36 protein-coding genes are annotated in these 40,747 nt (G+C 65.0%); 18 read left to right on the plus strand and 18 right to left on the minus strand.

The genetic code is table 11. The features are described 5' to 3' along the window. The 4 genes from hflK to LCF60_RS16875 form a co-directional block, all read left to right on the plus strand. A partial coding sequence (gene hflK / locus LCF60_RS16860; protein WP_292293338.1) for an FtsH protease activity modulator HflK occupies nucleotides 1–833 on the plus strand: 833 nt, incomplete at its 5' end. Beyond that, nucleotides 833–1,882, plus strand: a complete 1,050-nt coding sequence (locus tag LCF60_RS16865; protein WP_292293340.1) for a protease modulator HflC — start codon at nucleotides 833–835, stop codon at nucleotides 1,880–1,882. The genes hflK and LCF60_RS16865, both read left to right, overlap by 1 nt. Continuing rightward, on the plus strand, nucleotides 1,882–2,070 hold the full coding sequence (locus tag LCF60_RS16870; RefSeq protein ID WP_292293389.1) for a DUF2065 domain-containing protein: 189 nt from the start codon (nucleotides 1,882–1,884) through the stop codon (nucleotides 2,068–2,070). The genes LCF60_RS16865 and LCF60_RS16870 overlap by 1 nt, the downstream gene beginning before the upstream one ends. A gap of 103 nt (nucleotides 2,071–2,173) precedes the next feature. Continuing rightward, nucleotides 2,174–3,697 carry a DegQ family serine endoprotease gene (locus tag LCF60_RS16875; protein ID WP_292293342.1) on the plus strand — a complete coding sequence of 508 codons (1,524 nt, stop codon included), beginning with the start codon at nucleotides 2,174–2,176 and terminating at the stop codon, nucleotides 3,695–3,697. 102 nt (nucleotides 3,698–3,799) lie between these two features. Here LCF60_RS16875 and prpE read toward each other — a convergent pair whose 3' ends face one another. From prpE to LCF60_RS16890, 3 genes are all read right to left on the minus strand, one after another. Next, a complete protein-coding gene (prpE, locus tag LCF60_RS16880; protein WP_292293344.1) occupies nucleotides 3,800–5,692 on the minus strand; it encodes a propionate-CoA ligase PrpE in 1,893 nt (630 codons plus the stop codon). Nucleotides 5,693–5,924: 232 nt separating this feature from the next. Continuing rightward, on the minus strand, nucleotides 5,925–6,476 hold the full coding sequence (locus LCF60_RS16885) for a peptidoglycan-binding domain-containing protein (protein WP_292293345.1): 552 nt from the start codon (nucleotides 6,474–6,476) through the stop codon (nucleotides 5,925–5,927). 42 nt (nucleotides 6,477–6,518) lie between these two features. Then, nucleotides 6,519–6,950, minus strand: coding sequence for an OB-fold nucleic acid binding domain-containing protein (locus tag LCF60_RS16890; protein ID WP_292293346.1), 432 nt, complete (start codon nucleotides 6,948–6,950; stop codon nucleotides 6,519–6,521). Between the two features lie 167 nt (nucleotides 6,951–7,117). Between LCF60_RS16890 and LCF60_RS16895 the strand changes: the two genes are divergently transcribed. Further along, the gene (locus tag LCF60_RS16895; protein WP_292293347.1) at nucleotides 7,118–7,441 is read left to right on the plus strand and encodes a 2Fe-2S iron-sulfur cluster-binding protein; all 324 of its coding nucleotides are present in this window, start codon (nucleotides 7,118–7,120) and stop codon (nucleotides 7,439–7,441) included. Between the two features lie 4 nt (nucleotides 7,442–7,445). Beyond that, nucleotides 7,446–8,183 carry a VCBS repeat-containing protein gene (locus LCF60_RS16900; protein WP_292293348.1) on the plus strand — a complete coding sequence of 246 codons (738 nt, stop codon included), beginning with the start codon at nucleotides 7,446–7,448 and terminating at the stop codon, nucleotides 8,181–8,183. Nucleotides 8,184–8,256: 73 nt separating this feature from the next. On the opposite strand, the gene LCF60_RS16905 is transcribed toward LCF60_RS16900, so the two are convergent. Further along, complete coding sequence (locus LCF60_RS16905) at nucleotides 8,257–9,006, minus strand: YebC/PmpR family DNA-binding transcriptional regulator (protein ID WP_292293349.1); 750 nt, start codon at nucleotides 9,004–9,006, stop codon at nucleotides 8,257–8,259. A gap of 122 nt (nucleotides 9,007–9,128) precedes the next feature. Between LCF60_RS16905 and LCF60_RS16910 the strand changes: the two genes are divergently transcribed. After that, the gene (locus LCF60_RS16910; RefSeq protein ID WP_292293350.1) at nucleotides 9,129–9,869 is read left to right on the plus strand and encodes a glutamine amidotransferase; all 741 of its coding nucleotides are present in this window, start codon (nucleotides 9,129–9,131) and stop codon (nucleotides 9,867–9,869) included. Between the two features lie 58 nt (nucleotides 9,870–9,927). Here the strand turns inward: LCF60_RS16910 and LCF60_RS16915 are convergent, their stop codons facing one another. From LCF60_RS16915 to xseA, 3 genes are all read right to left on the minus strand, one after another. After that, complete coding sequence (locus LCF60_RS16915) at nucleotides 9,928–11,649, minus strand: SLC13 family permease (protein ID WP_292293391.1); 1,722 nt, start codon at nucleotides 11,647–11,649, stop codon at nucleotides 9,928–9,930. Between the two features lie 298 nt (nucleotides 11,650–11,947). Continuing rightward, nucleotides 11,948–12,760, minus strand: a complete 813-nt coding sequence (locus LCF60_RS16920; RefSeq protein ID WP_292293352.1) for a TIGR00282 family metallophosphoesterase — start codon at nucleotides 12,758–12,760, stop codon at nucleotides 11,948–11,950. 169 nt (nucleotides 12,761–12,929) lie between these two features. After that, a complete protein-coding gene (xseA, locus tag LCF60_RS16925) occupies nucleotides 12,930–14,480 on the minus strand; it encodes an exodeoxyribonuclease VII large subunit (RefSeq protein ID WP_292293393.1) in 1,551 nt (516 codons plus the stop codon). A 73-nt stretch (nucleotides 14,481–14,553) separates the two neighbouring features. On the opposite strand from xseA, the gene purD reads away from it, so the two are divergent. From purD to LCF60_RS16960, 7 genes are all read left to right on the plus strand, one after another. Continuing rightward, nucleotides 14,554–15,816, plus strand: coding sequence for a phosphoribosylamine--glycine ligase (gene purD, locus LCF60_RS16930; RefSeq protein WP_292293354.1), 1,263 nt, complete (start codon nucleotides 14,554–14,556; stop codon nucleotides 15,814–15,816). Continuing rightward, nucleotides 15,817–16,410, plus strand: coding sequence for a LysE/ArgO family amino acid transporter (locus LCF60_RS16935; protein WP_292293355.1), 594 nt, complete (start codon nucleotides 15,817–15,819; stop codon nucleotides 16,408–16,410). A gap of 73 nt (nucleotides 16,411–16,483) precedes the next feature. Next, nucleotides 16,484–17,401, plus strand: coding sequence for a DMT family transporter (locus tag LCF60_RS16940; RefSeq protein ID WP_292293357.1), 918 nt, complete (start codon nucleotides 16,484–16,486; stop codon nucleotides 17,399–17,401). Nucleotides 17,402–17,544: 143 nt separating this feature from the next. Then, nucleotides 17,545–17,742 carry a hypothetical protein gene (locus tag LCF60_RS16945; protein WP_292293359.1) on the plus strand — a complete coding sequence of 66 codons (198 nt, stop codon included), beginning with the start codon at nucleotides 17,545–17,547 and terminating at the stop codon, nucleotides 17,740–17,742. A gap of 81 nt (nucleotides 17,743–17,823) precedes the next feature. Beyond that, the gene (locus LCF60_RS16950) at nucleotides 17,824–18,276 is read left to right on the plus strand and encodes an isoprenylcysteine carboxylmethyltransferase family protein (protein ID WP_292293360.1); all 453 of its coding nucleotides are present in this window, start codon (nucleotides 17,824–17,826) and stop codon (nucleotides 18,274–18,276) included. A gap of 136 nt (nucleotides 18,277–18,412) precedes the next feature. Continuing rightward, nucleotides 18,413–19,984 (plus strand): Re/Si-specific NAD(P)(+) transhydrogenase subunit alpha, encoded by a 1,572-nt coding sequence (locus tag LCF60_RS16955; protein WP_292293362.1) that lies wholly within the window; start codon nucleotides 18,413–18,415, stop codon nucleotides 19,982–19,984. Nucleotides 19,985–19,997: 13 nt separating this feature from the next. Next, the gene (locus LCF60_RS16960) at nucleotides 19,998–21,494 is read left to right on the plus strand and encodes an NAD(P)(+) transhydrogenase (Re/Si-specific) subunit beta (RefSeq protein WP_292293364.1); all 1,497 of its coding nucleotides are present in this window, start codon (nucleotides 19,998–20,000) and stop codon (nucleotides 21,492–21,494) included. A 102-nt stretch (nucleotides 21,495–21,596) separates the two neighbouring features. Here the strand turns inward: LCF60_RS16960 and LCF60_RS16965 are convergent, their stop codons facing one another. After that, the gene (locus LCF60_RS16965) at nucleotides 21,597–22,127 is read right to left on the minus strand and encodes a flavodoxin domain-containing protein (protein WP_292293366.1); all 531 of its coding nucleotides are present in this window, start codon (nucleotides 22,125–22,127) and stop codon (nucleotides 21,597–21,599) included. A 287-nt stretch (nucleotides 22,128–22,414) separates the two neighbouring features. Here LCF60_RS16965 and LCF60_RS16970 point away from each other — a divergent pair, with 287 nt between their 5' ends. Then, nucleotides 22,415–23,713 (plus strand): DUF3422 domain-containing protein, encoded by a 1,299-nt coding sequence (locus LCF60_RS16970; protein WP_292293368.1) that lies wholly within the window; start codon nucleotides 22,415–22,417, stop codon nucleotides 23,711–23,713. A 70-nt stretch (nucleotides 23,714–23,783) separates the two neighbouring features. On the opposite strand, the gene LCF60_RS16975 is transcribed toward LCF60_RS16970, so the two are convergent. Continuing rightward, a complete protein-coding gene (locus LCF60_RS16975; protein ID WP_292293369.1) occupies nucleotides 23,784–25,331 on the minus strand; it encodes a Ppx/GppA family phosphatase in 1,548 nt (515 codons plus the stop codon). A gap of 151 nt (nucleotides 25,332–25,482) precedes the next feature. Here LCF60_RS16975 and LCF60_RS16980 point away from each other — a divergent pair, with 151 nt between their 5' ends. Continuing rightward, on the plus strand, nucleotides 25,483–26,403 hold the full coding sequence (locus tag LCF60_RS16980) for a 2-dehydropantoate 2-reductase (protein ID WP_292293370.1): 921 nt from the start codon (nucleotides 25,483–25,485) through the stop codon (nucleotides 26,401–26,403). 46 nt (nucleotides 26,404–26,449) lie between these two features. On the opposite strand, the gene LCF60_RS16985 is transcribed toward LCF60_RS16980, so the two are convergent. From LCF60_RS16985 to LCF60_RS16995, 3 genes are all read right to left on the minus strand, one after another. Next, nucleotides 26,450–28,624 (minus strand): RNA degradosome polyphosphate kinase, encoded by a 2,175-nt coding sequence (locus LCF60_RS16985; RefSeq protein WP_292293372.1) that lies wholly within the window; start codon nucleotides 28,622–28,624, stop codon nucleotides 26,450–26,452. Between the two features lie 67 nt (nucleotides 28,625–28,691). After that, on the minus strand, nucleotides 28,692–29,387 hold the full coding sequence (locus tag LCF60_RS16990) for a DnaA/Hda family protein (protein ID WP_292293374.1): 696 nt from the start codon (nucleotides 29,385–29,387) through the stop codon (nucleotides 28,692–28,694). Further along, the gene (locus LCF60_RS16995; protein ID WP_292293376.1) at nucleotides 29,387–30,454 is read right to left on the minus strand and encodes an AI-2E family transporter; all 1,068 of its coding nucleotides are present in this window, start codon (nucleotides 30,452–30,454) and stop codon (nucleotides 29,387–29,389) included. Before LCF60_RS16995 ends, LCF60_RS16990 begins: the two co-directional genes overlap by 1 nt. A 287-nt stretch (nucleotides 30,455–30,741) precedes the next feature. Here LCF60_RS16995 and proS point away from each other — a divergent pair, with 287 nt between their 5' ends. Next, a complete protein-coding gene (gene proS / locus LCF60_RS17000; RefSeq protein WP_292293377.1) occupies nucleotides 30,742–32,085 on the plus strand; it encodes a proline--tRNA ligase in 1,344 nt (447 codons plus the stop codon). A 43-nt stretch (nucleotides 32,086–32,128) separates the two neighbouring features. After that, on the plus strand, nucleotides 32,129–33,067 hold the full coding sequence (locus tag LCF60_RS17005; protein ID WP_292293379.1) for a serine hydrolase: 939 nt from the start codon (nucleotides 32,129–32,131) through the stop codon (nucleotides 33,065–33,067). Nucleotides 33,068–33,127: 60 nt separating this feature from the next. Here LCF60_RS17005 and glmM read toward each other — a convergent pair whose 3' ends face one another. The 6 genes from glmM to LCF60_RS17035 form a co-directional block, all read right to left on the minus strand. Next, nucleotides 33,128–34,471 (minus strand): phosphoglucosamine mutase, encoded by a 1,344-nt coding sequence (gene glmM / locus LCF60_RS17010; RefSeq protein WP_292293381.1) that lies wholly within the window; start codon nucleotides 34,469–34,471, stop codon nucleotides 33,128–33,130. Beyond that, nucleotides 34,461–35,480, minus strand: coding sequence for a dihydropteroate synthase (folP, locus tag LCF60_RS17015; RefSeq protein ID WP_292293382.1), 1,020 nt, complete (start codon nucleotides 35,478–35,480; stop codon nucleotides 34,461–34,463). The genes glmM and folP overlap by 11 nt, the downstream gene beginning before the upstream one ends. Before the next feature lie 39 nt (nucleotides 35,481–35,519). After that, entirely contained in the window at nucleotides 35,520–36,446 is a 927-nt protein-coding gene (locus LCF60_RS17020; RefSeq protein ID WP_292293383.1) for a dihydroneopterin aldolase, read from the minus strand. Nucleotides 36,447–36,562: 116 nt separating this feature from the next. Next, a complete protein-coding gene (locus tag LCF60_RS17025; protein WP_292293385.1) occupies nucleotides 36,563–37,195 on the minus strand; it encodes a cell wall hydrolase in 633 nt (210 codons plus the stop codon). Between the two features lie 183 nt (nucleotides 37,196–37,378). Then, nucleotides 37,379–39,943, minus strand: coding sequence for a putative PEP-binding protein (locus tag LCF60_RS17030; RefSeq protein ID WP_292293387.1), 2,565 nt, complete (start codon nucleotides 39,941–39,943; stop codon nucleotides 37,379–37,381). Between the two features lie 115 nt (nucleotides 39,944–40,058). Further along, a partial coding sequence (locus LCF60_RS17035; RefSeq protein ID WP_292293388.1) for a DALR anticodon-binding domain-containing protein occupies nucleotides 40,059–40,747 on the minus strand: 689 nt, incomplete at its 5' end.

A 40,747-nucleotide genomic window follows, 5' to 3' on the forward strand; every position in this document is an offset into this window, starting at 1 on the left:
TGTTCCTTGGGGAATATTCCTCCACCGGCAATCCGGGCCTCAACTTCGCTCCGTGGCCGGTCGTGACCGCCGAGATCGTGAACGTGACATCGGAACGCACCGAGAATATCGGCGGCGGCCGCGGTGGCGGTGGCGGCGACGGTCTCATGCTGACCACGGATGCCAACATCGTGGATATCGATTTCCAGGTGGTCTGGAACATCAACGATCCGGCGAAACTGCTGTTCAATCTGCGCGATCCGCAGGTGACGGTGCAGGCGGTTTCCGAAGCGGTGATGCGCGAGATCATCGCGGCGACCAACCTGGCCCCGATCCTCAACCGGGACCGTGGTCTGATTGCCGATACCGCACGCGAGAACATCCAGGCGACGCTTGACGAATACGAAAGCGGGATCAGCATCGTCCGGGTCAACCTCGATACCGCCGACCCGCCCAGCGAAGTGATCGACGCCTTCCGCGAGGTCCAGGCCGCAGAACAGGAACGTGACCGGTTGCAACGCCAGGCCGACGCCTATGCGAACCGGGTGCTTGCGGAAGCGCGTGGTCAATCGGCACAGATCCTCGAAGAGGCCGAAGGCTACCGGGCACAGGTCGTGAACGAAGCCATCGGTGAGGCAAGCCGCTTCATCGCCGTGGCGCAGGAATTCAACGAGGCGCCGGAAGTCACCCAGCGCCGCCTGTATCTCGAAACGCTCGAACGGACGCTCGGAGATCTGGACAAGATCCTGCTGGACGAAACCGGCAGCGCCGCGGGGGGACAGGGCGTCTTGCCGTATCTGCCACTCAATGAACTACGCCGGTCCGGACAGACGGGCACGGGAGGGTCGAACTGATGCGTAAAACCGCTTACCTTCTTCCGATCGGCGTCATTGCCGTGGTCGGATTCCTGTCGTCGATCTTCATCGTCGATGAACGTGAAAAGGCGCTTGTCCTTCAATTCGGCCAGATCAAGCAGGTCGTCGAGGAGCCGGGACTGGGCTTCAAGCTTCCGATCATCCAGGAGGTCGTGCGCTATGACGGCCGCATCCTGTCGCTGGACACGGACACGATCGAAGTCACGCCGTCGGATGATCGACGCCTCGTGGTCGACGCCTTCACCCGCTACCGGATCGCCGATGTGGTCCAGTTCCGCCAGGCTGTCGGCATCGGCGGCACACGGGTGGCCGAAGACCGGCTGTCGTCGGTCCTGAACGCGCAGATCCGGGAAGTCCTGGGTGCCGATCAGGTGACATCCGACACGATCCTGTCACCTCAGCGGCGCCAGCTGGCCCTGCGCATCCGCGACCAGGCCCGCACCAGCGCGGCCGGCCTCGGGCTCGAGATCGTCGACGTGCGGCTCAAGCAGACCAACCTGCCGGAACAGAACCTGGCCGCGACCTTTGCCCGGATGCGGGCGGAACGCGAACGCGAGGCTGCGGACGAGATCGCCCGCGGTAACGAGGCCGCACAGCGCGTGCGCGCCGCCGCCGACCGGACCGTGGTCGAAACGGTGTCCAACGCGGAACGGGAAGCCAACATCACGCGCGGTGTGGCGGATGCGGAACGAAACAGCATCTATGCCGAAGCCTATGGCAGCAACCCCGAGTTCTTTGCCTTCTACCGGTCGCTCGAGGCGATGGAGGAGTCGCTGAACGCGGAAAACTCGACCCTCGTGTTTTCGCCCGAGAGCGAATTCCTGAGCCAGATGTTCGAAGTCATCCGGGCCGACGGCCTTGGCCGGGTGGACGTGCCGGATGTCGATATCGAGCGGCTGCGCGAACGGGCACCGGAGGCGACGATCTCTCCCGACCTGCCCGAAATGGAGCGGGAGCGGCTTGAAGAGCAGCTCGACGAACAGGAAGCGCAGGAAAACCGCAACGCCGGTGAGGACGCGACGAATTGATCGACACGCTGATCCTCGGGATTGCAATGGTTTTGATCGTGGAGGGGCTGGTGTACGCACTGGCCCCTTCGCTTGTGGAGCGGATGCTTGAAGCCATGCGCGCGATGCCGCTTGATCTGCGACGCTTGATTGGCGTGTCGGCGATTGCGGCCGGGGCCACCATGCTATGGATATTGCAGAGCTTTTGACGGCGTCGGTGCCGCCGGACCGCGTCACGCGCGGGTCACATAGTCTTGATACGCAGGTTTCCTGTTTGCGTGTTGCCCCGTCGCACCTACATTACCACAATATATGGCAGGCGGCGTCGATGCAGCCGCTTCAAAGACGAAGGAGTTTCCCTTGACCTCACAGGCAATTGCAATCGAACAGGATCGGTCGACGCCCTTGCGTCTGTTCTGGCTGACCTCGCTGTCGATGATCCTGATAGTCGCACAATCGCTGATGGCACATGCGCGCATGCCGGAAAGCTTTGCGGACCTGGCCGAGCAGATCAGCCCGTCCGTCGTGAACATCACCACCTCCACCACGGTTGCCGGCCGCACCGGTCCGCAGGGGATCGTCCCGGAAGGATCGCCGTTCGAAGACTTCTTCCGCGAATTCCAGGATCGCGGCGGGCAGGGCGACCGTCCGCGCCGCTCCTCGGCGCTCGGCTCCGGCTTCGTGATTTCCGAAGACGGGTACATCGTGACCAACAACCACGTCATCGAAGGCGCCGACGAGGTGCTGGTCGAATTCTTTTCGGGGCGGGAACTGCCGGCCGAGATCATCGGCACCGACCCCAATACCGACATCGCGCTCCTGAAGGTGACAAGCGACGAACCACTGCCCTTCGTCAGCTTCGGCGACAGTGACACCGCCCGCGTCGGTGATTGGGTCATGGCCATGGGCAACCCGCTTGGTCAGGGCTTCTCGGTCTCGGCAGGGATCGTTTCGGCCCGCAACCGTGCGCTCAGCGGCACCTATGACGACTACATCCAGACCGACGCCGCCATCAACCGCGGCAACTCGGGTGGGCCGCTGTTCAACATGGATGGCGACGTGATCGGCGTGAACACCGCGATCCTGTCGCCCAATGGCGGCTCGATCGGCATCGGCTTCTCGATGGCGTCGAACGTGGTGACCCGCGTGGTCGACCAGCTTCAGGAATTCGGTGAAACCCGCCGTGGCTGGCTCGGTGTCCGCATCCAGGACGTGACCGAAGACGTGGCCGAAGCGCTGGGCCTTGCCGACGCCAAGGGGGCGCTGGTCTCGGACGTGCCGGAAGGCCCCGCGATGGAAGCGGGCATGCAAGCCGGTGACGTGATTGTCAGCTTCGACGGCCGCGAGGTCGAGGACACCCGCGGTCTGGTGCGCCAGGTCGGCAACACCGCCGTCGGCAAGGCGGTGCGCGTGGTCGTGAATCGCGACGGTGAAACCCAGACGCTGCTGGTGACGCTGGGACGCCGCGAAGAGGCAGAGAGTGCCGTTCCGGCATCGCAGCCTAGCCCGGAAGAGGACGAAACGCCTCAGTCGCTGGACATGATGGGCCTGACCCTCAGCCCGCTCACCGACGAGATTCGCGCGCAACTCGAACTCGACGAAAACGCCGAAGGTCTGGCCGTGATGGATGTCGACGAGACCTCCGAAGCCTTCGAAAAGGGTCTGCGCGCTGGTGACGTGATCACCGAAGCCGGTCAGGCGCAGGTGTCGGTGCCCCGCGATCTGGAAGACCGCATCGCCGAGGCACAGGACGCTGGCCGCAAGTCGATCCTGCTGCTGGTCCGTCGTGCCGGTGATCCTCGCTTCGTGGCGCTGAACATCGAAGACACCGAGTAGGCAACACCCTGAGCGAACATGAAGAAAGGGCGCCGATCGTTTCGGCGCCCTTTCTCTATTCTATTGACGGAAGAAACGGATGCGACGACGCATCCGCCCGCGTCATCCCTTGGCGTAGCCCATGTCCTGAAGCGCCAGCTTGATCTCGTCGAGGATGGCCGGGTCGTCGATGGTGGCGGGCAGCTTGAACGCTTCGCCATCCGCGATCTTGACCATGGTCGCCCGCAGGATCTTGCCCGAGCGGGTCTTGGGCAAACGGTCCACCACCGCGCAGAGCTTGAATGCCGCGACAGGTCCGATCTTGTCCCGTACCAGCTTGACGCATTCCTTGGCGACCTCTTCATGCGGTCGGTTCACACCCTTGGTCAGGCAGACAAAGCCCATCGGCAACTGGCCCTTGAGCTGATCTGTGACGCCGATCACCGCGCATTCCGCCACGTCCGGATGTCCCGCCAGCACCTCTTCCATACCGCCGGTGGACAGGCGGTGGCCCGCGACGTTGATCACGTCATCGGTGCGCGCCATGATGTAGAGGTACCCGTCCTCGTCGATCATGCCTGCATCGCCGGTCTCGTAATAGCCGGGGAAATGCGACAGGTAGGATTTGCGGAACCGGTCCTCGGCGTTCCACAGCGTCGGCAGGGTGCCCGGCGGCAGCGGCAGCTTGACCGCGATGGCGCCCAGCTCTCCGGCCTTCATCGGATGGCCCGCCTCGTCGAGGATCTGCACGTCATAGCCGGGCATCGGCACCGAAGGTGATCCGATCTTGACCGGGAGCGCCTCGATTCCAGCCGGCATGCCGGCGATGGTCCAGCCGGTCTCGGTCTGCCACCAATGGTCGTAGACCGGTTTGCTGGTGACATTCATCGCCCATTCGATGGTGTCGGGATCGGCGCGTTCACCGGCAAGGTAGATCGCCTTGAGGCAGGACAGGTCGTATTTCCGGACGAATTCGCCCTGGGGATCGTCGCGCTTGACCGCGCGGAAGGCGGTCGGCGCGGTGAAGAAGCTGCGCACGTTGTGTTCGGAAATGATTCGCCAGAAGGTGCCCGCGTCGGGCGTTCCGATCGGCTTGCCCTCGAACACGATGGTGGTGTTGCCGTGAATGAGCGGCGCGTAGCAGATATAGCTGTGCCCCACGACCCAGCCCACGTCGGACGCGGCCCAGAAGACGTCACCGGGATCGACATTGTAGATGTTCTTCATCGACCAGTTCAGCGCCACAAGGTGGCCGCCGGTGTGACGGATGACGCCCTTGGGCGCGCCGGTGGTGCCGGAGGTATACAGGATATAGGCCGGGTGGTTGCCCTCGACGGGCACGCACTCGGCGGGCTCGACGCCGTACTGGAACCCGTGCCAGTCGACATCGCGACCCTCTTCGAGATGCGCCACTTCCTGTTCGCGCTGGAAGATCACGCAGAAATCGGGGGCGTGGGTGGCCTGTTCGATGGCCCCGTCCAGCAGCGGCTTGTAATGCACCACGCGGCCGGGTTCGACACCGCAGGAGGCGGCGATGATCGCCTTGGGTTTCGCGTCGTCGATGCGGACCGCCAGTTCGCTCGCGGCAAAGCCGCCGAACACCACCGAATGGATCGCGCCCAGCCGGGAACAGGCCAGCATCGCCTCGAGCGCCTCGGGCACCATCGGCATGTAGATGATGACGCGGTCGCCCTTCTCGATCCCCTTGGCGCGCAGCGCACCCGCCAGACGGGCCACGCGGTTGCGCAGTTCGGAATAGGTGATCTTGTGCACCGTGCCGGTGATCGGGCTGTCATAGATGATCGCAACCTGGCCGCCGCGCCCGGCCTCGACATGGCGGTCGACGGCGTTCCAGCAGGTGTTGGTCTTGCCGTCGGCGAACCATTCATAGAGGTTGTCACCGACCTCGAACAGCGCCTTGCTGGGCTTTTCGTCCCAGTCGATCGCCTCGGCGGCCTGCATCCAGAACCCTTCCGGATCCGACTTCCAGCTTTGATAGACGTCTTGATACCCCATCCCGATCTCCTCCTCTGACGTGTTGGACTTGGCCTACGGCGCGGGCGACCTTGCGGCAAGTCTCTCGATCAACCGCGCGGCAGATGGCCGCAAAAACTTTGCAGTTTCGGCGCTAACAGATTGCAAATTTTTGCAAACCCCCTGCAATTATGCAAAGATGAAGTGTTGACCGGCGTGTTTTGCAAAACTGCAAACTCCGTGATGCAAACTTGTCGGCCCTCCGAGTCGCGCATCACAGCTGGTCGCGGGGCGTCGCCAGAAGCCCCAGCCCCCGCGCCGATCGCATCGACAGCAGACCGCTGGGCAGGCCTCGGGCGCTCTGGTAGCGGCGCACCGCCTGCAGGGTGCGGACATCCATCTTTCCGGTGATCGGACCGCGGTACAGCCCGCGGGCTTCAAGCGCGCGCTGCAGCGTCGCGATGAGGTCCGGCGTCAACGCGGCGGGGCAGGGGGTTTCGAAGGTCAGTTCCTGCCGTTCGCGGGTGATCGCCTGCGCGGTTTCGGTCCGGTAGCGCGCCGGCGACAGGAGTGTGCCATCCTCGGCGAGGCGGGCCGGAGCGATTTCGATCTGGCGGGTGACGGTCTCGATCCTGGCGGGTGCCACGTCCCGCACCCAGCAGCTGTCCGGAGCGACGCCGGCCGGCGGGTCGATCCGGGCAGAGGAAAAATCGGGCACCGCAGGTTGCGCCGCGCCATTTCCGGAACCTTCGATGTCGGCACAGCCCGTCACAACGGCCAAGGCCACGGCCCACAGAGCCCGGGTCGCTGACGGGAAAGGGGTCACGGAGGGGGCGCGCCTGTTTGACTGTTTCTGCTGAGCCGCAGTCTAACCCGTTTGCGGGTCTGGTGAAAGCGCCTCTGGCCGATGTTCCGCTCGATCCTCCGGAGGGTCTTCGGGCGCAGGCGCCAGAAGCTGATCCAGCAGCGGCGAGATGTCCTCGATCACCTCGGCAATCACATGGATCACGTCGCCCTCGCTTTGCAACCGCCCGGTCACGCGCAACATCCGCCCGGCGATTACCGCACGGCGATGACGTTCATAAAGCTTGCGCCAGACGATGATGTTCACCGTGCCGGTCTCGTCCTCGAGCGTGAGGAAGATCACACCCTTGGCGGTGCCGGGGCGTTGCCGCAGGATGACCAGCCCCGCCACCGCGATCCGCGCATTGTCGGGCGGCACGCGCAGTTGCGACGCCGTCAGGCAGGACGGCGGCCGCGGCCAGTTGGTCTGGGTGGAGCGGGGCGTGACGACTCGCATGGGAACAAAAATAGAACATCTTGCGGGCGACGCAAGTCCCGCGCCTTGTGCGGTTTCCGGATCGTCCTGGCCGCAATGCCTGACGGGCATTTGACGCCGAAAGGGGCTGGCAGGTCGGCCTTTGCCAGACTAGGTAAGACACGACTTGTGAGACGGAGAGTGCTGGAATGGCAAAGATCACCTATATTGAGCATGGCGGCACGGAGCATGTCGTGGACGTGGCCAACGGTCTGACCGTGATGGAAGGCGCACGCGACAACGGCATTCCCGGCATCGAGGCGGATTGCGGCGGCGCCTGCGCCTGTTCGACCTGCCATGTCTATGTGCATCCCGACTGGGTGGCCAAGCTGCCGCCGAAGGAAGACATGGAGGAAGACATGCTCGATTTCGCCTATGAGCCGAATCCCGAGCGGTCGCGCCTGACCTGCCAGCTGAAAGTCTCTGACGCGCTGGACGGTCTTGTCGTGCAGATGCCTGAAAAGCAGATCTGAGCCCATGTCGGCGCCGCGTCGACTGTTGCGTCTGCTGCCGAAAGGCGTCGGTCTGACGCTGGCGCTCTTGGCGGCGTCGCAGGGGGCGGCGCAAGAGATCGTGTCGGCGCGCTTTGACGGGCCGACCACGCGCTATCCGCATGGCGTTCTGGGCGATGAGATCGAATATGACACGCTTGTGGCGCGGCTGAGCGACGGGCGCGAGATCGCCGTGCGCTGGGCCGAGGGCATCGTGTTCGAGGATCTGTCGCCGCGCAGGGTCGATGTCGATGGCGATGGCGCCCCCGAACTGGTGGTGGTCGAGAGCCACGAGACCCGGGGGGCGCGGCTGGCGGTTTGGGGGCTGGTCGATGGCGCGCTGGTGCAGTTGGCCGCCACACCGCATATCGGCACGCGGTTCCGCTGGCTTGCGCCGGTGGCGATTGCCGATCTGGATGGCGACGGAGCGGTGGAACTGGCCTATGTGGACCGGCCGCACCTGGCCAAGGTGTTGCGGGTCTGGCGCTATGCGGCAGGCGGGCGACTGACCGAGGTGGCGTCACTGGCCGGGCTGACAAATCACCGCATCGGCTGGGACTACATCGCGGGCGGGGTGCGTGACTGCGGGCAGGGGCCGGAGATGGTGCTGGCGGATGCAGACTGGTCGGACATCGCGGCCGTGCGCTTTGATGGCACCTCGCTGACGCGGCGGATTCTGGGACCGTACGGTGCCGAGGCCTTGGAGCGCGCTCTGGACTGTTGAGCGGGAAGCGCCTTCGAAGGCGCTTTCCTGCATTTTCGAAAATGCAGCCAAGGGCGTTCGAACGCCCTTGCCGTCAGGCCTCCTCGAGCTGCGCCATGACCTCGTCGGAGGCTTCGAAATTGGTGGTGACGCGCTGCACGTCGTCATCGTCTTCCAGCGCATCCACAAGCTTCATCAGCGATTGCATGCCGTCGAGGTCAAGCTCGGTCGTGGTGGTCGGCTTCCAGACCAGCTTGGTCGAATCCGACTCGCCCAAGTCCGCCTCGAGCGCGGTGGCGACCTCGTTCAGGTCGGTGTCCGTGCACCAGATCACGTGACCGTCCTCGGTCGATTCCACATCCTCGGCCCCGGCTTCGATCGCGGCCATCATCACCGTGTCTGCGTCGCCCACGCTGGCGGGGTAGGTGATTTCGCCCTTGCGGTCGAACATGAAGCCCACGGAGCCGGTTTCGCCCAGGTTGCCGCCGTTCTTGGTGAAGGTCGAGCGGACCGTCGAGGCCGTCCGGTTGCGGTTGTCGGTCATTGCCTCGACGATCACCGCCACCCCGTTGGGTCCGTAGCCCTCATACCGGATTTCCTCGTAGTCCTCGCCCTCGCCGCCGGACGCCTTCTTGATGGCGCGTTCGATGTTGTCCTTGGGCATGGAGTTGGACTTGGCTTCCTTGATCGCCAGGCGCAGGCGCGGGTTCTTGTCGGGATCGGGGTCGCCCATCTTGGCGGCGACGGTGATTTCCTTGGAGAACTTGGAAAAGAGCTTGGCACGCATCTTGTCCTGACGCCCCTTGCGGTGCTGGATGTTTGCCCATTTGGAATGGCCGGCCATGATGTCTGGTCCTTGATTGTCGGAGATCGAGAGGTTTTGGCGTCTTTACCGCAGAAGGCGGGGCGGGAACAAGTTGCGTTTTCGTGCTTTGCGCGCCGGGTGGCATTGGGTATGAGACCCGGGTGAAACCGTTCCTGATCCTGCAATTGCGCCCCGAGGCCGAGGCCAGCGATGGCGAATACGCGGCGTTTCTCGCCAAGGGCGGGCTGTCGGAGGCGCAGGTGCATCGCGTCTGCCTCGACCGGGAGCCGCTGCCCGACGGGGTGCAGCTTTCCGATTATGCCGGGGTCATCGTCGGCGGCGGGCCGGGCTGCGTGTCGGATGATCCGGCGGGCAAGGACCCGGTGGAGGCGCGGATCGAGGCGGACATCCTGTCGCTCATGCCCGAAATCACCGCCCGCGATGTCCCGTTCCTGGGATGCTGCTACGGCATCGGCATCCTGGGGCATCACCTGGGCGCCGAGGTGTCGAAGCGGCGCTACGGCGAACCGGTGGGGCCGGTGACCTGCCGCGTGACGCCAGACGGCGCCGTTGACCCGTTGGTCGCGGGGCTGCCGGGGGTCTTCGATGCCTTTGTCGGCCACAAGGAAGCGGTGCAGGAATTGCCCGAGGGGTGCGTGCACCTGCTGGCCTCGGACCCGTGCCCCTTTCAGATGATCCGTCACGGGCGCAATGTCTATGCCACGCAATTCCACCCCGAGGCCGATGCCGGCGTGTTCGAGGACCGCATCCGGATCTACCGTCACAAGGGCTATTTCGCGCCCGAGACGGCGGATGATCTCGTTGCCATGTGCCATGCCAGCGATGTGACGGTGCCGGTCGAGATCCTGCGGCGTTTCGTGGCGCGCTACGGCAGCCGCTAGGCGGGGAAGCGGTTTCGAAACCGCTTGCAAGGCGCTTCGAAGCGCCTTCGCGCCCGGCTTACAGCGGCCAGATCAGCGGGATCAGCGCCGAGGCGAGCATGCCCACGGTCAGGTTCAGCGGCACGCCGACCTTCAGGAAATCCGAGAACGCATAGCCGCCCGGGCCGTAGACCAGCGTGTTGGTCTGGTACCCGATGGGCGTCGCAAAGGAACAGGACGCCGCCACCATCACCGCCACCACCAGCGGCCTCGGATCGAGCCCCATGGTCTGCGCCAGCCCGATGGCGATCGGCGTCACCACCACCGCAACCGCATTGTTGCTGACCAGTTCGGTGAGGACGCTGGTCAGCAGGTAGATCACCCAGACGATGACCCAGGGCGGCAGGTTCATCATGTAGGGCGCCAGCCCTTCAACGATGAGGGTCACCGCGCCCGAGGCTTCGAGTGCCGCACCGATGGCGAGCATGGCGAAGATCAGTGCCAGCAACTGTCCCTCGACGAAGGAAAACGCCTCGTCCGAATCCACGCATCTGGTCAGCAGCACCACCGCCACCGCGATGATTGCGAGCGCCAGGATCGGGGCCACGCCAAGCGCCGCCAGAAGCACAAGCCCGGCCAGCGCGGCGATGGCGATGGGGGCATGGCTGCGCCGATAGGCGCGGGCCGAGGGCTTGGCGACATCGACGAGGTTGAGTTCTTCCGCCATCCGCTGGATGTCCTCGGGCGCGCCTTCGAGCAGCAGGGTGTCGCCGACCCGCACCACCAGGTCGTCCAGCTGCCGGCCGATATTCTGGTTCCGCCGATGCACCGCCAGCGGGTAGACGCCGTAGCGCCGCCGCAGCCGCATCGCGCCCAGACGGCGGCCGACCATCTTGCAGACCGGCGTGATCAGCACTTCGACCGTGGTGGTCTCCACTGCCGAGACCTGATCCACCCGGCGCAGTTCCTTGTTGTTCTGCAGGCTCAGCAGTTCGGTCATCTGGGTGCGCAGCACCACCCGGTCCCCGACCTGGAGCAGCACCCCGTCAAGGTCGCGCCGCAGCGACGCATCGCCCCGGACCACGTCGATCAGGCGCACGCCATCGCGTTTGAAGAGCTGTACGCTCAGGACCTCGCGGCCGATCAGGTTGCTGTCGGGCGGGATCACCGCTTCGGTGAAGAACTTCATCTTCGAGCGGTCCGACAGCATCGCCGCCATGCTGGTGCGCTCGGGCAGCAGGTAGCGCCCGACGGCCCAGAGATAGAACATGCCCCAGGCGACCAGAAAGATGGCCAGCGGCGTGACTTCGAAGATGCCGAAGGGCGCAAGCCCCTGCGATCGCGCGACGCCATCCACCAGCAGGTTGGTGGATGTCCCGATCAGGGTCAACGTGCCGCCCAGGATCGACGCATAGCTGAGCGGAATGAGCAGCTTGGAGGGCGCCACGCCGAGCGTCTTGGACAACTGCACGAAGAGCGGCAGCATCACAACCACAACCGGCGTGTTGTTCATGAAGGCCGAGCCGAGGATCACCACCGCAAGGATGCCCGCCATGGCGCGTTTCGGACTTTTCTGCGCGGCGCTTTGCGCGGTGGTCGTGACGGCCGCGAGGGCGCCGGTCCGCACCAGCGCGCCCATCACCAGGAACATTGCGGCGATGGTCCAGGGGGCCGGGTTGGCAAGCACGTCGAGCGCATCCGCGTAAGGCAGGATGCCCGTCGCCAGAAGTACGCCGACGCCGCCGATGGCGACCACTTCCGTTGGGTAGGTCTCGCGCACGAAAAGGGCGAACATCACCATCACGGTGCCCAGGGCGATCAGCGCCTGCTGGGTCTGGCTGATGTCGAAAATGGCGGTCAGCACAGTCCGGTAATCCCTGGTGTCATGTCAGGCCACCTTGACGCTGTTGACGCGACGGGACAAGCCCGGCTTTGGGCCGGGCTGCACCGGCTCCAGCCCACTTCGGCCGCCGCGCCTGGAAGGGTGTTCCAGGACAGGATGCCGAAAGGGCGACAGCCCTCGCTCAGTGTGGCCAGCAGCTGGGTCGCGTCGCGGGCCGGCCCTGAAGACATCAGCCCGCTCGGCGGGAGACGGCATGTCATGGCGCGCTCGGCTGCAGGCGTCCGCCATCGCGGATCATGTGGATCGCGGTCGCCTTGCCGGTCCGGTCGTCGGTGTCCACCAGCACGCCCGACAGCGTCGCTTCGTCCAGCGCGGGCTGGAACCGGCCCTTGCTCATGCCGGTGACGAAGCGGCGCATCGGTTCGGCCTTGTCCATGCCGATGACCGAATTGTAGTCGCCGCACATGCCCGCATCGGTCAGGTACCCGGTGCCTCCGGGCAGGATCTGCGCATCGCCGGTGGGCACATGGGTGTGGGTGCCGACGACAAGGCTGGCGCGGCCGTCGCAGAAATGGCCCATGCCCATCTTCTCCGAGGTCGCCTCGCAATGCATGTCGACAAGCACCATCTGCGCCTGACCGCCCAGGGGATGCGCGCGCAGCACGGCGTCCACCGCCGAGAAGGGGTCGTCGAAGGCGCGTTTCATGAAGACTTGGCCCAGCACCTGCAACACGAGGATCTTGCGCCCGCGCGCATCGGTGAACAGGCGATGGCCGCGACCCGGCGCGACCTTGGCAAAATTCAGCGGCCGCAGGATGCGCGGCTCGGTTTCGATATAGGACAGCATGTCCTTCTGGTCGAAGGCGTGGTCTCCCAGGGTCAGGCAATCGACACCGGCCTTGAGCATGGCCTCGGCATGGGCTCCGGACAGGCCGACCCCGCTCGAGGCGTTTTCGCCGTTCACGACGCAGAAATCGACCTTGAGCCGGTCGCGCAGGGCGGGCAGCCGGTCGGTGATCGCAGCGCGTCCGGCGCGCCCCATGATGTCGCCAAGAAAGAGTGTTCTCATGGGATACGGCTTAGAGCGACGTCGGTGGAAAGCAAAGGGGCAAAGCTTGGTGATCGGGCAACGCGTTTCGAAACGCGTTGCAAAAGCCAATTCGAATTGGCTTGGAAGCGGCTTCGAAGCCGCTTGCCCCAAGCGATTTCGAAATCGCTTGACTGCGCACGGGTCCGGATCAGAACAACGATCCCTGTTCCGGCGGCCTGGTCCTGGCCTTCGTCGCGGGTTTCGCCCCGGCCGCGCCCACCGTCATGCGCCCGTCGGCAAATTCGATCTCGAGCGCCGTGGCCTTCTGCGCGGCCTTCTGCGTTGTCACCACCGCGCCGTCGCCGCGCACCACGGCATATCCGCGCTTGAGCGTTTCCTTGTAGCCCAGCGTTTCGCGCAGCCGGTCCAGCGCGTCGATCCGGGTGCGCCATTCCCTGATCTGGCTCTCGCCCGCGCCGGACAGGCGGCGGGTCAGCATGTCGAGACGCTCGCGCTTGGCGGCCAGATCGCGCTGGATCGGATTGATCGACAGCCGGTCGGCGCGACGCGCCAAGGCGTCCCGCTTGGTCTGGATGGCGCGGTTGAGGCAGGGCGAGAGCCGGTCGCCGCACTGCGCCAGGCGGCGTCGCTGTTCGGCCAGGGCGCGGGTCAGCAGGGAGGGGCGCAAGGAGGCAGCCGCCTCGATGAGCCGCCCGCGCCGCAGGTCGACCGACCGGGTCAGAGCCCGCGGCAGGCGGTCGGCCATCAGGTCGAGCCGCTGGGTCGGTCCCGCCATCAGCGCGTCGGCGCGCGGCAGGGCGCGCGCCAGGTCGCGCAGGCGCTGGTCGCGGGTCTGCATCCGCTGCGACACCGCGCGCACCATCCGGGCCTGTTGATCCCCCACCCAACCCAGCAATTCGAGCCGCACCGGCACCGCGATTTCCGCCGCCGCCGTGGGCGTGGGGGCGCGCTGGTCTGACACGAAGTCGATCAGCGTTGTGTCGGTCTCGTGTCCCACCGCCGAGATCAGCGGAATGTCCGACTCCGCGGCGGCGCGGGCGACGATCTCCTCGTTGAAGCCCCACAGGTCCTCGATGCTGCCGCCGCCGCGCGCCACGATCAGAAGATCGGGCCGGGGCAGGGCGCCGCCGAGAGACAGCGCGTTGAACCCGGCGATGGCGCGCGCTACTTCGGGCGCACAGGCCGCGCCCTGCACCGCCACCGGCCAGATCAGCACCTTGCGCGGAAACCGGTCGCGCAGCCGGTGCAGGATGTCGCGGATCACCGCCCCCGAGGGCGAGGTGATGACGCCGATCACATCCGGCAGGTAGGGCAGCCGTTTCTTGCGCGCCGGATCGAACAGCCCTTCGGCGGCCAGCGCCTTCTTGCGCTTCTCCAGCATCGCCATCAGCGCGCCTTCGCCGGCGACCGTCACCTCATCGACATTCAGGTTGTATTTCGACTGTCCGCCAAACGCCGTCATCCGCCCGGTAACAACCACCTCCAGCCCTTCCTCGGGCACGACCGACAATTGGGACACCTGGCCTTTCCAGGTGGTGCAGGCCAGCACGTTCCGGTCATCCTTGACGTCGTAATAGAGATGCCCCGACCGTGCGGTAAAGACGCGGCCAACCTCGCCGCGCACGCGAATGCGGCCGAACTGGTCCTCCAGCGATTTCTTCACCGCGCCCGAGACTTCGGACACGGTGTATTCCGGCAGGTTCTGCCCCGGACGGGGGTCGTCGATCAGGTCGGACACGGCTCGCCTCGCTTGCGCTTCGCTCATCCCGACCCTAGAACGCCCGAAACCGAAGGTGAAGACGGAGTCCGCCATGAATATCCTGATCCTTGGCAGTGGCGGGCGCGAACACGCTTTGGCCTGGGCGGTGATGCAGAATCCCAAATGTGACAAGCTGATGGTGGCGCCGGGCAATGCGGGCATCGCGATGATCGCCGATTGCGCGGCGCTCGACATCGAGGACGGGGGCGCGGTCGCCAATTTCGCCGAGGAGAACAGCATCGACTTCGTGATCGTCGGCCCCGAAGCGCCGCTGGCGGCCGGTGTTGCGGACCGGTTGCGCGATGCCGGTCTGCTGGTCTTCGGACCCTCTGCCGCCGCGGCACGGCTGGAGGCGTCGAAAAGCTTCACAAAGGAGATCTGCGACGCGGCAGGCGCGCCGACCGCCGCCTATGGCCATTTCACCGATGCCGAGGCGGCCAGGGCCCATGTGCGGGCGCATGGCGCGCCGATCGTGGTCAAGGCCGATGGTCTGGCCGCCGGCAAGGGCGTGATCATCGCCGAGACCGTCGCCGAGGCCGAGGCCGCCATCGACGACATGTTCGGCGGCGCCTTCGGCGGGGCCGGGGCCGAAGTGGTGATCGAGGAGTTCATGACCGGCGAGGAAGCGTCGTTCTTCGTGCTGTGCGACGGCATCGACGTGTTGCCCATCGGCACCGCACAGGACCACAAGCGCGTGGGCGAGGGCGACACCGGGCCAAATACCGGCGGCATGGGGGCCTATTCGCCCGCTCCGGTGATGACCGAGGCTGTCGTGCAGGCGGCGATGGAGCGGATCATCCGGCCGACCATGGCGGAAATGGCGCGGCGCGGCACACCGTACCAGGGCATTCTTTTCGCCGGACTGATGATCGAAGACGGGCAGCCGCGACTGGTGGAATACAATGTCCGCTTCGGCGACCCCGAATGCCAGGTCCTTATGATGCGGCTTGGCGCGCAGGCACTGGACCTGATGCAGGCCTGCGCCGAAGGTCGTCTGGCCGAATGCCGCGTGAACTGGGGTGATGACCATGCACTGACCGTGGTGCTGGCCGCCGAGGGCTATCCCGGCAGCTATCGGAAAGGCAGCGTGATCACCGGTCTCGACACTTTGCCCGAAGACAGCTTTCACATGATGTTCCACGCCGGCACCACCGAGACAGACGGCAGGGTCACCGCCAGCGGGGGGCGCGTCCTGAACGCCACCGCGCGGGGTGCGACGCTGCAGGAGGCGCGCGACCGCGCTTACGCGATGGTCGACAAGGTGGACTGGCCGCAGGGCTTCTGCCGCCGCGATATCGGCTGGCGGGCGCTCTGAATGGCGACGGCGCTGGCCGGGTTCGCGCTTGGCCTGTCCCTGATCCTTGCCATCGGCGCGCAGAACGCCTTCGTGCTGCGGCAGGGGCTGATGCGGTCGCATGTCTTCGCGGTCTGCCTGACCTGCGCGCTGTCTGACGCGATCCTGATTGCCGCCGGGGTTGCCGGTTTCGGTGCGCTGACGCAGGCGGTTCCCGGACTTGAACTGGCGATGCGTCTGCTGGGTGCGGCGTTCCTGATCTGGTACGGCGCGCGCACCTTCCAGAGCGCCTGGCGCGGTGGACAGGCGTTGCAGGCCGGGCAGCCGGCGGGATCGGTGCGCAGCGCTCTGCTGACCTGCCTTGCGCTGACATGGCTCAACCCGCATGTCTATCTCGACACCGTCGTGCTGCTGGGGGCGGTCGCGGCGCAATATGCCGACCGGCTGAGCTTTGCGCTGGGCGCGATGACCGCCAGCTTCGTCTTCTTCTTCTCGCTGGGCTATGGCGCACGGCTGCTGGCGCCGTTTTTCGCCAGGCCGCGTGCCTGGCAGATGCTCGATATCGGCATCGGTCTGGTCATGTGGGCCATCGCGGCCAAGCTTCTGCTGATGTGACGCGGCGAAGTACGCCGCCCGGCCCGAGATGCGCCCCCTTGAACTTCCCGGCGGCTTCCGGTCCATTGCCTGCATGACCTCGGCCTCCCCCATCGACAGCACCGGCAACCCGGTCAAGGGCATCCTGTGGATGGTCGCGACCGGCTTGTGTTTCGTGACCGTGACCGCGCTGGTCAAGACGCTGGGCGGGCGCGTTCCGGCGGCGGAATCGGCCTTCCTGCGCTACGTGATCGGGCTGGTCTTCCTGATCCCGGTCTGGCGCGAACTGACGGCGGTGCGACTGACAGGGCGGCAGAAAAAGCTCTTTGCCGTCCGGGGGCTCGTGCATTCGCTGGGTGTGATCCTGTGGTTCTTCGCGATGACTCGCATCCCGATCGCCGAAGTCACCGCGATGAACTATCTCAACCCGGTCTATGTCACGATCCTCGCCGTTTTCGTGCTGGGCGAAAAGCTCGCGCTGCGGCGGGCGATGGCGGTTGTGGCGGCGCTTGTGGGCGCGCTGATCATCCTGCGGCCGGGGTTCCGGGAACTCGACCTTGGCCATGTCGCGATGCTCGGTACGGCGCTCCTCTTCGCGGGAAGCTACCTGATCGCCAAGATCGTGTCGGGCGAGTTGCCCGCCAGCATGGTGGTGGCGCTGTTGTCGATCACCGTGACCATCGGGCTTGCGCCTTTCGCCTTTGCTGTCTGGGTGACGCCAAGCCTGATGGATCTGGCGATCCTGGCCGCCGTCGCCTGTTTCGCCACTGCCGGACATTACACGATGACGCTCGCCTTCGCCGCGGCACCGGTGACGGTGACCCAGCCGGTGACCTTTCTCCAGCTGGTCTGGTCGGTGTTGCTGGGCATGGCGTTCTTCGCCGAGCCGGCAGACCCCTGGGTGATCCTCGGAGGTGGCGTAATCATGGCATCGGTGATCTTCATCACCTGGCGCGAGGCGCGGCTGCGCAAGGTGCACCGCACGCCGACGGTCAATGAAACAAAGGGTTAGGGTGACCTGAACGTCAACCGGAACGACCCGGATGTCACGACTTATCCACATTGTTTCGGTTTCGGCAAAAAACCGGGATTGGTTCCAAAATTGGTCACAATCCACAGCGACAAACAGGGCAGGTTACATACGAGGAGACACCCATGTTTGCAGAAACCTATACCAGCCGCGATCTTGGCGAGTTGCGTCATTTCCTGGTGGCGGAGCGCCAGAAGACTTTGTCGGACGCCGAGTGGAAATTCCGGATGCGCGGCTACGGATTTCACGTCAAGCGCGTCGAAGGTGGCGTGATGGTCGCGCGCATTCCGAAGAACGAGATCCTGGGCCGCGTCAAGATGTGATTGCGGGTCGCCCCGTCCGGGCGGCCATTTGTCCATCCGATCCATCTCGCGCCGGGTGCCGGGCCCTGCTATGTCGCATGCATGATGAAATATGTCGACATTCCCCCGGTCTGGCTGCTTGCGGCGCTTGGCGTCGCCTGGTGGCAGAAGACCTATTTCGATCAGGGCCTGAGTTTCGGCCCGGTCTGGGCCGATCTGCTGGGGGGGCTTCTGGTTGGCGGTGGCCTGGTGCTCATTGCGCTGGCCGCCTACGAGATGCGCCGTCACCGCACGACGATCATGCCGCACGAGACACCGGATGCGCTTGTGACAAGCGGCATCTTCAAACGCTCGCGCAACCCCATTTACCTTGCTGATTCGCTGATCCTGACGGGCATGATCCTCTACTGGGATGCGGTGTTATCGCTCCCATTGATTCCGATCTTCATATGGTGGATCGAGAAACACTTCATTCTTGCTGAAGAAAAACTGTTGCGACGAAATTTTCGTGCGGATTTTGCACGCTACGAGAAACAAACGCGACGTTGGCTCTAGCCGATCGCGCCCATCTGTTCTAGATGAGCGGTTCGCGGTGGGGGTGCATTGTGTGCTTTAGGTCAGCATTGTAGACCCATCGCCAGAAAAACTGCCGCTACGGCACTTCGGAACGAAGCAAAGGGGGACGGCTCAGGTGAAAATCGGGACGCCAAAGGAAGTGATGAAGGGAGAGGCACGCGTTGCCATGACCCCGGATTCTGCCCGTCAGCTGCAAAAGCTGGGGTATGACTGCATCATCGAAAGCGGCGCAGGCGACGCAGCAGGCTACAATGACGACACGTACAAGGAGGCGGGCGTCGAGATTGCCAAGACCGCCGCAGCCCTGTGGAAAGCGGCTGACGTGATCGCCAAGGTCCGGCCCCCCACCGAAGCGGAAATCAAGAAATCACGCGAAGGCCAGCTTCTGATCTCGTTCTTCTGGCCTGCCCAGAACGAAGATCTGATGAAACAGGCCGCCGAAAAGGGCGCTTCGGTCATCGCGATGGACATGGTGCCGCGCATCAGCCGCGCGCAGAAGATGGACGCGCTGTCCTCGATGGCGAATATCGCGGGCTATCGCGCCGTGATCGAGGCGGGCAACAATTTCGGTCGCTTCTTCACCGGCCAGATCACCGCAGCCGGCAAGGTGCCGCCCGCCAAGGTTCTGGTGGTCGGGGCCGGCGTCGCCGGTCTTGCCGCGATCGGCACTTCGACCTCGCTGGGCGCGATCACATACGCCTTCGACGTGCGCCCGGAAGTGGCGGAACAGGTTGAATCGATGGGCGCGGAATTCGTCTTCCTCGATTTCGACGAGGAACAGCAGGACGGCTCCGCGAGCGGGGGTTATGCCTCTGTATCGTCGCCCGAATTCACCGCTGCCCAGTTGGCCAAGTTCCGCGAACTGGCGCCTGACATGGACATCGTGATCACCACCGCGCTGATCCCGAACCGCGAAGCGCCCGAGCTTTGGACCAAGGACATGGTCGAGGCGATGAAGCCCGGCTCGGTGATCATCGACCTTGCGGCCGAAAAGGGCGGCAACTGCAAGCTGACCGTGATGGACGAGAAGATCGTCACCGACAACGGTGTCACGATCATCGGCTACACCGATTTCCCGTCCCGCATGGCGACGCAATCGTCGAACCTTTACGCCACCAACATCCGGCACATGATGACCGACCTGACGCCGGAAAAAGACGGCAAGGTCGTGCACAACATGGACGACGACGTGATCCGCGGCGCGACCATCACGCATGAAAAGCAAGTGACCTTCCCGCCACCACCGCCGAAGGTCGCGGCGATTGCCGCCAAGCCCAAGGAAAAGGTCAAGGAACTGACCCCCGAGGAAAAGCGCGCCAACGAAATCGCTGCCTTCAAGGCGCAGACCAGGCAGCAGGTGACCCTGCTTGCCGTGGGCGCCGCGCTGGTGCTGGGCGTCGGCCTGATTGCGCCCGCCAGCTTCATGCAGCACTTCATCGTCTTCGTGCTGTCGGTTTTCATCGGCTTCCAGGTGATCTGGAACGTCGCGCATTCGCTGCATACACCGCTGATGGCGGTCACCAACGCGATCTCGTCGATCATCATTCTGGGCGCGCTGATCCAGATCGGGTCGAGTTCGCTGCTGATCACGCTCCTGGCGGCGCTGGGTATCTTCATGGCCTCGATCAACATTTTCGGCGGCTTCCTCGTGACACGGCGCATGCTCGCCATGTTCCAGAAATCCTAAGGGGGCAGGCACCATGGAATTCGGATTCACCATCGCGGCCTATGCGGTCGCAGCGGTTCTCTTCATCCTGTCCCTCGGCGGTCTGAGCGGGCAGGAAAGCGCCAAGCGCGCTGTCTGGTACGGCATCGTCGGCATGGCCATCGCCATTGTCGGCACGCTGATCGGACCGGGGCAGGGACTTTTCGTGGTCTCGCTCGTGCTGATCGCACTGGGCGCGGCCGTCGGCTATCAGCTCGCCACCCGCGTGCAGATGACCCAGATGCCCGAGCTTGTGGCCATCATGCACAGCCTTGTCGGCCTGGCGGCGGTCTTTGTCGGGTTCAACGCCGACATCATGATCAACAACGTGGCCGAGATCTACGAAACCAGCGGGCTTGTCCTCGGGGCTGTCGGAGAAGACGGGTACACCGCCATCGGCCTGCCAAAGGAAACCTATGACGGCCTGTCGTCCTTCGGACAGCTGATCGCCAAGAAATCCGGTGTCGAAATCGGCATCCTGCGGGTGGAACTGGTGCTGGGCATCTGGATCGGTGCCGTGACCTTCACCGGCTCGGTCATCGCCTATGGCAAGCTGGCCGGCAAGGTGAACTCGGCGGCGCAGAAACTGCCCGGCGGGCATATGCTGAACGCGGGGGCGGCGGCCTTGTCGCTGCTGCTGGCGATCATGTACATGACCGGCTCGGGCAGCTGGACGCTGGTTCTGCTGACGCTTCTGGCGCTTTTCATCGGCTATCACCTGATCATGGGCATCGGCGGCGCCGACATGCCGGTCGTGGTCTCCATGCTCAACAGCTATTCGGGCTGGGCGGCGGCGGCCATCGGTTTCAGCCTCGGCAATGACCTGCTGATCGTGGTCGGCGCGCTGGTTGGCTCATCGGGGGCGATCCTGTCCTATATCATGTGCAAGGCGATGAACCGGTCCTTCATCAGCGTGATCCTCGGCGGCTTCGGCGGCGCGGCTGGCGAACAGATGGCGGTCGAGGGCGAACAGGTGCCGATCGACGCCGACGGTGTGGCCAATGCGCTGGACGAGGCCGACACCATCATCATCATTCCGGGCTACGGCATGGCGGTGGCACAGGCGCAGCAGAATGTGGCCGAACTGACCCGCCGCCTGCGCGCCAAGGGCAAGTCCGTACGTTTCGCGATCCACCCGGTCGCAGGCCGTCTGCCCGGCCACATGAACGTGCTTCTGGCCGAAGCCAAGGTGCCTTACGACATCGTTCTCGAGATGGACGAGATCAACGACGACTTCCCGAACACGGATGTCGCCATCGTCATCGGCTCGAACGACATCGTGAACCCGGCCGCCCAGGACGATCCCAACAGCCCCATTGCTGGCATGCCGGTTCTGGAATGCTGGAAAGCCAAGCAGGTCTTCGTGTCCAAGCGCGGGCAGGGCACCGGCTATTCGGGAATCGAAAACCCGCTGTTCTTCAAGGACAACACGCGGATGTTCTACGGTGACGCGAAGAAGTCGCTCGAGGATCTGCTGACGCGCATCAGCTGAGGCGACCCAGTCCCAAACCCTGGTTTTCAGGCGGCCCGTCCCTTCAGGGGGCGGGCCGTTTCGATTCCGAAACGCGACGCCGCCATTGACGGCAGACCCGCGTCAGGCCCCGGCCAACCACGCATCCATTTCTGCATCCAGCGCGTCCCAGTCGGTGTAGTCCCGATCCCGGTCCAGGTCGGCGTCCGGATCCTTGGCGGCGATGATCCGGCGCATCGCGAAGCGGCGGAACACGTCATATTCCGAAGGCCGGTAAGCCCCGGCCACCTGCACAACCCGGCCCGGGGTCCAGCCGGTCGCCGCCTCGAAATCCGCGAGAATCCTGTCGAGCGCCCGCCACTCCTCGGAATCGTGTCCCGCCGCGGCCAGCGAGACCGACAGCATCATTGTCGGCATCCGGGCCAGTGCCGCCGCCTGATCCGCCGCGAAGTCCGACAGGGCCCGCTGGTAATGCCCGACATGCAAGGACCCGCCCAGCACCGCGCGATCGAACCGGCCCAGGTCGATCTCGCGGGCATCCTTCAGCCCGGCCAGCTCGACCGAATGACCCGCATCGACCAGCCGATCCGCGACATGGCGTGCGATCTTGAGGGTCTGTCCCTCGTTTGTGGCATATCCGACGAAGAATTTCATGGCATTCCCCAGCTGTGTCCCGGCAGGCGCACCTGATGTGCCTGCGCGATACCGCAATCCTAACGCAGTGGCGTGTGTCGGGCTTTGACCCATCGCAAAAACCGTTTCAGATCATCGTGCTGCCGGGGCTTCACCACAGGGCCGCGCCATGCACAGGCCGCCCGGAAAAGCGGCAAGGGTGCAAATGCATACAGTTGGATACCGGTAAAATACTGAATTGCTTGGAAATTTCCTTTACTTGTCAAAAAACCGCTCCTAAGTCTTGGCGAAATCCGAAAGACTGACCCATGGCCCCGATCCCAGACCACCCGCTGCGTTACAGCTTGTCGAACGAACTGCACGCACGGCCGTTTCCGTCGCTCGAGGCGCCGTGCCGCGCGGTCTATCTGGCGATCAAGAAACCCAAGGCGGCGGCGGCGCGGGACAAGTCGCTCGATCTCGACCATCTCAAGGTGCTGCTCGATCGCTATGGCACCTCGCATCCGCAGCCGGGGGCCACGCATTTCTCGGGCCAGATCGGTCAGCATACGCTGAAATGGGAACAGCACACCGAATTCGTCACCTACACGGTTTTCCTGAACGGCGTGACGGACCGGCCTTTCGACGCCTCGGACATGGATGTGTTCCCCGATGACTGGTTGGCCTCGGCACCGGGGGTGCGCGTCACATCGGCGCTTATCCGGGTCGAGCAACGCCCCGACGAGGACAAGATCGCCCAGCACCTTGCCGATTGGTTCGTGCCCGAAAGCCTTGCCGTGAGCCGGGTGATCGATGACGAGGCCATCGTCGCGGGAGATTTTCGCATCGACCCGGCGGGGCACTTGCGCTTTGGCGTTTTCGTCACGCAAGGCATCGGCCGCCGCCGCGTCGGCCGGATCGTGCAGCGCCTGTGCGAGATCGAGACCTACAAGACGATGTCGATGCTGGGCTTCACGCGGGTGCGCGAACTTGGCCCGCGCATGGGCGAGATCGACAACGAACTGAACCGCCTGATGGCGGCGATGACCCAGGGCGATGGGCAGGAGGAAGACCGGCTCAAGGCGCTGCTGTCGGTCTCGGCCGAACTGGAAAGCCTGTCCGCGCAGACCTCGTTCCGCTTTGGCGCGACCGGGGCCTATGAGGCGATCGTCGAGCAGCGCATCTCGGTGCTGCGCGAAGAGCGGTTCAAGGGCCGTCAGACCTTTGCGGAATTCATGACCCGCCGCTACGATCCGGCGATGCGCACGGTGAAATCCGCTGAAAGCCGGCTGTCCGCCATGGCCGAACGGGCCGTGCGGGCAGGCGATCTCCTGCGCACGCGGGTCGAGGTGGCGCGCTCGGCGCAGAACCAGCAATTGCTCGAAAGCATGAACCACCGCGCCGACATGCAGCTGCGGTTGCAGAAAACCGTCGAGGGGCTGTCGGTGGTAGCGATCAGCTATTACGCCGTGTCGCTGGCCGGATATCTGCTCTACCCGCTGGCGGACATGCTGGGGATCACCAAGGGGGCGGTGACGGCCGCGGCCACCATCCCTGTGATCCTCCTGGTCTGGTTCGCGATCCGCCGCATCCGCCGGGTGGTGGAGCAAGGCGGCCCCGACCTCTGAACGTGACCCTTCGGCAAATCCCGGCGCGCGTTTCCGTCGACGGAAACGGACGGACGCGTCGACGCGTCCGCTACCGGCGCACCACCACCTCGGTTTCGGCCCCCAGGGAGGCCGCCAGCGACGCGAACCGCGCCTCGGCCACCTCGCCGTACAGCGGCACCGATGCCTTGGTCAGCTTCAGCCGCAGCACCTTCTTGCGGGGCTTCCATTCGATCGCGGTGCCATCGGTGCTGGCATCCGACATCCACAGCATCGAGCCAAAGCGCAGCGCCTTGCCCAGAACCTCGGCCTCCAGCGTCGCCTTATCCGTCAACAGCCCTTCAAGATCCTCGAACCGGGTGCCCTCGCGCTTGTTCTTGTAGCGGTGCAGCAGCGCCAGCCCGAGGAACACCCGCTCCGAATGTTTGAGCCCGCCGAGATTGGCGCGGGTTGCGTTGTCGAAACAGGTCTCGGCCCGGTAATCGGGATGCGCGCGCCAGCTTACATCATGCAGCAGGCAGGCGGCCTTGATCAGCCGCAGCCGCGCCGCGTCGGTGCTGGAAAAGAGTGGGGCCACGAAATGGAACAGCTTCTTGCCGAAGCCCGGCAGGCGCGCATCCTTGGCCTCGGCAAAGCGGCAGGCCTCGATCAGCGGGTCCCGGTCGCGCAATTCCTGCGGCATCTGTTCATAGAGCAGACCCTCGCGGATGCCATAGCTCGAGATCGCGATGTCCTTGGGCTTGAAGCTTTGCACCAGCCGCTTGAGCACCTCGGACGCGAAGGGCACCAGTTCCATCCGCGCCGAGGAGACGCCGCAGGCCTGGCGCAGTTCCTCCAGGTCGCTCGCCTTGATGAACTTGAGCGTCTGGCTCACCGATTTCTTGTCCATCCGGTATTCGTGCAACACGTGCAGCGGATAACCGCGGCGGTACATGTCCACCCGCGCGATGGCGCGCCACGATCCGCCGACAAGGAACAGCCGGTCGCGCTGCGGCCCCATATGTTGGGCGAGCTGCGCCATCGTGTCCCGGATATGGGCGTCCCGGCCCTTGTAGCCGCCGGTCAGGTCGCGCAGCTTGAGCGGACCGAGATTGGAACTGATACGCCGCCCGACGCGGCCGTCGGCGATCTCGGCCAGCTCCATCGACGAGCCGCCGATATCGCAGACCAGCCCGTAGCTGCCGGGCCAGCCAAGCAGCACGCCCTGCGCCGACAGCCGGGCCTCTTCCTCACCGCCGATCACCCAGATCCGAAGTCCGGTCTCGCGCAGCACGTCCTCGCGGAACTGCGGCCCGTCGGTTGCCTCGCGCACCGCTGCGGTGGCGACCACGCTGAGGGGCGGCAGGCTCATGCCCTCGGCCAGCGCCTGGAACCGCTTGAGCGCCTGCAGCGCCCGCGCGCGCCCCTCCGGATTGAGCCGCCCTGTCTCGGACATGCCCGCGCCCAGGGCGCACATCAGCTTTTCGTTGTAGAAATAGGCCGGCGACCGCGCCGCGCCGTCGAACACGACAAGCCGGACAGAGTTGGAGCCGATATCGACAACCCCGACGCGCGACAGCGCGCGCGCTTTTGGATCGTTGAACAGCGGATGTCCAAATGGCCCTTGTGGGTCGTTTTCGGAGTCAGCGGTACCGTCCATGGGCCCTCCTGGTCAGCGCGCGCACCGTTGCAAAGCGCGGCGGCAAGGTCAAGAACGTGGACCGTCCATCCAGATCCGTTGGCGGTCATCGCACGACCTGTGATAGCCTGTGGACAAGCGGGTGCAAGTGGAACCGGAAGGAAGCGCGAAGATGCGGATTGCAACCATGGCAACGGGCGGAATCGGTGGGTTTCTGGCGGTCAAGCTGACAAATGCCGGACACGAGATCGCCACCATCGCGCGCGGCGCGCATCTCGAGGCGATCCGCGAGGCCGGGCTGACGCTGGACAGCCTGACCGGCACCGAAACCGTGCGGCCGTGGATGGCCACCGACAGGCCGCATGACGTCGGGCCGGTCGACGCGATCCTCTTCGGGGTCAAGGGCGACGCGCTCGAAGAGGCGGCCCGCGCCTGTCTGCCGATGATCGGACCGGACACGGTGGTGGTGCCGTTCCTGAACGGTGTCGAGGCGTCGGACCGGCTGACCCGGATCCTGCCCGAACGCAACGTCGCCAACGGTGTCGCACGGGTATCGACGACGATCTCGGCTCCGGGCGTGATCCGCCAGACCGGTGCATTCAACAGTTTCACCTTTGCCGAGCGCGACAGCCGCCCCTCGGCCCGGATCGACGCGCTGCGCGAGGCGATCAACGCGGCGGGGTCCTCTGCGCCGCATACCGACGACATCGTCCGCGACCTGTGGACCAAGTTCGTCCTGTTCTCTGCCATGTCCGGCGTCACCGCCGCGGCGCGCTGCACCCTGCACGAGATCCGGAGCCTTCCGGACCTGACCCGGCTTTACAAGGCCACCGTCACCGAAACCGCCGCGATCGGCCGTGCGCTGGGTGTCGCGCTCGACCCGGATCTCGAAGCGCAGGTCTGGACCAGCGTCGAAGGTCTTCCCGATGCCATGCGCGCCTCGACCGCCATCGACCTTGAACATGGACGCCCGCTCGAGATCGACTGGGTCTCGGGGGCGGCCGCGCGGCTGGCCCAGAAGGCCGGCATTCCGGCCCCCGTCAACAGCACGCTCTACGCGGTGTTGCTGCCGCACAAGAACGGCAGCGTCTGACGCTCGGTCCGGCGCAACAGCCACCGCTGCGTCGACTCGGGAGGCGCTATTCCTCGCCGTGGGTCAACTTTGGCACGTCCGACGCGCCCGCCGATCCCCGGCCCGAAAGCGACGGGTTCTCCATGAAGAACCGGTGGCAGTTGAAGGCAAATTCGCCCTCGTCCCAGGTGGTGCGCTCGAAATAGCCGCTGGGCTGCATGATCCAGCTTTGGGCCACGTCGGCGAGGTTCGCCGCCATGATCTGGCTGACGATCTGAGCCTTGACGGTGGCGTTCTCGATCTCGACCAGTGTCTCGACGCGGCGGTTCAGGTTGCGCCCCATCCAGTCTGCCGAGGACATGAACACGCGGGCCTTCTTGTGCGGCAGCCCATAGCCGTTGCCGAAGCAGATGATCCGCGAATGTTCGAGAAACCGCCCGATGATGGATTTGACGCGGATGTTCTCGCTCAGATCCTTCACACCGGGCCTCAGGCCGCAGATGCCCCGGATCACGCAGTCGATCTGCACCCCGGCCTGCGACGCGGCATAAAGCGCGTCGATCATGTCGGGTTCGATCAGCGAATTCATCTTGAGCCAGATATGCGCCGGTTTGCCTGCCTTTGCGTGAGCCACCTCGCGCTCGATCATCTCGAGCATCCTGGGTTTCAGCGAATGCGGAGAGATCGCGAGGTTTTCCAAACCGTCCGGAAGCGCATAGCCCGACAGGTAGTTGAAGACCTTGGTCGCATCGCGCCCAAGCGCCGCGTCACAGGTGAACAGGCTCAGATCGGTATAGATCGTGGCCGTGATCGGGTGGTAATTGCCGGTGCCGTAATGCGTGTAGGTCACCAGCCGGTCGCCCTCGCGGCGCACCACGATGGAAATCTTGGCGTGGGTCTTCCAGTCGAGAAAGCCGTAGACCACATGGGCGCCCGCGCGTTCAAGACGCCGCGACTGGCGGATGTTGGCGGCCTCGTCGAAGCGTGCCTTCAACTCGACCAGCGCGGTCACGGACTTGCCATCTTCCGCCGCTTCGCAAAGCGCCGCGACGATGGGCGACTGGCGTGACGTGCGATAGAGTGTCTGCTTGATCGCCACCACATCCGGATCGCGCGCCGCCTGCGCCAGGAAGCGGACCACCATGTCGAAGGTTTCGTAGGGGTGGTGCAGCAGCATGTCCTTCTGGCGGATCGCGGCGAACATGTCGCCGTCATGGTCCTGAACCCGTTCCGGCACGCGGGGCGCAAAGCTTGACCAGAGCAGATCCGGGCGGCTGTCCAGAACCAGTTCCTTGAGGTCGGCCACGCCGATCATTCCGGCCAGTTCGATCACGTCGGCGCCGCTGACACGCAATTCGCGCATCACGATGTCGAGCAGCCCCTTGGGTGCCCCGATCGAGATCGTCAGGCGCACCACCTCGCCGCGCCGCCGCCGTTTCAGCGCCACCTCGAATTCGCGCACCAGGTCCTCGGCCTCTTCCTCGACCTCGATATCGCTGTCGCGCAGCACCCGGAACCCGAAATGGTCGCGCAGCTTGTAGCCCGGAAAAAGCCGGTCCAGATGCAGCAGCAGCACGTCTTCCAGCAGAATGAACCGATGCGCGCCGCTGTCCGCGGGCAGGGCGATGAACCGCTCGACCTGCGCGGGGATCGGCAGCAGCGCCTGCAACGGCGCCTTGTCCTTGCGCCGCTCCAGCTGCAACGCCAGGCAATACCCCATGTTTGCGATGAACGGGAACGGATGCGCCGGGTCGATCGCCAGCGGCGACAACACCGGAAAAACCATGTTGAGGAACACTTCCTCGAGATGCGTCAGGTCGGCCTCGGTCAGCCCGTCGCGGGTCAGGACCGAGATGTTTTCGGCCTCCATGCGGTCACGCAGATCGCCCAGAACGCGCTGTTGCGAGGCCATCAGCTTGCGCGCGTCCTCGTTGATCAGCACCAGCTGTTCCGCCGGGGTCAGCCCGTCGGCGGCCGGGGTCGTGTTGCCCGCCTGTGCCAGTTCGCGCAGACCGGCCACGCGCACGGTGTAGAATTCATCGAGGTTGGCCGCCGAGATCGACAGGAAGCGCAGCCGCTCGAGCAGTGGCACGCGCGGGTTCTCGGCCTCTTCCAGCACCCGCCAGTTGAAGCCCAGCCAGGACAACTCGCGGTTCACGAAACGGCGTGGTCCACTCAGGTCGAGCTCGCTGAGATCGGTCGGGTCGGGGCGGGGGGCGTGCAGAAAGTCGGCGCTGTTCATGGGCATCCCTTAGCGGTGGCACGTGACGGATTGGTGACAGCCCGCAGGGCGATGTCACTCCAGGTCTTCAGTCTGTCGCATTTTCTTCGGGAAATTCAAGCTCGGCCAAGGCCGTCCGCGCCAGATTGCGGGTCACCCCCTTGGGTGTGCCCAGGGCTTCGGTGTCAAGATGCGCGACAACCTGTCCGGCGGCTTCGAAGGAACGTGGCATCCAGCGCACGAGATAGGGGATCACGTCGGCCATCGGCACGATCTGCCGGTCGGCAAACAGCTTGGCCAGAACCGCCGACAGCAGCATGTCGTCCGGCGGCACCATCCGCGCCACGGTTGTCCCCGCCATGCGGCTTGCGAGATCCGGCAGGCGCAATGCCCAGAGTGTCGGCGCACGTGTCGCGGTCAGAAGCATCGAATGCCCGTTCGCCAGCACGAGGTTGTGCAGGTGAAACAGCGCCTGCTCGGTTTCGGCATCGCCGGCGATCCGCTCCACGTCCTCGACGCAGATCGCGGTCTCGGCCAGGGTGGGAATGTCCGCCGTCGCCACGTCGCACGCCGCGATCATCCGCGCGCCACTTTCGGTGCACCAGACATGCGCCAGATGCGTCTTGCCCGATCCGTGCGGCCCCACCAGCACCAGCTTGCCATTCGGCCAGTGCGGCCAGGTGTCCACCAGTCCCAGCGCCACGGCGTTGCTTTCGGTGATGTAAAAGTCCCCCCGGCCCAGCGCGGGGCGCGCCGGAAGATCGAATTTCATCTGAACGGGCATCACTCCGGGTCCTGATCACTCAGCCCGCGATAGAGGCGGCTTTGCACATATTGTTGCGTGGCGAAGCGGGCGATCACCCCGAGGGCCGCGGCCACCGGCACCGCGACGAGCATCCCGACGAAGCCGAAGATCGTGCCGAAGATCGACAGCGCGAGGATCAGCCAGACCGGATGCAGCCCCACCGAGGAGCCGACCAGTTTCGGCGTCAGCACGTTGCCCTCGATCACCTGGCCCAGCACGAACACGCCCGCCACCAGACCGATGGACAGCCAGTCGCCCCAGAACTGGAACAGCGCCAGCCCGATGGCCAAGGCCCCGCCGATCAGCGCGCCGAGGTAGGGAATGAAGGTCACAAGCCCCGCGACAAAGCCCACCACGAGGCCGAATTGCAGCCCGATCAGCATCAGCGCCACCGCGTAATAGGTGCCCAGGATGATGCAGACGGTGCCCATGCCGCGGATGAAGCTGGCCAGCGTCCTGTCGATGTCGCGCGCCAGCTTGCGGATCGTCGGCGCGTGATCGCGCGGCAACAGATCGTCGATCCGCGCCACCATCCTGTCCCAGTCAAGCAGCAGGTAGACCGCCACCACAGGCACGATCACGAACAGCATCACGATGTTGAGGATGCCTGCCGCCGAACTCAGCACCGTATTGAGAAGCTCGCCGCCCTTCGACTGGATGGTTTCTCCGACCGACACCAGCGACCGCCGCAACGGGCTGTCGGCGTCCATCACCTCGGGAAAGCGCTCGATCAGGAAATCGCGCAGATTGGCGAAGAGCGTCGGCGCGGTGTCAAACAGGCCAACCGCCTGAGTGACCAGCGACGGAATCACCCACAGGAGCAGCAGCACAAAGGCCACGATGCCCACCACCGTGATGACGGCGGTTGCCATGACACGCGACAACCCGGCCCGTTCAAGCCGATCCGCGACCGGGTCAAGGAAATAGGCAATCGCACCGCCCAGCACGAAGGGCAGAAGGACGTCGCCCAGAAACCACAGCACAACCGCAAAGGCCGCCGCTGCAATCCCCCAGTATTTGACTTGCTCCCGTGCCGGAAGTGCCATGCCACAGCCGCCCTTATGATACGGCCCCTTCATCGCTTGTGTCGGACAGGGTTTCAAGAGCAACACGCAAGCCGCGCGTTGTGACAACGCATCGCCGTTCCGCGCCGATACAAGAAACGGCCTGCGTCGGTCCGCGGCCGCACCATGTCCGCCGCTGGCCCGGGGCCCCGCATCGTGCGCTTCGTGCCGGCGTTTTTCCCGGTCCAGGGCATGGCACGCAGCGCCGCACTTGCCCGGCCCCAATCAACCCGATAGGAGGGTCAAAACCCAACACACGAGACCTGAACATGCGTCTGTCCCGCTATTTCCTGCCCGTTCTCAAAGAAACCCCGTCCGAGGCCCAGATCGTCAGCCACCGGCTGATGCTGCGCGCCGGCATGATCAAGCAGGCCAGCGCCGGCATCTATTCCTGGCTGCCGCTGGGCTACCGGGTGCTGCGCAACATCGAACAGATCGTGCACGAGGAACAGGCGCGCGCAGGCCATATCCCGATGCTGATGCCGACGCTGCAATCGGCGGATCTGTGGAAGGAATCCGGCCGGTATGATGCCTACGGGCCGGAAATGCTGCGGATCGAAGACCGTCACGGGCGCGACATGCTGTACGGCCCCACCAACGAAGAGCTGATTACGGACATCTTCCGCTCCCATGTCGGCAGCTACAAGGACCTGCCGCTGACGCTCTATCACATCCAGTGGAAATTCCGCGACGAGATCCGCCCGCGCTTTGGCGTGATGCGGGGCCGCGAGTTCCTGATGAAGGACGGCTACAATTTCGACCTGACCAAGGAAGACGCGCTGCACGCCTACAACCGTCACCTTGTCAGCTACCTGCGCACCTACGAACGGATGGGGCTTCAGGCGATCCCGATGCGCGCCGATTCAGGCCCCATCGGCGGCGACGACACGCATGAATTCCTCGTGCTGGCGGAAACCGGTGAATCCGAGGTGTTCTATGACAGCGAGATCACCGACCTGAAATTCGGCGACCGCGCCATCGACTATGATGACAAGGCCGAGTGTCAGGCGGTGCTGGAAGAGTTCACCTCGCGCTATGCCCGTACCGACGAAACCCATGACGAGGCCGAGTTCGCCAAGGTGCCCGAAGAGCGCCGCCGCACCGCGCGGGGCATCGAAGTGGGGCAGATATTCTATTTCGGCACCAAGTATTCCGACGCGATGGGCGCGACCGTGGCCGATGCGGATGGCAACCGCGTGCCGGTCCATATGGGTAGCCACGGCATCGGCGTCAGCCGCCTTCTCGGCGCGATCATCGAAGCCAGCCACGACGACAAGGGCATCATCTGGCCCGAAGGTGTCACGCCCTTCCATTGCGGCATCGTCAATCTCAAGCAGGGCGATGAAGAGGCCGATACTGCCTGCCAGTCGCTCTATGACAGCCTGACGTCGCTGGGGCTCGATCCGCTCTACGACGACCGGAACGAAAGGGCCGGGGCAAAATTCGCCACGATGGACCTGATCGGCCTGCCATGGCGCATCACCGTCGGGCCGCGCGGGCTCAAGAACGGCGTGGTCGAACTGACGTCGCGCCGCACCGGCGAGAGTGAGGAACTGCCCCCGCACGAGGCAATCGAGCGGGTTGCGGCGATTTACGGCAAGGTCAGCGCCTGAGCCGCCCTTGCGGGACAACCATCGCATTTGCTAGCCAGAGGGCATGAACCGCCTTCTGGCTCTTTTGATCGGGCTGTGGTCCGCGACCCCGGTTGCGGCCTCCGATCCCGTGACGTTTTTCGGGGCATGGGCCCGCGCCGAAGGGGCCGAAGCCACCGCGATGCGCGTTCTCCTTGACGGCGCTCCGGTTCACGGCAGCAACGCCGACCGACCCGTCGATCTGGCGTCGAACTCCAAGGCGATCACAGCGCTCTGCGTTCTGAGCCTTGTCGACGAGGGTGCGCTGAGATGGGACACCACGCTGAGCGAGGCGCTGAGGCAGGACGCGCCGCCTGCCACTCTTGCCGAGCTTGTCACCCACAGCGCCGGGATCGGGCGGGACAGCACCCAACTTCGGATGGGATTCTGGCTGAACGAGGATCAGCCGCGCCACGCCCATGTCACTGACCTCGTTCTGAACCGCAGCAACCAGCGTGGCACGCGGGGGCAGTTTGCCTACAGCAACGAGAACTACGCGCTGCTGGGCCGGATCATCGAACTGACAACCGGTGGCGCTTACGAAACCGCCTGCCGCCGACGGGTGCTTGAACCTGCTGGCGTGTCCGGCGCGTTGTCGCCGCGCTTTGCCGCCTTTGCGGCCTGGGGCGGCTGGCGCATGTCCATGGCGGACCATGCGGCGCTGCTCTGGCACTGGTTCGGGCCGGAAGGGCGGGTCGGGCGTGATCCGCTGGCCCTGCCGCATATTGCGCGGGCAGGGGACAGTTACTACGGGCTGGGAATGAACTATGTCGAGGACGGGGCGGGGTTGCGCATGTCTCATGCCGGCGCGATCGCGATTCCGTTCGGACCCAAGACGGGGGCGTTCGCCGTGGTCTATCCGTTCGGCGCCGTGGCGGCGATGGGTTATGACGTGGCGGTGGCCGACCCGGGGCGGTTCAAGGCGCTGTCGGACGGCTTGGCGACCGTTCTCCGCGCGCCCTGAGCCCAAGCGCCGTTTGCGTCGACGCAAACACCCGGATGCGTCGACGCATCCGGCACCCGGTCAGACCGACGCGCTGACCTCGGCCACGATGCCGTCCACCACCTCGAGCAGCAGCACCTCGTCCTCGCATTCCGCCATCACGCGGATCAACGGCTCGGTGCCCGACTTGCGGATCAGCAGGCGGCCCTTGCCGTTCAACCGTGCCTCTGCATCCGCAATCGCCGATTTCACGCTGGCCACCTCAAGCGGTGCCACTGACGGATCATAGCGCACGTTCTTGAGCAGTTGCGGCACCGGTTCGAAACTCCGCGCCAGCGCGCTGGCCGGTTGCCCGGTGCGGCACATCTCGCCCAGGAATTGCAGCCCCGCCATCAGCCCGTCGCCGGTGGTGGCGTAATCCGTCATCACGATATGGCCCGATTGTTCCCCGCCCAGGTTCCAGCCGCCGCGGCGCATCGCCTCGACCACGTAGCGGTCGCCGACGCCGGTGCGTTCAAGCCGCAGGCCACGGTTCTGCAGGAACCGCTCCAGCCCCAGATTGGACATCACCGTCGCCACCAGCACACCGTCGCGCAGGCGCTGCTCGTCAGCCCAGCGGGCTGCCATCAGGGCCATGATCTGGTCGCCATCGGCGACCTGTCCGGTCTCGTCGATCAGGATCACCCGGTCGGCATCGCCGTCAAGGCAGATGCCCACATCGGCCCCGTGCGACACGACCGCCGCCGCCGCGAGCTGCGGATGGGTCGACCCGCAGCCCTTGTTGATGTTGGTGCCGTCCGGGCTCACGCCCAGCGGAATGACATCCGCGCCAAGTTCCCACAGCACCTCGGGCGCGGCCTTGTAGGCGGCGCCATTTGCGCAATCGACCACCACCTTGAGCCCGTCAAGCCGCATGCCCGCCGGAAAGGTCGACTTCACGCGCTCCTGGTAGCGGAACCGCCCGTCGTCGATCCTCCTGGCGCGGCCGATACTCTCGGCTGCCGAGGGTGCGACGCCGGAGTCGATGAGAACCTCGATCTCGGCCTCGTCCGCATCCGACAGCTTGAACCCGTCCGGGCCGAAGAACTTGATCCCGTTATCCTGAGCCGGGTTGTGGCTGGCCGAGATCATGATGCCAAGGTCGGCCCGCATCGACGGGGTCAGAAGACCCACCGCCGGCGTCGGCACCGGGCCGAGGAGCAGCACGTTCATGCCGGTGGAGGTCAGCCCCGCGGTCAGCGCGTTTTCGAACATGTAGCCCGACTGGCGGGTGTCCTTGCCGATCACGACGCGGTGCACACCCTTGGAATCCTGTCGGAAATGGCGCCCGACGGCGGCGCCGATGCGCAACGCCATGTCGGCTGTCATCGGGAACGTGTTGGCGGTGCCGCGCACCCCGTCCGTTCCGAAAAGCTTACGACCCATCTTGATACCCCCACTCGATTGCGCGCCAGAGCGCCAGGGCCTGACGTGTTTCGGCCACGTCATGCACACGTATGACCTGTACGCCTTGCGACGCGCCATGCAAGGCCACAGAAACCGATCCGGCGAGCCGTGTGTCCGCTGTGTCAGCTTTGGAAATCGTGCCGATGAATTTCTTCCGCGACGCGCCCAGCAGGATCGGGCATCCCAGCGCGTGGAACAGCGCGATGTCGCGCAGCAGCGTCAGGTTGTGTTCGAGCGTCTTGCCGAAGCCGATCCCCGGATCCACGAGAATGCGGTCGCGCGGAATCCCTGCCGTCTCGAGCGCCGCCACACGGGCCTCGAGGAAATCGTAGACGTCCAGCCGCACATCGTCATAGCGCGGAGCGTGCTGCATGGTCTGTGGATCGCCTTGGGCATGCATCACGCAGACCGGCAGATCCTGCGCCGCGCAGAAGCGCGCCAGATCGGGGTCATGGGTAAAGCCGGACACGTCATTGACCAGCGCCGCCCCGGCCGTGACCGCCGCTTCGGCCACCGGGGTCTTGCGCGTGTCGATGGACACCGGAACCCCAAGCCCTGCGGCAATGGCGGCAATCGGGCCTTCGATCCGCCGGATTTCCTCGTCGACGGGAACCGTTTCGGCCCCCGGGCGGGTGCTTTCGCCGCCCACGTCGATCAGGCCAGCGCCGTCCTCTGCCATGCGCCGCGCCTGTGCCACGGCGGCCTCGGGATCAAGGTAGCGCCCGCCATCCGAGAAACTGTCCGGTGTCACGTTCAGGATGCCCATCAGCGTGACCTGTCCCATGTCGCGCCCCGCGATCGGGGCGCGCGGCGCGCTGAGCCGCGCGCGCACGACGTCGGGCAGGTGTCTGGCCGAAATCGTCTCGGGCGGGGCATCGCGGCGCAGCACCACCGCTTCGGAGAACCAAAAGGGGCCGCCCGCGAGGTCGCACGCGTCGGCGGGGCGGGGCACGGCAGAGCGCGGCAGGGGCTTGTAATACGTCGTCATGGCGCGTCAATGAATCGCAATCGCGGTTTTGACAAGCAGCTACAGCACGCTTTCGCCGATCGGTCTGTTGCGAACTGAAACATCGCCGCCCTCGGGCGTGTCGGCCCCGATCACCAAAAGCTCGCAGGCGTCCATTTCCCGCGCGAACCAAAGGGCCACGTCAACCGCGTCGGAGACAGCGGCATCCGGCCCGTCCACCGCATCGAGCACGATCTTCGAAGGAGCCCAGATGCAGACCTGGGCGTTCTTCATCGCCCAGTCCAGCTCGGTGCGGGTGGCCACGACCTTGCAGCGCGCATCCCGGGCAGCAAGGACCCAGCCGTTCTGTTCCACCGCAAGCAGGTCGATACGCCGCTGCGCAAGCGGCTGCGCGATGGCGGGGCGGGGCGTGTCGGGCAGGCCAACGCACAGGATCAGCGGTGCCTCGTCGGCGCTCAGCTGGTCGATCCAGCCAGGCAGATGGGCCGAGCCGATCGCCGTGTTCGACAAGAAGACGATGCGCGGGTGCGGGCGTTCCTGGCTGGCATCCTGCACCGTGTGGCCCAGGTCACGACGCGACCGCACGATCTCGACGCCCAGAGCGCCGGGGCCGCGATCCAGCTTTTCGATCCGGACAAAAGCCCGCAGCGCTTGCGGTTCCAGCAGGATCCGTTCGGCAATCCGTTCGGCCAGCGTTTCGAGCAGGTTCAACCGTTCCGCCGCAAGCTCGGCCGCGATGGCTTCGGTCACGCGGTCATAGGACAGGATGCGGTCCACGTCGTCATCGATATGCCCGACAATCGGCTGAACCTCGACGACGACATTGAAACAGATGCGCTGGGTTGTTCCGCGCTCGGCCTGGAAGGCGCCGATCTCGACCTCGACGATGTGGTCGCGCAGGGAAATCCGATCGACCGGCGCATCATCTGCCGTGGCGATCGCCCGTTCGGACGGATGCGCAAAGGCAAGTCGGATTTCAGAACTCATGGCGCACCCTCCGTCGCGGTCGTTCCCGGGGCTACCAGAGGACGCGGCCAAGGAAAATGCCACGAAGGGGCATTTTGCATTCCGGTCGCGACATCCTCGGGGTCAATCGCGCCGGGTCAACCGTTGCTGCTCACCCGCCAGGTGTGGCGATAGAACAGGTGCACTCCGATCGACGCGGTCCTGGTGTAGATGCGCGCCCAGCGGGGATGTACGGCGGTGGTATGGTAATGCGTGGCCCCGTCGGTCAGGTTCATCGGGGCGCGACCGTCCAGAATGGCGCGCGCGACCTTGCCGACCCGTTCCCATGCGCGCGGTTCGCTGACGCGCTCGGGGATGCCGTCACAGGTATAGGTGAACTGGCACTGGTATTTCTTGCCGGTGCCCTGTTTGATCACGCCGCAGATGCTGTCGGGGAAACGCCCGCTCTTGACCCGGTTCATGATCACTTCGGCCACGGCGAACTGGCCTTTCACGGTTTCGCCGCGCGCCTCGAAATACAGCGCCTCGGCCAGGCATTCCCACTGGGCGCCGCCGTTGGCCTTGTCCTGCGCATTGAGCCAGGACGCGTTGTAGATTGCAGAGTGGCGCGACACCGGGGTCACCAGGGATGTCAGGTGCGACGCGCCCGCAGAGGCCAGTTCGACTTTCTCCTGTTTCAGGATCGCTTCGGCAGCGTCCTTGCTGCGTTCTGCGAAGGACGGCGTCGCCAGGACGCCTGCGGCCAGGATCATTGCAAACAATCTCGTCATACCGAGTGTTCATCTCGCAACATTGTGGGTGGCGGCCCTGCCCAAAAACTGGGCAACACCGCACGATCGACCGGCTGGTAACGAAATTTTGCGATTTCCACAAGTTAGGCCGCCATGCGCCCCGCGCAAGGCAGATGCCCACCCCGAAATTGGGGCGATATCTGGGCCGAATTGTGTCGCCGGCTACTTGATCTTGTCGGCCAACGCAAGTTGTGCTGCGGCCAAACGTGCCACCGGAACCCGGAACGGAGAGCAGCTCACGTAGTCGAATCCGGCCTCCCGACAGAAGGCGATTGATTCGGGGTGGGCCGCATGTTCCCCGCAAATCGACAAAACCACGTTCTGCCGCGCGGCGCGACCCCGAACTGCACCGAGTTTCAACAACTCTCCGACACCGTCGGTATCGAGGATGTGGAACGGGTCTTCGCTGAACACGCCCTGTCGCACGTATTCCGACATGAACCGCCCCGCGTCGTCGCGAGACAGGCCGTAGGTCATCTGGGTCAGGTCGTTTGTGCCGAAGCTCAGGAAATGGGTGTGTTCGGCGATGTCACCTGCGCGCAGGCAGGCGCGGGGGGTCTCGACCATCACGCCAAGACGGTAGCTGACATCGGCGCGGTTCTCGGTGCGCACGGCGGCGGCCACGGCTTCGACCCGGCCGCGCACGAGTTCGACCTCGCGCTTGGCGGACACCAAGGGCAGCATGATCTCGGGCACCACGGTGATGCCTTCCCTGGCCGCCTCGACCGTCGCTTCGAAGATCGCCCGCGCCTGCATGTCGTAGATCTCGGGCACGGTGATGCCCAGACGGACCCCGCGCATCCCCAGCATGGGATTGTATTCCGACAGGCTTTCGATCCGCCGGATCACGTCGCTGACCGGGATGTCCAGCGCCTCGGCCAGTTCGCGCTGGCCGGAACGGCTGGTGGGCAGGAATTCGTGCAGCGGCGGGTCAAAGAGGCGAATGCAGACCGGCTGCCCCTGCATGATCTGGAAAAGCTCGAGGAAATCCGCGCGTTGCATTGGCAGCACCAACTCCAGCGCCGCCTGCCGGTCCTGCGGGTTCTGCGCGAAGATCATCTCGCGCATCGGTGTCAGGCGCTCGGCCTCGAAGAACATGTGCTCGGTCCGGCACAGCCCGATCCCCTGGGCGCGGAAATGCAGCGCGGTCTTGGCATCCGCAGGCGTGTCGGCATTGGCCCGCACCCCGATATCGCGCTCTGCATCGGCCCAGCTCATGAATGTGCGGAAGGTCTCGTCGAGCGTCGCCTCGATCATGTCGACCGATCCGGCAAGGATCTGGCCATTGGTGCCATCGACGGTGATCTCGTCGCCTTCCTTGAGCAGCCGCCCGTCCGCCGCCACCAGCGACCTGCGCTTGACCTGGAACCGGATATTGGCCGCGCCGACGACACAAGGCAGACCAAGCCCGCGACCGATAACCGCCGCGTGGCTGGTCATGCCGCCGCGTTCGGTCAGAACCGCTGCCGCCGCGTGCATGCCGCGAATGTCCTCGGGGCTGGTCTCGCGCCGGACCAGAACGCAGGGTTCCCCCCGGGCGGCGCTGGCCTGCGCCGCTTCGGAGGAGAACACGATCCGCCCGGTGGCCGCGCCGGGGCTTGCGGCAATACCCGATCCCAGAACATCGCGCGGGCTGTTGGCCGCCACCTGCCGGTGCAGGAGTTCCGACAGCGCCCTTGGTTCGATCCGCATCACCGCCTCTTGCCGGGTGATGATCCCGTCCTCGGCCAGCCGCACCACGATCCGCAACGCCGCCCGCGCGCTGCGCTCCACGCGCATGCCATCCAGAATGTGCAGGTTGCCGTTCTCGATGGTGAATTCGATCTGCATTTCCTCGCGCAGCCTTGCGCGCATCAGCGCGGCATGCGCCTTCAAGGCGATGAACGCAGTGGGTGCCAGCTCTTCAAGCGACGGCCCGCGCGGGTCTTTTTCCAGAAAGATCGACGCGGTCCCGCCATCCAGTGCCTCGCGGCCCTGGCTCTGGCTGAGATAGCGCCCGGTGATCTGTGGCTGCCCGGTGGCCGGGTTGACCAGCTGCAACACCCCCGACCCACATTCGCCGCTGCCCAGCCCCAGCGCCATTTCCTGCACCACGAGACCAAGCCCGGCATCCACTGGCGCGCCCTTGGCCTGCCGCAACAGGCGCGCCGTTGTGCCTTCCCAGGCCCGCGCCATGGATTGCAGGATTTCGGCCAGTTGCACCGCCGGGTCTTGCGGAAACGGTTCTTCCGCCTCTTCTTCGTAAAGCTGCAACGCCTCGCTCAGCGCGTCATGGCCTTCGCCGTCGATCTCGTCGAACACCTCGGCATCGAGCCGCGCCACGTCGATGGCGTAATTCATCACGAAACGCAGGTAGATTTCGGTCGCGGCCGGTGTCCCGATCTGGTCACACATGTCGACATAACGCGCATCGTTCATGCCGATATTGAGCACCGCACCGGGCCCGCCCCAATCCGGATCCTCCGAGGACGGGCGCACGCAGAGCAGGGCGTTCGGGTCGAATTCGTCAAGGATTCCCGAGACATCCGGGCGATAACCCGACGCGATCTGGTGCACTGACTCGAAGGACAGCGCAACCGTGCGCGGCACAGGAAGGTCCAGCCGGACCAGCCGTTGCAGGCATTTCGCGCGCCCGCCATGGGTTGGCGTCGTCATCGGCGACGTTGGCGTGATCAGCGTCACATCTGGGTTTTCAGGCCCCGGTTTCTGCACTGCGGCACCTCGCATGTTCCGGCGCAGCATACGTCCGCGCCGCGCCCTGACAAGAGGTTTTGATGGCGCAGGGCGACGCAGCCTCCGTGGCAGGGCGCGCCGGTTTCCCGGCTACGTCGCGCGCCGGAAATCAGCCTTCGATACGCCTCAGATCCGCCACCTGCAGACAGGTCGTGCGGATCGTGCTGAGCAGGTTCAGCCGGTTGCGGCGCAGCACCGGGCTTTCGGCATTGACCTGCACCGCCTCGAAGAAGTCATCCACCGGCCCGCGCAGATCGGCCATAGCCGCCATTGCCGTGGCAAAGTCCTGATCCTTCATTGCGGGCGCGATCTTTGCCTCGGCCTTGGCCAATGCGTCGAACAAAGCCACTTCGGTCGGGTCTTCCGCAAATTTCGGATCGGCCCCGAAGGAATACTCGACACCGTCCTTGTCCTCGGCCTGCGTCAGAATGTTGTTGGCCCGCTTGAACCCCTGAACAAGATTCTCACCATCCTCGGTCGCCAACACGTCCTGCAACGCCTTGGCCCGCTTGACCAAAAGCGCGAGATCATCATTGCCGGGCATGGCAATGCAAGCGTCGATCACGTCATGCCGCACACCTTGGTCGCGAAGGTAGACCTTGAGGCGGTCGTGGAAGAATGAGAGGAGGTCTTTGAACTCTTTTGAGGTCTCGTCGTGATTCCAATCGCTTTTCTTGAAGCGTGTTACATCATTCTCCTGACCGCGGGAAAGTGCCTCGCGGAAAGCGATATTGTAGTCATTTCTCCCAAGCCCTCGGCCTATATGCTCAGCAAGACGAATTGTAATCCCATTCTCCA

The sequence above is a fragment of the Marivita sp. genome, assembly GCF_020055635.1.
Lineage (GTDB): Bacteria > Pseudomonadota > Alphaproteobacteria > Rhodobacterales > Rhodobacteraceae > Marivita.

Bases quoted from the DNA above. Each gene is read 5' to 3' on its own strand.
- folP (WP_292293382.1), bottom strand. From the start codon at position 35,480: ATGACGACGTATTACAAGCCCCTGCCGCGCTCTGCCGTGCCCCGCCCC.
- LCF60_RS16940 (WP_292293357.1), top strand. From the start codon at position 16,484: ATGACCTCGGCCTCCCCCATCGACAGCACCGGCAACCCGGTCAAGGGC.
- LCF60_RS16970 (WP_292293368.1), top strand. From the start codon at position 22,415: ATGGCCCCGATCCCAGACCACCCGCTGCGTTACAGCTTGTCGAACGAA.
- LCF60_RS16920 (WP_292293352.1), bottom strand. From the start codon at position 12,760: ATGAGAACACTCTTTCTTGGCGACATCATGGGGCGCGCCGGACGCGCT.
- LCF60_RS16995 (WP_292293376.1), bottom strand. From the start codon at position 30,454: ATGGCACTTCCGGCACGGGAGCAAGTCAAATACTGGGGGATTGCAGCG.
- LCF60_RS16915 (WP_292293391.1), bottom strand. From the start codon at position 11,649: ATGGTGATGTTCGCCCTTTTCGTGCGCGAGACCTACCCAACGGAAGTG.
- prpE (WP_292293344.1), bottom strand. From the start codon at position 5,692: ATGGGGTATCAAGACGTCTATCAAAGCTGGAAGTCGGATCCGGAAGGG.
- LCF60_RS16965 (WP_292293366.1), bottom strand. From the start codon at position 22,127: ATGAAATTCTTCGTCGGATATGCCACAAACGAGGGACAGACCCTCAAG.
- LCF60_RS16895 (WP_292293347.1), top strand. From the start codon at position 7,118: ATGGCAAAGATCACCTATATTGAGCATGGCGGCACGGAGCATGTCGTG.
- LCF60_RS16890 (WP_292293346.1), bottom strand. From the start codon at position 6,950: ATGCGAGTCGTCACGCCCCGCTCCACCCAGACCAACTGGCCGCGGCCG.
- LCF60_RS16935 (WP_292293355.1), top strand. From the start codon at position 15,817: ATGGCGACGGCGCTGGCCGGGTTCGCGCTTGGCCTGTCCCTGATCCTT.
- glmM (WP_292293381.1), bottom strand. From the start codon at position 34,471: ATGGGTCGTAAGCTTTTCGGAACGGACGGGGTGCGCGGCACCGCCAAC.
- LCF60_RS16985 (WP_292293372.1), bottom strand. From the start codon at position 28,624: ATGAACAGCGCCGACTTTCTGCACGCCCCCCGCCCCGACCCGACCGAT.
- LCF60_RS16875 (WP_292293342.1), top strand. From the start codon at position 2,174: ATGGCAGGCGGCGTCGATGCAGCCGCTTCAAAGACGAAGGAGTTTCCC.
- LCF60_RS16900 (WP_292293348.1), top strand. From the start codon at position 7,446: ATGTCGGCGCCGCGTCGACTGTTGCGTCTGCTGCCGAAAGGCGTCGGT.
- LCF60_RS16905 (WP_292293349.1), bottom strand. From the start codon at position 9,006: ATGGCCGGCCATTCCAAATGGGCAAACATCCAGCACCGCAAGGGGCGT.
- LCF60_RS17005 (WP_292293379.1), top strand. From the start codon at position 32,129: ATGAACCGCCTTCTGGCTCTTTTGATCGGGCTGTGGTCCGCGACCCCG.
- LCF60_RS16980 (WP_292293370.1), top strand. From the start codon at position 25,483: ATGCGGATTGCAACCATGGCAACGGGCGGAATCGGTGGGTTTCTGGCG.
- LCF60_RS17025 (WP_292293385.1), bottom strand. From the start codon at position 37,195: ATGACGAGATTGTTTGCAATGATCCTGGCCGCAGGCGTCCTGGCGACG.
- purD (WP_292293354.1), top strand. From the start codon at position 14,554: ATGAATATCCTGATCCTTGGCAGTGGCGGGCGCGAACACGCTTTGGCC.
- LCF60_RS16960 (WP_292293364.1), top strand. From the start codon at position 19,998: ATGGAATTCGGATTCACCATCGCGGCCTATGCGGTCGCAGCGGTTCTC.
- LCF60_RS17030 (WP_292293387.1), bottom strand. From the start codon at position 39,943: ATGCGAGGTGCCGCAGTGCAGAAACCGGGGCCTGAAAACCCAGATGTG.
- LCF60_RS16865 (WP_292293340.1), top strand. From the start codon at position 833: ATGCGTAAAACCGCTTACCTTCTTCCGATCGGCGTCATTGCCGTGGTC.
- LCF60_RS16990 (WP_292293374.1), bottom strand. From the start codon at position 29,387: ATGCCCGTTCAGATGAAATTCGATCTTCCGGCGCGCCCCGCGCTGGGC.
- LCF60_RS17020 (WP_292293383.1), bottom strand. From the start codon at position 36,446: ATGAGTTCTGAAATCCGACTTGCCTTTGCGCATCCGTCCGAACGGGCG.
- LCF60_RS16975 (WP_292293369.1), bottom strand. From the start codon at position 25,331: ATGGACGGTACCGCTGACTCCGAAAACGACCCACAAGGGCCATTTGGA.
- proS (WP_292293377.1), top strand. From the start codon at position 30,742: ATGCGTCTGTCCCGCTATTTCCTGCCCGTTCTCAAAGAAACCCCGTCC.
- LCF60_RS16945 (WP_292293359.1), top strand. From the start codon at position 17,545: ATGTTTGCAGAAACCTATACCAGCCGCGATCTTGGCGAGTTGCGTCAT.
- LCF60_RS16950 (WP_292293360.1), top strand. From the start codon at position 17,824: ATGATGAAATATGTCGACATTCCCCCGGTCTGGCTGCTTGCGGCGCTT.